This window comes from Flavobacterium muglaense (genome assembly GCF_014305155.1).
Classification (GTDB): Bacteria; Bacteroidota; Bacteroidia; order Flavobacteriales; family Flavobacteriaceae; genus Flavobacterium; species Flavobacterium muglaense.
Genome location: NZ_JACRUK010000034.1, coordinates 1 through 43,115, shown reverse-complemented (window position 1 = coordinate 43,115; position 43,115 = coordinate 1). Strand labels below are relative to the sequence as shown.

The window sequence follows — 43,115 nt, the reverse complement described above, 5'->3', positions numbered from 1 at the left end:
ACGATTGTAGTGATGTTTATGAGGATGATTTTAAGTCAAAATAGCGACTAAATGAGGTTTTTTCACAGCCTGACGTTTCCTCGCTTTGCCGTGTTTGGGAGTTTTGAAAACGAGTCTTTTCGACTGAACGAAATTACGAATTAAAAACGATAATTCCACTAAAACCCAAATACGGCAAAACGAGTGTTGCAATAAGTAATTTTATTGACAAAAATTATTTTCAAAATTCGGTTTTTCAGCGCAATACTTTTAAATACAAACTGCTTCACTTTCATTTAACCAAATTTTTTTCCGCTTAACGATTTCGCCAAATTCAATTTAAACGCAAACAGAATCACTTTCATTTAACCAATTTATTTTCCGCTTAGCAATTTTGGTAGATTCCATTTCGACGCAAACTACATCGCTTTAATTTAACCAAAGTACTTTCCGCTAAACGATTACTTTCTGATTTTTTTTAAACGCAAAGCTCAGCGAGATTATTTATTGCAACGTTTTGCAGCTACAAGAAGTGGCAAAGTACGTAACCGAATACTTTCGGCTAAGATAAAAGTTCTTGCGAAACGTAAACGTAAATTTACCACATATTTTGCCATTTCTTGTAACTGCTGTTGGCGGTTCGGTTCTTTATTTATTACAATTTTTGGTTTAGATTCTGCGCCGTTTTAAAGTCAGAAACACAATTTAAAATTAATTATTATGAAAAATACGATTAGTTCCTTTCGGGTTCATTTTTTTACAGCTATTCCTCGGTCATCATTGCTAGCAGAGCCATAAATTCTGCATATTTCACTCCGCTATCTTTAATCTCGTCCAAATCTTTATCTGCAACTCTTAATAATTCGAGATTAGAATAGTTTAGTCCTTTTTCTTTTTTAAGTAGTATGCTTGTACTATGTGTAGTATTTCCGATACTTTCTTCGGTTTCATTAAATGCTTTTGAAAGCCGATATAAGTGTTTTTGAATTTCAAGAACTCGATAATCGTCAAATTGGATTGTTTCAGGAGAATCGGAATCTAATGTAGCTAATTTTTGTGCGGTTGTTATAGTTTCATTATCTGCTATTTCTGTTACTTCTGTTTGTTCAATAGTTGGGTCAGAAACTTGTTCCGAATTTGAATTGTACTCATAAGTTGGTTCTGGAGTTATATTACTTGGCTCTTTTTTACCACAAGAATAAATACACACAAGTAATGCAAATAGGATTGTTTTTTTATTAATCATTTTTTATATTTTAATTATTATGCAAGAAAAATTTAAATCAGGCAATGTAGTTTCTACATCTAAACATTCTCACAAAATGACTTTGAGTGAGATAATTTCAAACGAAAAAGCCGTATGTAAGTATTTTATAGATACAGAACTACATACAGAAATTCACGACTTAAAAGACTTAACTTTTATTTCTGATTAGGGTCTTTGTCCGTTAGGTCTTCGGACTTAAATTGACTGTGGCTTAATTTTGTTCCGACAAACCATTTACAAATCCAAGTATTTGGACGAGCTAAACTTGAAACAGTCATTGCTGGTCCACCGGTTTTTAACCAAACAATCATTCCTTCTTTTACTATCATCTTTTTAAATTTTAATATTATGAAACATTCTTTTTTCCGAGTACGTTCTGATGAACTGACCGCCAACGTTTTGCGTATTGCCGAAGGTGGCAACTTATGAAAACGATAATTTCAAATTAAAATAAATATTAATCGAAGACGAAAACGTGATGATACTAAAAAACTGCCACTTTTGGCAATACGCTGTTATCACTTCGGCTTTTTAACACTAAACAAAATGAACGAATTTAAAGAGTTTAAAAGAACACAAATTTCAGAAATGCGAAAAGTATCAGATAAAGATATTAATATATTTAAGAATCACGGATTTATACATATATCAGAATACCCCTTTGGCAATAATATATCTATATCTGATGCCGATAAAAATAATGGAAGCCCTAAAATTGGCGATATGATTGCAAGGAATCCAAAAGACTATTCAGACCAATGGCTAATTGCTGAACAATATTTTAAAGATAATTTTGAACGTTCTAACCAAGCTGAGTGATAACGTTTTGCAGCTACAAGAAGTGGCAAAGTACGTAACCGAATACTTTCGGCTAAGATAAAAGTTCTTGCGAAACGTAAACGTAAATTTACCACATATTTTGCCATTTCTTGTAACTGCTGTTGGCGGTTCGGTTCTTTATTTATTACAATTTTTGGTTTAGATTCTGCGCCGTTTTAAAGTCAGAAACACAATTTAAAATTAATTATTATGAAAAATACGATTAGTTCCTTTCGGGTTCATTTTTTTACAGCTATTCCTCGGTCATCATTGCTAGCAGAGCCATAAATTCTGCATATTTCACTCCGCTATCTTTAATCTCGTCCAAATCTTTATCTGCAACTCTTAATAATTCGAGATTAGAATAGTTTAGTCCTTTTTCTTTTTTAAGTAGTATGCTTGTACTATGTGTAGTATTTCCGATACTTTCTTCGGTTTCATTAAATGCTTTTGAAAGCCGATATAAGTGTTTTTGAATTTCAAGAACTCGATAATCGTCAAATTGGATTGTTTCAGGAGAATCGGAATCTAATGTAGCTAATTTTTGTGCGGTTGTTATAGTTTCATTATCTGCTATTTCTGTTACTTCTGTTTGTTCAATAGTTGGGTCAGAAACTTGTTCCGAATTTGAATTGTACTCATAAGTTGGTTCTGGAGTTATATTACTTGGCTCTTTTTTACCACAAGAATAAATACACACAAGTAATGCAAATAGGATTGTTTTTTTATTAATCATTTTTTATATTTTAATTATTATGCAAGAAAAATTTAAATCAGGCAATGTAGTTTCTACATCTAAACATTCTCACAAAATGACTTTGAGTGAGATAATTTCAAACGAAAAAGCCGTATGTAAGTATTTTATAGATACAGAACTACATACAGAAATTCACGACTTAAAAGACTTAACTTTTATTTCTGATTAGGGTCTTTGTCCGTTAGGTCTTCGGACTTAAATTGACTGTGGCTTAATTTTGTTCCGACAAACCATTTACAAATCCAAGTATTTGGACGAGCTAAACTTGAAACAGTCATTGCTGGTCCACCGGTTTTTAACCAAACAATCATTCCTTCTTTTACTATCATCTTTTTAAATTTTAATATTATGAAACATTCTTTTTTCCGAGTACGTTCTGATGAACTGACCGCCAACGGGTCGCCAGTATAATTTCGGCTTGCAAGTAAACCGATTGTAAAAATTTAAGAACGATAAAAACAAACACAAAAAATTAATAACCTAAGCACTAATGTAAAAGCTGAAATATACTGGCTGTTAACAATAGGACTTAATTTTAAAACAGAATATTATTATGAAAAAAGAAACAATTAGAATAGGGTATTTAACAATTGTCGAAGTATGGCAACCAAGCGTTCAGTTAAGATTTGTAAACAGATTAGTTAATGATTTTAATAGTCAGTTAGTAGGAGGTAGAAGCTTACAGAAAAATATAAATGTTTTACAACAACTACATACAAGTAATTTAGGAAATCGAGAATGGAAAGACGTCCCTATTGAAACGCAATCCTAGTATTATTGTTAACGGACGGCGTGTATGGGAGGTTGCGCCGATTGAACCTAATACCTCCAAAAATTACTAATCATTAAATTAAAAAAAATATGTTTAAAAAAATGCCTAATGCAAGCAATCTACTATACACGATGTTAGTAGCTGTTTTATTTGTCGGATGTGCTGACAGTAAAAAAATTAATATTAACGGCAAGGATGTAATTGTAGAGCCTTATGGATGGATGAATGAAGCCGAAATGAAAAACGATAGTGTTATTTACAAGGTTAATACAGGAAATGTAGTATGGAGTGTTATTGGTGTAGAAACTGTAATTGTACCGATAATTTTAACTGGTAATTCGTTGTATGAGCCAGTTCGGAAAAAATAGCTACTAACGGGTTGCGGCTAAAAGAAGTGGCGGCTTTGGAACACTAAACTGTCTAAACGCACAATGTTTATTAGTTGCACAACTGTTTATATTCGCACTTCGCCCGCCATTTTTTTTAGGTGCTGTTAGCGGTTCGTTGTTTTCTGTCTATATGGTCATTACTTGTCCACCGATTTTATCAGTCTATTTGATTTTTTAAAACTTTTAAGAAACAAAATTAAACTAATTAATGTCAATATTGAAGCAATTAAAAAAGGAATTCCTGGAAAATAAATCTCGGATTGTTTTCCCGTAAAGTAAGAAAAACTGCTTGTCATTAACGGTGGTGCAATCAGAGTTGTCAAGCCCATTAAACTGCCTAAAGCACCTTGAAGTTCACCTTGTTCGTTGTCGGGCATTGCAGAAGACATAATACTTTGAACGGCTGTGCCTTGAATTCCACCAACTATGAAAAGTAATAAAGCGGTAAAGAGCAACCATTGCCACGGTGTAAAAGCAAACAGAAAAAAGCCCGTCATCATAAGTACAAATCCTAATACTGCCATTCGTTTGTCGCTCAATTTTTTTGCCAAAATACTGACTAACCATAACTGAACGATAATTGATAGAATGCCTATAAATGCTAATGAGTAGCCAACAAGAGAGGTGCTCCACTTAAATTTTTCAATGGTGAAAAATGCCCAAACACTTTCCATACTGTGATTAGCGATGGAAACAAAAATCATTGGTAGCACTAAAGTTTTTATCAATGGGAATTTCTGTAAGTGTTTGAGGGAACCAAATGGATTAGCTCTTTTCCAGTCAAATTTCCTGCGGTTATTTGCTTTTAACGATTCCGGGAAAAAGTAATAGCCGAAAATAAAATTGATAAAACTTAAAATAGCAGCAACAATAAAGGGTGTATGAGTTCCGAATTGTCCCAATGTTCCGCCAATTATGGGTCCAATTATAAACCCCAAACCAAAGCCTGCGTTTATAAGTCCGAAATTTTTAGTTCTATTATCGTCTGTGCTAATGTCGGCAACACAAGCAGATGCAACGGAATAGCTTGCTCCTGTTATACCTGCAATTGTCCGCCCAACAAAAAGCCACAAAATACTTGGTGCAAAAGCAAGAAAAATGCAGTCGATGCTAAACCCAAACAATGAGCTTAAAAGTACTGGTCGCCTGCCATATTGGTCGCTTAAATTCCCTAAAACTGGTGCAAAAACAAATTGCATAATTGCATAAGCAAATGAGAGCCAGCCTCCGTATTTGGCGGCTGTGCTGATGTCTGAATGAAGTAGATTAATTAGTAGTTGTGGTAGAACTGGAAAAATTAGTCCAAAACCTGCGGTGTCAATTACGACAACTATTAATACAAATATGAGTGTTGATTTATGATTTGATTTCATTTTTATGAAGCGATAAATTATAGCATTACTCTGAAAAGTATAATGCAGTTTGTTAATAATAAATTTAATTAAGAAGAGTCTCAACCAGATTTGGTTAAGAAAAAAAGCGTAGAACGCTATGAAAATATTATTGCCTCATAATGGCACAAATATAAACAAAGTTTAAGAAGTCAATGTCGAGTTGCGAAAAATAATTAACAAGACCAACGAAGTGTTAGTTTTTTTGTCGGGCGTTTAATGCTTGTACTGTCTGTCTTTTTACAATGACCGCTAACGTCTTGGCACTACAGCGGGTTTGGGACTAAATTAAGCCCTATTTTCGGATTTGCCAAATCATCCCAAATACAAAACCATCTTTCCATTAAGCCTAATGCCCAAATCCGTTGTAGTGGCGGTTATGGGCTGGTTTGCTTTATCTTACGATGCGTGAATTCCATTTTCAGTAAAACAATTTGAGATTTCTTCCCTTGTCTTTGTGTCGTGTGCCTCTATGCTAAGATTCTTATCAATAGAAAATAATTTTTCACCATTTTCATTTGTTATTGTTAGTCTATCTAAATCACTATTTACATTAGTCGTTATTACTCTGTAATTATCTTGTTTTTGATATAAACAATAGTAAACTCTGTTCATAATGTCCCAGTCAATAAGTTTTAATTTATTCATTATTTAAAATTTTGTTTATTATTTCATCACGATTTAATGCATTATCCATTTTTAAAAGTCTATCCACAAGAGATTTAAACTCGTTGGATTCTTGATTGCCTTCTTTTAATATATCTTGAATAGAATTCGTCAACATTAAAATTTTCGCTAAGGTGCTTTTATTGAGTAACTCCTTTCTTAATATTTCTTTTCTTTCAAATAATTCATCTGCAATTTCCTCTTCAATATTTATTTCGTAGTTGTTAAATAGAATGTCTTCAATTGATTTAATTATTGTTTTCTTCATAATCTTAAGAGAAAAGCAATTAGGTTCTTACACCTAATTGCTCAAATTATTAAATATCATCGTCCTGTGGATCCACCAGACGCAAAAAACATAAATGCATTCCATAAATTTGGCTTGATTTTTTTGCTTTCAGTTTCGAAGAAGATTGCATTGTCAGTAGCACCTAAACTTCTTAAACGCATAATGCCAAAAGTTACTTTAGAATAAACTGCTTTTTTTATTGGATACTGTTTTTCGGTAAGAGAATTGCTATAAGCTATTAATTGTTCTAATTGACTCTGTATTTCATTTGCAGTAGTGCCAAATTCGATTTCGGAGATTTCGCTTCCTTTATCTATTACCTCTTGCAGTCTTCTTCTATCGTTTTCTTTATCTTTTTCAACCATGTCAAAAAAAGAACCAACACCTTTACCTGCCAAACCCGCTAAACTGCCTACACCTGAACCAATACCTTCCGCTAAATTACCGAGTCCACTTCCTGAATTACTTACTTGGTTTGAGTTGGTATTATTTGTTCCATTGCTAGAAAATCCTTTTTCAGCATCTCTATCTCTTGTAACGAAACAGGTGGATTGCATTTTAGAAACATCTAGACCGTGTTTATTTGCGATAAGTTGTTTCACGAATCTTTCTTTATCACTTGTTGTAAGGTCATCTAAATGTTCTATTGTACCTGTAACATCTCCTTGTCCACCATAATGAGTTCTGTATTTAAATATTTTCATACCTATTTAATTTAATTTCCTACTCATTTGGCTTTTCAGATTACGCCCCGTTTATTTAAGTTGTTTCTGGTCTCAACTTTTATTTGTCATTTGCGAAAAATATTTTAAGAACTATCAAAGTTGTACTCCGGTAGTTCTCTTGTCTGACCGCTATTTCGTTTAAACTAGCCCATAACGTGATGCAGCTTGCAGAAGTGGCGGATTAAGGAAGCCTAAACTTTCGGTTAAACACTGACTTTGCAAGTACAAAACCAACTTTAAATTAAGCCCAAAACCCGCCATTTTTGCAAACTGCTGTTAGCAGATGTTGTAATTTTTATTTGTTCGTTTTCGTTACTTCATCATATTTTAATTCCACTTTTTTGTCGCCGTCAAATTCAACAATTACCAAGTTAGCATTAACTCCAATAATTTTTCCGTCAGTTAATTTTCCTTTTCTTTTGAAAACTACGCTATCTCCAACATTCAAAGTAACTTTTGCATTTGCTTCGGTTGATACATTTATTGATGTGTTTTGTGTTCCCCAAACATCGCCAATAATTTTTACTTTTTTACCGTTGCTTTTAACATAAACTTTTACGTTTCGTAAAAATTCTCCTTGATATTTTTGAGTTAAGTTGTCAACTGCTTGTTCTAGTGCATCATTATCTGCTTCCGCTTTTGCTTCAACTTCACGAGTTAAAAGTGTATATTTTTTGCTGTCATCAACATTTCTGTTTCCGATTGTTGTTAAATCTCCAATTCTGTTCCAGCTTCCGCAACTTGCTAAAGTCAAAGTTAATCCTAAAAGTATAATTCTGTTTTTCATTTTTCTATTTTAGTTGTTTACCAATAAAGTTGTTGTTAAATGTGAGCCTTTTACAAAATCACTATCATATCGTGAATAAGTTGTTTTTAAAGTATAACTTGTTCCAGATTGTGTAAATACCTCAAAATAATATTTCTTTGGTGTTGAAGTTGTTACTAAAGTGTTTAAATCAAAATTTGCCAAACCATTAGCATCTGCTGTTACTTGTTTAATAATAGTTGGTAAAGGTGCAGTTGGTGAAAATGGTGTTTCAAACATCATTACAATATAGTTTGGTTTAACTACACCTGCTGAAGTTGCAACTGTAAATTTAGCCCAAGTGCTAATTGTAGTTCCACCACTTGTATTTGTTTCTGTTGTGCTTGAACTGTCATCTTTTGAACAAGAAATTGTAAAAATTGTAACTAATGCTAAAATTGTTGCTTTGAAAAAATTTGTTTTCATTAATATAAATTATTTTATGCTTACTTTATTTTATGCTTTTTTGGTGTAAAAAGTCATTTTTTGGCTTTCGGTTTTTCAGCTAATTTCCCGCCGTTAAAAGATATTTTTTAAGTTTTGAATTTTGAAGATATTCCTTGTTTCTACTCGGTTTCTCAACAATATCTGCTAACGTGCCGGGTATTGCCGCAGTGGGGGATTTTTAGCACAAATGTTCAATAGAAGCACTGCCGTTTGTTTATGCACAAAAGTTTCATAGAAGCACATCAGCCCCCATTGCGGCAATACCTTGTTGGCGGTAGTTTTTTTGTCGTCCGTGTTGCACAAGCGAAAAGTTGTAAATACTTGTCCGTAATAACCTATCAAACATAGATGTATTGCCGATAAAGCCTGTCTAATTGTTGTCGTATTTCTTCTATGCGTTTTTCGTTGTGTTCGTCCGAAGCGGACAAAAGCTGTTGTTCCTTTTCGGTAATCCTGTCGCAAAGTTCCTCAATATTTTTGCAGAACTCTTCCGTATGAAAGAATATCTCTTCTTCCTCTGTGGTATCTGCATTCAGCTTACGGACAGAAGAAACAGGCGAAACGTTATTTTCTTTGTTATGGGCAATCTGCCGTTGTCTGCGACTGTTGGTTTCGTCAATGGCTTCTTTCATTGCAGGGGTAATTTTGTCGGCATACATAATGGCTTTTCCGTTCACATTTCTGGCTACACGACCAATCATCTGTATCAATGCACTCGATGACCGCAGAAATCCTGCGTGGTCGGCATCTAAAATCGCAATCAGGGAAGCCTCTGGAATATCCAATCCCTCACGCAATAAACTTATACCTATTAAAATATCAAATTCTCCTGCTCTCAAATCGTTTAAGATTTCCGTTCTTTCAGTAGTCTTAAAATCCGAGTGCAAATATCTCACACGAAAACCTTTGCTCTCAATGTATTCATTAAGATTTTCGGCTGCTGCCTTTGTGAGGGTTGTAATCAAAACACGATTACCCGCACTTACGCAAGTTTTGATTTCGTTCAATAAATTGTCAATTGCACCGTTGGAAGGACGCACTTCTACAATCGGGTCAAGAAGTCCGGTTGGTCTTACAACTTGTTCAACAACCCGTCCTTTTGAAACTTTTAATTCATAATCGCTTGGTGTTGCAGAAACGAAAATTGTCTGCGGTTTTATTTTTACAAATTCCTCAAAACTCAATGGGTGATTATGTTTTGATGAAGGAAGACGAAACCCGTAATCAATCAGCGTGTCTTTGCGTGCTTGGTCGCCTTTATACATTGCTGAAATTTGCGGAATCATAACGTGAGATTCATCAATAAACAAAAGTCCGCCTTTCGGCAAATAATCAAGCAAAGTTGTAGGCGGCAGCTTAGGGTCTCGACCGCTAAAATAACTTGCATAATTTTCCATACCCGAACAATAGCCAACAGTCCGAAGCATTTCAACGTCATTGGTAATTCGTTCGTAAAGACGGTCGGCTTCTTCCAATCTGTTTTCACGATTGAGTTGTGCAACACGTTCGTCAAGTTCAATCAAGATTTGTTCTGCTGCTTCCTCTGCCTGCACTTTTGACGGTGCAAAAAGTGTTTTTGGTGATATAGCATATTGAGTAATGTCTTCAAGATGATTGCCCGAAGCGGAATCTATCCAACGCAACGAACCAATTACTTCATTGTTTAAAATTAGTTGTATGGCTTTGTATTCCGAATCGGCAGGGAAAATATCAATGGTATTTTCGTCAATCCGATAAGTGCCTCGTTTCAACTTGCGTTCGGTGCGTTCATATTGTAACTGTGCTAACCCTTGTTCCAACTTATCTAATTGAATAGGTTGTCCCAATGTAAGATGAACTTGCAATGCCCGATAATCTTTCGGGTCGCCAAGACCATAAATTGACGATACCGAAGCGACTACAATCGTATCTCTGCGCTCTATGAGCGATTTTGTGGTTGAAAGGCGTAATCTTTCTAAATGTTCATTGATAGATGAATCTTTCTCAACGAAACGGTCGCTTCCGGGCAGATACATTTCGGGCTGAAAATAGTCATAGTAAGAAACAAAAAACTCAACAGCATTTTCGGGGAAGAACCGTTTCATTTCGTCATAAAGTTGTGCGGTCAAGGTTTTGTTCGGTGCTAAAATCAGCGTTGGTCGCTTCATCCGATGAATGATATTCGCCATTGTAAAGGTCTTACCCGAACCTGTGATACCTTTGAGTGTTTGATGTTTTGCTCCCGACTCCAAACCGTCAATAAGCTCTGCAATAGCCATTGGCTGGTCGCCTGCCGGAATGTTTTTTGAGTGTAATATAAAAAGTCCTTCTGACATATTTTTTCTTTTTTGAATATTGAATTGTTTTAGTTTCGGGTCGTCTGTTTAAAATTACCGCCAACGGTTTGGGGCTTTGCGATGGTGGGGAATTAAATGCACAAATGCTCAATTCAACACAGATGCCAAATATAAGCACAAATGTTGAATTAAGCACTGTCGCCCCACTATCGCAAAACCCTTGTTACCTGCCGTTTTTATTGTTGCAGTTCGGTGGCGTGTTCTATATTCCATTCTCCCATTATTTGACGATGGATGTAACAGGCATCTGCTTGCTTTAATAGCTCGTCTTTTTGTTCTTGGGTGATGTTGCCTTCTATCTGAATACCTATTTTTATATTGGTTTTTAGCCCATCTGTTTCACGTTTTACTTCTTGAGATAGTTCGGCTTTTACTTCACCTATTACCCAACCTTTTTGTCGTGCTATATATCTTACCGTGGCTACTTTGCACATAGCCAAGCCACTTAGAACCAACTCTGATGGACTAAGTCCTAAATCTGTTCCTTTACTTTTAACTGGTTCATCGCCAACGATACTATGTGTACCGTTGGTAATAATGCTTTGATAACCTTCTTGTAGATTTTTAATTTTGATTACTGTTGCCATTGTTTTAGTTGCTTTTTGAAGTTGAAAAATGGTCTAGAGCTAAGCCTAAAAAAGTTGTAAATAAAGCTATGTGTATCATAATGTTCATCCAATTTCCTGATGGAATATGAACCAATACCAAAGCCATAAGCATAATGAATGCTAAAAAGCCATAAGCGTATTTAAGTTGCTTATTAGCAAGCACCAATATACCTGCAGCCAATTCTAAAAAGGCTAATAGTGCTACTAAAGCAAAAGTGCCGCTGTCTCCTAAAAAACTCAAACCACTACTCTTTAGAATATCTGCCCCTTTTTGAAGACCTACGCCTCCTAAAAAGCCTTCAAAAAATTTCTCTAAGCCACCCCAAACAAAGAGTAAACCAAAACCTATGCGAATTATTAAATTACTGTATTTCATTGTGTTATTGTTTAAGTGATTATAAAGATTAAAGTTCTGTTGCTATTGGAAAATCTATTGAAAACCCAGTTAGATTATGAATGTAATTGCTAATTACTTTATCGCCCACAACGATTATTACATCAATCAAATTAGCCTCTGTATAGCCTACTTCAAAAAAAGTATCTTTACTTTCTTGTGTTGCGTTTCCTTTGTTTTCTACTACGGATGCTGTGAATTTTACTAAGGCATCTAATTTTGAATCAAAAGAGGCAGAACCTTTGCGCAATTCAATGATTTGGTCTTCTGTAAAGCCATTCATCTTACCTAATGCGGTGTGTGCCGACTGGCAATAACGGCAACCATTAATTTGACTTGTTATTAAATTAATTACCTCCCTTTCCTTGGCTTTTAGTGTTGATTTGCGATTTTGTAAAGCAAGATAATCGCCTAGTGCCGTTTCGTTTTTTGCGTAATAGGCATACAAATTGGGTACAAAGCCTAAACCTTTTTGCAAGTTGTCAAAAATGGCTTGATTGTTTTCCGATACTTCTCCTCGGGTGGGAACTGTGAAATTTGTCATCTTTTTAATTTTATATTGTTTATAAATTAATTACGATGCAAAGATGCAGTCTTAAAGAGGCCTTCTGTTAGGTCATTAAACCCGATGAGTTGGCAATATTTCCCAAAAATGAATTTTTGAAGTCGGAAGGGCTAATATTTTCCATTTTTTTAAAAAAACGGCTAAAAGTCTGTATATCTTCAAAGCCCAATTCGTAGGTAATTTCTTTGATTGCTTTGTCGGTATATCGTAACATTCTTTTGGCTTCCAAATGTTTTCTTTCGTGTATGATTTGCAGCGGACTTTTGTCTGATAATTGTGAGAAAGTGTTGGATATTGTCTTAGGCGACTTTATCATCAGGTCTGCATACTCTTTTACGGTGTGCTTGGTTTTAAAGTGCTGTTCTACCAAAAAATTAAACTCTCTAATTATATCTACCTCTTTATTATCAAGTTTAGAAATATTATATTGGCGTTTATGTATACGAGTACAAAGTATAATAAACCTTTTGAGCATCATTTGTAGCATTTCTAGTTGCAGTTCATCTTTTGATTGCATTTCTATATTGAACATTTGCCAAAATGTTTCAAATTTTTCTATTTCCTCTACTGGGATTTGAAAATATGGAAGTTGAGTAGCACCGTAAAATAATAAACCTTTACAACTTACTTCGCTGCCGTGGTCTAAAACACAATAAAACTCCCGGTTAAATTTTATAATTCTTGCCGTTTCCAAATTGTTGAACTCAATTCTATGAAAAACTGTCAAGCATAAAATAGTATTGTCTTTTATGATTTGAGTTGTTCCTTCATACTTTATTTCACAGTCTTTTCCCTTAACCCAAATAAATAAAAGCGGATTATTTAAGTCTTTTTCAAGCCTTAACAGCTCATCCTTTTTATATTCTTTGAGTTCTAAAATTTCGTTATTTTGTCCTGTATAATTCATTGTTGTGGTTTGTTTTTCAAAATGGCAGGTAACGGTTTGCCGCTTGGCGAGGTTGCGAACTTCGTAACCGTTTATTTTCCGTTAAAGATAAATAATCTTGCGAAACGTAAACGTGAATTTACCACAAAATTCGCAATCTTGCCAAACGGCTGTTGGCGGTTCGGTTTTTTATTCATTGTTTGTATTCTATCGTATATTTCCTCCCCAAATTGCATTTCCGCCAGTATGTCTATTAAATTCGTGCACGTCTTTTCTTACTAGTTGAATCACACCAGGTTTTTCACTATGATGCCAGATGTAGCCAAATATTCTGCCTTGAGTATTGCTACTTGAATTAGAAATATCACTTAATTGTTTAGCTAAAATTTCTTTTTCTGTATATAAACTATAAGGCTTTCCTTTTGGAGTATGAATGAATGTTATTTTATTAGTTCTTTGACGAAGTTCTTTTAACCACTTAGTTTGATCAATTAAATTATTGTTTTTAGTTGCTTCCAACATTTTAGTTTGTGCTTCTAATATTGATGGCTTATTTTTTTGAAGGTACAACAAATCTTCTTTTAACATTTCTCGATTTGTAATTTTAAGAAGCTCTAGTAATTTTGGATTTTTAAGAAGTTGTTCGTTATATAAATTAGTAGCTTTTTCAAATTGAATTTTATCAATTTGTAGATATAAATCTTTGGGTAATTTAATTTCAGTAACTGAAGTTTTTGTAAAGTCTGGAATGTTTAAAATTTTAGTTTCTCCGTTTTTAAGATAAGAATGTTTGAAATATTTGACTTTCAAAATGCTTTCTGTTGTTTCTTCTGCAGCAGTAATAATTATCGGTTCCGTCTTATTGATTACATTTTTTTGAGCTAATTTACTAGTTTCAGAAATTGCTAAGCTACTTGCTTTTGTAGCAGTTTCAGCAGTCAACACAGTGGTGACAATAGGAGTAACTCTACTAATAATTGGTGTCATTTCAGGTACGGCTATACCCAAAAATTGTCCTGCTAAAAGATATACACCAAGCCAAAGAGCTTTCTGCTCGTTTTCTCTTTCAATTTGTCTTTGTTTATCTCCTATAGCTCCAGTAATTAGGCCCATTATTCCGCTTACAGCGTAAGAATACCAAGGTAATTTTAAAAGTTCAAAACTTAACGCAAAACCAGAGTAATCAAAAAAACCATTATGCGATTTTGAAATTATACATAAAGACATTGCCGTAGTAAGATAATTGTCAAAAACCATAATAATAATCATTGTTAGCATACCACCAAACCAACCAGATTCTAACGCAATTTCAGCCGCAATAGAGTATAAAATAAAAGGAATTAAAATAATTGTAGTTAAAAAAGCAACCTTATAATACCAAGGGTTAATTTCTACCCAAACATCTTTTGTTAAATAGCCAATAAGAGCGGAAAATACAATAAAAATAAAAGTGCGCATAGTAATATTGATTTTTTTAATTACGTTTTTTTGGGTTCATTTAGAGTTTTTAGCATTGTCGCGATTTTTGCCAAACTGACCGCCAACGTTCTCGCGCTACAAGCAGTTTGGGACTAAATCAGCGTTATCTTTCGGATTTGCCAAATCTTTCAAATACAAACCAATTTTTCCATTAAGCCTAATACCCAAATTGCTTGTAGCGTGTGTTGGCAGTAGTTATTTTTATTTTCAACGTTCAAATATATTCTTAAGTTGTAGTATTTTCAAAATTGATTTATTTTTAATTTCAAAGCAAATTTCCTCGTTTAATATGTAAAAAGAATAAGCTGTTTAAAAACAGCCTATTTTGATTAACTATTGTTTTTGATTCTAATAATCTAGATTATTCCAATATAATTTTTTTGATTATGAGTGTCTCGTTAGATTTTATAGAAACCAAATATATTCCCTTTGATAAATCAGACAAATCGATTTCATTATTTAGAGCATTACTATCAAAATTGAATGTTTTTATACTTTTGCCAAATAAATCATAAATTGTTACTTTGTTTAAAGTTATATTATTAATGTTCAATTTCTCTTTAGTTGGATTTGGGTAGATAGAAACGTAATCTAATTTAAAATCTTTGTCAGACAAGTTGGTACAAACATTTTGATAACTGGCGGTAATGTCTTTATTATAATAATTAGACCAATTATTGTCTGCATATGTTTTTTCGTCAACTTGAACGCAACTTAGGTTCGGATTGTATAGAATATTAACTGTGTTTAATTTAAAATTATTGCCGTTTTTTAAGTTTAAAGTTGTTAAATGATTTGTTGAACAAACTAAAACAGTTAAAGCTATATTTTTACTTAGATCTAGAGCTGTAATTTGATTTGAAGAACAACCTAATGAAGTTAAATATATGTTTTTACTTACATCCATAGCTGATATCTGATTTCCACTACAATCTATAGAAGTTAAAGCTATGTTTTTACTAACATCTAATGATGTTAATTTATTTAAGGCACAACCCAAATAAGTTAAAGAAACATTTTTACTTAGATCTAACACTTGCAATTGATTTGTAGTACAATTTAAAGTTTTTAAAGCCGTACTATTAATATCCAATGTACTTAAAAAATTATAACTACATCCTAAATAATTTAAAGCTGTATTTTTACTTATATCCAAAGTAGTTAATTGATTTTTAGTACAATCCAAATATTTCAATAGAGGATTTTTATTTATATCCAAAGTCATAATTTGATTATAACTACAATCTAAATTACTTAAAGTTGAGTTATTACTTAAATCTAGATTCTTTATGTAATTTTGACTACAATTTAATTCAGTCAAAGCTATGTTTTTACTTAAATCTAAAGAAGTTAGATTATTATTTGTACACACTAAGTAAGTTAGAGAAATAAAATCCTGAATTCCAGTTAAATCATCAATTTTTGGATTGGTAGGAGAACTAGTAATTGATAAACTAGTTAGTTTGTCAATCTTTGCTGTTAAAATTTTTCCATCAGCAATACCTGATTCAATCTTTTTATAAATCAAATAATTTTCAAAATTAACATCCGGTATATAAGTAAAAGCACTAAAACTTGAACAATCTGTCGTGTAAGTTGAATATGATTCTTTTGATTTAGAATATTTAGTATCCATAAATGATTTATCATCTACTTGAATACAACCTAAATTGGGATTATTTAAAAAAGAGAATGTACCTCCTGCATTATTGTGACTGTTTTTTATATTGACAGTTATTAATTGATTTGAATCGCAAACTAAAGTATTAAGATTATTGTTTTTACTCAAATCTAGTTCTACTAATTGGTTTGATGTACAATATAACCTAACTAAGTCAGTATTCAGACTTAAATCTAATGCAGTTAATTGGTTTAAATTACATTCCAAAACAAACAAATCTGTATTTTTATTTAAGTTTATTGTAGTTAATTTGTTTGAATTACAATATAGGTACCATAATTTAAGGTTCGTATTCAAATCCAATGTTGTAAACTGATTTGAATTACAAGTCAAACTATATAATGCTGTATTAGTGTTTAAATTTAAAGCTATTAATAAATTTGAAGAGCAATCTAAATAAGTTAAAGCAGTGTTTTTGGTTACATCCAATGTCGTTAATTGATTTTTATCACACGACAAATTTGTCAAAGCTACAAAATCTTGTATTCCTGTTAAATCTGAAATATTGTAATTTGAAACATTCAAAGTTTTTAGACTGGAAATATTAGCAGTAAGGACTAGGTGGTCAATTATACCAGAGTCAAGACCTTTAGCAATCAATGCTTTTTCAAAGTTGATATCAGGAATTGAAGTGTAGGTTGATGTTGTATTTGAGGCATTTATGGTTTTCGCTATTGATGTATAGCACAAGAATAGTGATAAAAATATTCTTATAATTTGTTTGTTTTTCTTCATTATTAAAAAATTAAGTTTAAAAGTTATTGTTAAATACTCTTATCTTCGAGTAGGTTTTTTCTTTCTTTACGATATAATTCTAACTAACGTTTTGTTAATGTTTTGTAAATCAAATATTTACAAAACCATTTTTTCTTATAAATTCCCTTCATTTTTCCGCTCTTCCGCCGTTAGCTTACGGGGTCAGGGCGGGAGTCTAGGGGGAATTACTGCCAACTTGTATATAACATCAAATATATACATCTTTTTGGATATTATACATCACTCATTCAGTTTTTTCTTATTATTTTCATCCACAAGACGATCGAGCGGACTTACAATCTTGTCCGACGCCATTTTTGAAACATGTGTATAAATAGTTGTCGTTTTAATGCTTGCATGTCCTAAGAATTTCTGAATGTATCTTATATCCGTGCCGCTCTCCAGTAAATGAGTCGCAAAACTATGACGCAAGGTGTGTACCGTTGCCTTTTTTTCTAATCCTGACTTTTTTAAGGCTTGTCTCATCACAGATCGCGCACTGCCAGTACTATATGGCTCGCCTGCAAATTGGCCTTCAAAAACATACTTGTTGGGCTCGTACAGTTTTTTGTAAATCTCCAAAGAATTTACAATAGAGTAGGGCAACATCACCATGCGGTCTTTCTTCCCTTTGGCGTTTTTGATATGTATTTTATGTTCAGAGAATAAGATGTCGCGCCATTCTAGTGTTACAATTTCACTCACTCGTAAACCTGCGCCATAACCTATTAATAATAGTAATTTGTGTTTGGGGTTGTCTACCGCTCTAAAAATTTCTAAACATTCTTCCATGGTTAGAACAGCGGGTAATTTTTTCTCGGTTTTAGGGCGTGGTAGTTTCAACTCAAAACCCTTTTGATGTTCTATTTGTTGGTAGTAAAACAATAAGGCATTCACCATACTGTGACCTGACGAAGCCGATAGACCACGTTCCATAAGTGAAGCAAGGTACTTTGTAATTTCTTTTTGGGTAACAGTATGAGGATCTCTATACTGGTGATCACGTAAAAACTGTAAAAACGAACTCGTGTAAGTACGCATGGTAGAGCTACTGTAATTCAGCGCTAGAATAGTGTCTACCATCATCGTGATATACTCATGCGCTGCAGCGGGTACCTGATTAAAAAGCTGCTCCTTGGTTTTTCGTAAATCCAGTTGCTTCCTGTTTGGGAGATTTTGTTTCAGCAAATACCCTTTTGGGAGTCTGTTGTTGATAAGTACTTTATGAGGCTCAAATTGCATACTCATTGCCTCATATACGCTTGGCGCGGCGGGTAGCAAGTAACAATCTTTGATGGTGCTGTAGCGCGCCATCGAGAACCGTTTTATCTTTTCCCGCAATACTACATAAGGTGGCATGTAGACCTCCATCCATTTTGGGTCTTCGGTATGTGGTTTTATCACGATAGATTCGGATGTAAATATGGTTTCCTTCTTATAACAATCATTTTCAGGAAAAAACGCAGGTACTCCCAATATGTTTTCGACCTCCGTTTTGGCATTGTTGTTTCTCAGGACCATGTACACCTTATAGTTGGCATTCCAATATACCCCTTTGTTAGCAAGTAATTGCTTACTAATATGCTGGTAATAGTGCATCTTGAAAACCCAGTATTTACCTAAATTAGGCAGTAATTCTAAACGCATGTTGGTTGCTAACGATGTTGTACTCGTTATATGTTCAGGGTTATGCAGCACGGGTGCCGAATCTAACTGAAGGTCGCTTGTGGCTATGGCTGGAAGGTCACGGCTTATTTTAAGGCCGGCCAGCGGTTGCGTTTTTGTTTTTTTTGGGTTGTCAATAACCAGATCACTAAAGGTTTGACTAATCAATTTATAACTCACTATATTGTAATCTAGATACCAGCAACGTAACGATTGGCTATAAACAGCTCCCAATTGTTTCAATTGAGCAATTGTAGCACTGTCATACTTAAAAAAAAGTCCAATTCGATCCGCATCGCGATGCCATATCTTTTTTACAATTATTTGCATATCAAGATTATAATGCAACTAAAATACTACTTTATTTTAAATAATACAGTATTAATAGGTTGATTTTTAATAGGCTATGATTTTTATTTATGAACAGGTAGGCAAGTCATAATTAAAAGTAAAAAAGTAAACATTAGATGATTGAAATACAGTTGCGTTTTTTCGGTATTTAAAGTATTGATAAACTCTTTTTTAAATTGTCAAATCAAACGGAGTCGAGATTGACTTTGAAAAAGGGAGCCATCGATAAGTATATTTAGCTTTTATATCTTGTCAAATCGAGCGGAGTCGAGATTGATTTCGTTTTTTTGTATCGAATGAAAAAAGCACGCCCTAAGCAACAACTTGAGCTGTCAAATCGAGCGGAGTCGAGATTGATTTTGGGAAAAGAGAAGTTATCGCTTCCTCCTCTAGTTGTTTTAAATTGTCAAATCGAGCGGAGTCGAGATTCTTTTTAGCTATCATAACAAAAAACGTGTTACATCATTAAGTGTCAAATCGAGCGGAGTCGAGATTCTTTTTGAAAAACCGAAGCCATCGATGATTACATTTAGCTTTTATATCTGGTCAAATCGAACGGAGTCGAGATCATCTCCGTTACTAATGAAATAAACGGATCGTGCGTGTATGCCGAGTTGCGTGAAGGATAGCAACGGAAATCCTTTTATTTTTTTTCTTTAAAAAAATAAAAGATTGCAGTGTATAGGTACTATCTTAAAATCCTAATGATTTTCTTTTAATTTTTATATATTTGTTAAACTATAGAAAGCGTTTCATTTTCAATAATGATTTGTTTATCTGGTATAGCCTCGACTTGATTGGGGCTATTTTTTTTGTTTTTCTCTTCATTTAAAAGATTGGTTATATTTTCTTGCTGTTGATTGATTTTCTCTAAATAATTTGGATCATATTCCTCATTTTTTTTCCAAATATGGTATATTAGGACCAATAGTTTTTTTTGCACAGCAACATAACTTTTCATTTTGATCCCATGTTTTTCAATGGTTCGATTGTATAAATCTATTGCTGGTTTTTCATGATGTTTAACAGCTACAAAGGCTGGCATAAATAATGCTCTTCTAATATGACTGTTGCCTTTTTTTGATATTTTTGTTTTTCCGGTACTGGTGCCAGACTCTCGTTCAACAACATCAAAACCTGCATAAGAGACTAATTGCTTATAATTTTTAAACAATTCAAAGCCATTTGTTTCTGCTAAAATTGTTGCTGCCGTAAGCATTCCAATTCCTTTTATTCTACAAATATTAGATACCTTTTGTTTTATTATTTCATCTGAATATATCAGATTCTTTATTAATTTCTCAAGTTCTTTGAGTTGCTTATCAAAGAGTTTAATGGTGTCTTGTTGTTGTTTTATCATCTTTTTGCTTTTAAACATTGCATGTTCTAGAGCATGAAGCTGATTATTAAAAACTGTTTTTTGTTCTTGTAAATTTTGATACTGTCTTGTGTATTGTCGTAGTTCATAGAAAAATTTACCCATTGGTTGCCATAATTTCAAACATTGTTCGGCTCCCATTTTTGATAATCCTTTGGCATCAATACTATCATTTTTTGATTTTAATCCCAATGAAATTAAATAATGCTTTGCTTTATTTGGCAAAATAATGGAAGTGTTATATTTTCTTTCAGAAAAATACAAAGCACAATTTTCATGATAAACTCCAGTGGCTTCCATACATAGAACCAACGGAACTTCTTTTTCTTTGTGGTTTTTTACAACCCATTCATCCATGTCTTTAAATCCATTTAAAGTGTTTAAAAATGACTTGCTTGAAACAACAATTACTCTCTGATTACTATCAATTACTGACATACAAATGTCAATTTTTTTACTAGCAATGTCCAATCCTACTGAATACTTCAAATTCATAATTTTTTTGTTTTTACGATAACAAAATATTGCACATGCCTTTGCTCATTTTTTATACAACATCTAAATATTAATCTAGTGCTTAAGTACTTATTGAGGCTTATATGTAATAAAAACAAAGTTGATCTTCCTATCCGTCAATATCATTAAAATGTATCTAGCCCGACCACGATTATGCAACTTTGTTTTGTTATCAAATAATATTTCAAAGTTAAGTATTTCATATATCTGTATTCAAAGCAAAGATATGAGCCTGACGCTGCTGCAACGGAGTGGAAGCAGGGGCACGCCCAAGTTGTTGATAAGAAGTGAAAAGTGAAAAGTGTATTGGGGCAATAGTACTTCTAAATAAAAAAGCCTAGCAAGTGCAGTTATTGTGCGACTTACTAGGCTTTGGTATTGGATGATATGCTTAACAATCGGCCATGTTCACGGCGATGGCTAGGCCTCCTTCGGATGTTTCTTTGTACTTATTGTTCATATCCTTGGCGGTTTCCCACATGGTACTAACTACTTTGTCCAAGGGGACTTTTGCATTTTTGGCATCGGTAGACAATGCCAGTTCGGCAGCATTGATGGCTTTTATAGCCCCCATGGTATTGCGCTCGATACACGGAATCTGGACTAAGCCGCCTATTGGGTCACAAGTCAACCCTAGGTGATGTTCCATGGCAATTTCGGCAGCCATTAGGACTTGCTCTGGGGTTCCGCCCATTAATTCGCATAAAGCAGCAGCGGCCATTGATGACGAAACACCTATTTCGGCTTGGCAACCGCCCATAGCGGCAGATATGGTTGATCCTTTCTTAAAAATACTACCTATTTCTCCGGCTACTAGTAAAAATTGTTTGATTTCCTTTGGTCCTGCTTGGTGGTTTTCGATAACCAAATAATACATCAATACTGATGGAATCACACCTGCGCTTCCGTTTGTAGGAGCAGTAACAATGCGGCCTAAGGCTGCGTTGACTTCGTTTACTGCCAATGCAAAACAGCTAACCCATTTCAGGATTTGGCGAAATTTTACCTCGGTCAAACGGATTTGTTCTAGCCAAGTTTGTGGATCACTATAATTTGACAATCCAATTAGATTTTGATGCATGTCAAATGCTCTACGGCGTACATTTAAACCTCCGGGAAGTATCCCCTCGGAGTGGCAACCTATGTACATACACTCGAGCATGGTGTTCCAGATGCGCATTAATTCGTGATCGATATCGGCCTCGGTACGCATGGATTTTTCGTTTTCGTAAACGATTTCTGAGATGCTTTTATTTTCGCTTACGCAAAAGCTTAACAACTCCGCAGCATTATTGACCATGTACGGGAAAGCACATTTTATCTTGATTTTTTCCTTGGCATTGGTACGTTCTTCCTTGACTACAAAGCCACCACCGATGGAGTAGAAGGTTGATGAAAATGAGGTACCATCGGCCATGAAGGCGGTGAACATCATTCCGTTCGAATGAAACGGCAAAAAGTCTTTATTGAATACAATATCGTCCTGAATGTGGAATCTAATAGGGTATTGATTGCCCAAAAGGAGGCTATGTGAGGTTTGAATGGTTTGAATGATACCATCGATATTTTCTACCGGAATATATTCGGGATCTTGACCACTTAATCCTAACATTACAGCGAGATCTGTAGCGTGTCCTTTTCCTGTTAAAGATAGGGATCCGTAAAGGTCTATTTTAACTCTGATGGTGCTTTCTAAAAGTTTTTCATCTCTTAGCTCTTCTAAAAAGCGTTCGCCAGCGCGCCATGGCCCTAATGTATGAGAACTTGAGGGACCAACACCTATTTTTAGCATGTCAAAAACCGAAATGCACTCTTCCATAGTTAGTTTGTTTTTTAGACAAATATAATTGAATTTAGCAATGAACAATGGCTAATAATTATAAATATGAAATTTTATTTCGAAATAATTAAGTTTAAATGAAGATATGATAAGGAGTAAAAGCTATGTTTTTTTGTTTTTGTATAAAAATACAAGGCTATTTATCTCAAAATGATTAAAATGGGTAGCCGATAGCAAGATTAAAAATCAAATTGTTATTGCGCCAACTGCCATTCCCGAAGTTGATTTGATCTACTACCCATCTATTTCCTTCGGCTAAATAGGGCTTGCGAATAGGAAAGGCCAGATCAGTTCTTAAAACCAAGAATGAAAAATCAAATCGCAATCCGGCACCAACCCCCACAGCGATTTCATTGATGAAGTTTTTGCTAAATTTTGATCCGGGCTTGTCTGGATCTTCTTTCATGAGCCAAATGTTTCCTGCATCTAAGAATAAAGCTCCTTTGACTAAACCATAAATTTGAGCACGGTATTCAGTACTGAATTCGAGTTTGACATCTCCAGATTGATCGGGTAAAAAACCATTGGTTGTGGCGCTGCCATTGAAGGTTCCTGGACCTAATGATCGTGCTCTAAAGGCTCTTAAACTATTGGTTCCTCCATTAAAGAACTGTTTGATAAAGGGCATTGCTGTCGAGTTTCCATATGCAAATCCTAGTCCTGCAATAAGGCGGCTTGCTAGCTGTGAATTTTCACTTAACTTCAAGTAATGCCTGAATTCGTTTTCTACCTTTATAAACTGACTAAACGGAACATTAAATACTTTGACAGCTTCTCCTTTTTCAACATTAGCAGCAGTTACTAATCCAGCAATATTGCCAGATAAATCAAGGCTTCCTTTGTAGTAAACAGTGTTTTTTTTCCTCTTATCCATGGTGTTGGTGTAGGTGTACGAATAGGTAGGGCCAAAAATTAGTTGTTTATCTATGACTTTTTCTAATGAAGGGCTGGCTGCAATTTGTGATTGGTATAAGGCAGTGACATTTTGGGGACTGGCAAAGGTGATTTCGGTTAGATTGAATAAGTGTTCTTTTCGCTCATTCTCTTTCCATAAATAGCCAAAAGAGCCTTTGAAGGTTTGTAACGAGTACAACTGGGTTCTGTTTTGAAATTCATAGCCTAGCGTAGCCTTAGTCTTGGGAACAAAACCACTGGCCGAATGAAAACGAAACGGTGACATGATTCTAGGCCATATTAAGCTGGCTTCGGTACCAAAACGATAGACGTTGAAACCATTATTTTGACCAGAAACCTGCACTTCGACTCCTCCAAAGGCTGAAACCGTAAGCTGCTCAGCTCCCTTGAAAACATTGCGGTTGCTCCAGTTAAGATTAAGTTCGGTTCCAGTATAGTTAGCCGAATTGGTTTTGGCTGATAGTTGTAGGCTAAGTGATTTTTTGGGAAGTGGTGTCAAATAATAATATGCATCTAAATAATTCCCAGTAGTGTCGGCTACTTTAAATTGGTTTTTTACAAACTTAAAGGTACCTAAATTCACCAATCGGTTCAAGGACAAATTATGATTGGTACGATTGTAGAAATCACCTTTTTTAAAGTAAAGCGTTCGATCATAAATAGCAGGTTTGAACAATTTTTCGCTATCTATTATGGTAAAATCGTGGTATTTCACGATAGAATCTGCTGGAGCGCTCGCTTTTGAATTAATCGAATAATTGGGGTATATGACCACTTTATTGATTTTGTATTGTTGATTGGCAAGTGGCGGGCTGTCTGCTTTTACTTTTACAATCAAATCAACCTGGTGGTCTGCTACTGTGCTGTCTACTTGTACCAATAAATAGTCGGGATTGAAATAGTAAAATCCGTTTTCCTTCATCCTGCTATCAATGCGTTCTCTTTCGGCTTTTATATGGTCTAAACTGTATGCAGCGCCTGTTTTTAAGAATGTTCCTTTTATGGTTTGACGCACAGCCGTAGCTACCGCCGATGAATCTTGTGGGAATTGTACGTTGCGAATATAATAGCGTTTACGTGGTTCAAGCGTATAAGTGGCGGTGGCTTTTTTACCAGTACGACTCGAATCAGCAACCGTCTTTGTATTGAAATAACCGTTGTTTTGAGCATAGTTTTGTAACAGACTGCTGTTATAAGCTAGATCTACTTTGCTAAATAAAACGGGTGGTTCGCCTACTTTGTTTCTCAGCCAGTATCTAAATCCTTTAGTTTTTGTAGGTTTTCCGGCTAGATTGTAAAAGAATATTTTGGGTCTCATTCCTAGAAAAGAAGCATTCGTTTGCGGTCTTACCAGTAAAACAAGGGCTTCGCTTAGTGATTTACGTTCTTTTTTGGAAGTGTTGTTTCCTTCTATTTTTATTTTGGCTCCTGTATACAATAAATCGTCTGCGGGAATATGCTGTGTACCACTACAAGCTGATAGTACTAACAGAACCAAAATGGAGTAGAGTAGTGGTGCTTTGTTTTTCATAATGGGCTGCGTCGTTTTCATTATTCCTTTTTCGCTGTTGGAGTTTTAGTTTTTTGAAATAATTCTTTAAAATGATTGTAATCTAATGTAATGATGAAGGCAACTCCCGTTTCAACTACTTGCCCTTGTAGTGCTACCTGATATTTGTTTACACGGTAAGCCCTTAGTTTATAGCGACCGTCTTTTGATAATTGGTATTCTACAGAGACATCTCCTGCAATTGTATTTGTGTTTTCATTGGTTTGTTGTGGTCCTTCTAATCCAAAACTGCTTCCTACCGTGACTTTCAATCGGTCGTTTAATAATTTTTTAGTAACTCCTACATTCAAGTTGGTTTTGTTTTCCAGTTGTCCACTAGTATAATCTTCGGTCGAATTCAGATCAAAATTCAACTGAACACTACTGATCAAGTCACCAGCTAAATTATTTAATTGCTCTGATAAAATTTTACTAGCGCTTTGCCTTGCCATTGTTGTCAATGCATTGCCGCCTGCTTCACTAGCAAAAGGGTTTTCGCCTATAAAACGATTCAATAACAGTAGTGCAAATACTTGCTTGTTTAACTCATCGGGTTGTTGACGCAGTTGCGCCAGTTTGGCCTGGGTAGTAGTAATGATATCCGTTGATACGCTATTGTTGCCGTCGGGTAAAACCACATCAAAGCTGATACTTGGTTTCATCAATTCCCCCTTCATGATCAATTGGGTTTCAAATGGCAATTTTTGTTTGTAGGTATTGCGGGCTTCAGTAGTAAGTGAACCTAGCTGTCCATCGACAAGATCAATAGGGGCTGCTTCATTTTTATACACGGCCGTGATATTAATATCAGCTGTGGTAGGCTCGCCTGTCCATAAAATATAACTACCGTTTTTAATGTCAAACTTTCTTTTGATGAAATTAAAATTCATTTCATAAGCACCCTCTGATAGTTCATATCTTCCTGTCAAAGTTGTTTTACCCGAAGGATCGATACCACCATTCAAGTCGGCTTCTCCTTTTAATTGCAAGAAATCACCGTTGGCTTTATCGATGATGATGGATAAGGCAGCGGCTTTGTCAACTTCGATATTGACAGAAGCGTTAATGCCTTTGATCTCCGTTTTACTCAAGTTTTCGGTTACAGTTACTTTTTTAACGATGCTAGGATGGTCTTGATCGATAAATTCTACAATCCCTTCACGATCAGCAATTGATGGGTCCGATTGTGGCATGACAATACTAAGTTCAGTGTCTTTGTTGACTTTTATGTTTCCGTCAACTATAGGACTATTCAAGCTTCCTTTAATGCGTAAATGATTGTCTAGAAATAATTTTCCATAATACAAATCATTGTCTTTTTCGGTCGAGTTTAATGCTTGAAAATTAGTAGCATCTAAGCGCAGATCAAAACCAAGATTATCCAGATTACTGCTATTAATTTTTCCATCGATAACTAAATCGTTGTCCTTTTCATCTTTGATCGTAAATTGATTGAATACAATGGCTTCGTCTGTAAATGATACAGCATCATTCATAGATTTAAATGTGGCATTAAGGGGTTTTAGTTTAAAACCTATTTCATTCCATTTCAAAACGCCATTTAATTTAGGTTGTGTTGCAGTTCCATTGATGCTGAATTTTCCATTAAAGAATCCAGTGCTCTCTGTCAAGTTCCCCAAAGTGAAACCTTGTATGCTTTTTAAGTTTAGTTTCACAACATCTAGATTAAAGTCCATTGTATGATCTCCAGTGGTGTAAATTCCGTCCAGATTTACTTGATTGTCTTGACCTGTTATAGCAATATTAGCACGGTAATTATTGGCTATTTCATTATCAACTTGAATTTTTATAGTCCCTACGGTATCTTTTTTATACGCAAAATCAGCGATCGTTAAATTGGTAGTAAAAACGGCTCCACTATTTATATTCTTTAAAGAAATGGTTCCGTTTGTGTTTCCACTAATGGTTAAATCACTTTTCTCTGCTACGCTGCTCAAGGTTTCTATTTTAAAATCTTTGACTTTAATGTCAATCGGAGCATTTTGCGCGTTAGTGGTTGATTGCACTTCAATGCTACTATTATTTTTGCTTAATGCTAATTTGTCAATATTAAAACCTTTGGCACCTAATTGAATAAGGTTGTCTGCGTCTATTTTCCACTTTTCGTAATTGAGTAATACTGTATTAGGATCGAAATGGATGTTGTTCGAGCCGTTAGTAGCCTCAACTGTTCCACCAAGGGTGTACCGTTCTTGGTCTTTTTGATCTTTTATTTGTAAAAGGTAATTGGCACTATTATTTGCAATAGTTCCTGTTAATGCGACATACGGCAATTGAAACTGGGCATTCTGAAAATCATCAACCATAATAGTATAGACCAAAGCGCCATTTTTTGTATCTAATTGTAGTACAGCATTGGTTATGGTATTACCGTCATAAATTAGTTTTGGACTGTTACCATTAATGGTTATATTGTCGTTTAAAGAATTGTATCGACCACTAATAGCAATGGGTTCTAAGCTTTCGATTCCTGGAATCAATTTTGCAAATAGCGGACTGTCAATAATACCTATTTTAAAATCGAATGCTTGGCCGTCCGTTTTTTTGTTTTTCGAATGAGCCGTCGTGCTGTAATAATTAGAAAGAGATGCTGTCAAGGCCGCACCAATTTTTGATAACTGGTACTGTCCGTTTAAACTAGCATTTAAGAAAGGCGACTTGAAATTCAAACTATTTTGGTCGATGTTTGATAAGGCCGTTACTACAATAGTATCGGTGATAAACTCATTTACATCATCGGCAACACTTAAGTTTTTAATTGTAAAGCTACCATTTAGATAATCAATATCAGCAGACTGGATATCAGCCGTTAAAACACCTCTTATTTTTAATGGACCGGCGTGTAAATTTAGTTTTTCCAGGTCGGCAATATCTACATTTAATTGCAGGGTTCCGGTTGGATATTTGTCTTTAAAACTTCCGCTACTAATGAAGTCTAAAGTAAGATTACTGTCATTACTGTCTCCTTCAACGTTAAACAGCCCTTGCCGAACGCCTCCTTGTAAAGCAATATTTTGATAGGTATATTTATTGTAAGTCAATTTTTGGATGGTTCCGTTCAGCTCGGTAGATGCTGTTTTCGGGTCTAGCCCCGTTCCTTTAATTGTGGTTTGTAAGCTCACTTTGCCTAATTCATTATTTTTCAATAATTTGCCTAGATCAAAGTTTAGCAGGTTAGCATTGACGCTGTATTTTTCTTTGGTTTTTATTGTTTGGTTGAATTGTGCTTTGATTTTTGCAGGTCCAAAACTGGATCCCACTACCAAGTCCGTATAGAAATCATTGATTGTTCCTTTAAATATCCCGGATACTTGTAGTGCAGCAGGTAGTTGTATGCTATTGGGGATGCTGCCTTTTGGCGTCCATTGGTTCATGTCTTTCGCACTGGTTTTTAGTTCGTGAAGTACTAAGTTAAATTGGGCTTTTGCTACATCTGGCAATCCTGTTATAGTACCGCTTGCATTAATTTTGGTAGAGCCAATACCGCTTACTTCCAGTTTTGGAATTTTAATAGCATTAAGTTTACCATTGATTTTACTATCTATTAGTAGCACTGCATCTGGGTTGCTGTCAAATGGTTTTGTTGTTGCTAGACTGGGAACGAGTAGCAAGATGTCTTTAAAACCAATGCGGCTTTTCTTTAATTGCGCTATAATGCTAATGTCTCCTAGGTTTGTTGTGATATTATCTATCGATTGGTAACCTATTTGTATTTCGTCTTTTATTTCAGTTTGGGGCGTTTTGAGATACAAGTTTTTAAAGAATGTGTTCTTTCGTCCGTAGAAAAAATTACTTTTAAACGATTCAATTACCAGTCCCGATTTTTCTTTTACCTGGAATGAATTGATAGTTCCTGAAATACTTATGGGATTGTAGCGAATAAATTTAGCCTCCGTGCTCAAAGACGAAAGCTTAATATGATTGTAATCCATTCCTTTTTGAACGGCTGCAATAGCATTGTTGTTATAGTCAAGACCAATACGCTTGAGGCTCAATTCTCTTAGTTTTACTTCCCAGTTGTTTGACTCGTTAGTCACTGCAGGACTGCTTGTTACAATTTCTTTAAGTTTGCCAAGAGCAACAGCTGCTTCAGCGTCTGATAATGCTAGTCTGTCAATCAATATAAACTGATTGGGAATATCTGTTTTTTCAAATTTAACAAAGGCCTTTTTTAAGGCGAGGGTCGTTGTTAATTTCCCCTTTTGATCTTCATAATCAATTGCAATTTTTGATAAATCAACTTCTCCTATTGCAATATTCAAATTAGATTTAGTATTATCTACTTTTTCAGGAACTGGAATCACGGTGGAGATTCCTTGTTTTAATTTCAGTTGTAACCCTTTTATTTTGATTTTTGGAACAGAAAAATTCATTTCATCCAAGTCAAAAGTGCTGATTTTTGTGTCTAAATGGCCCAAGTTTAGTGCGAAATTATTTTTCGAATATGAATCAGTGTACTGAATCGCTATGGTATCTAAGTTGATTTCGTTTAAGCGAAGAACCATCGGTGCAGCCGTACTATCTGTTGGTTGTTGTTGCGGGGAGTTAAACGCCTCAATAATATAATCAAAGTTGAATGTTCCTTTGTTATCCCTCTTTATAGTTGCTTGTATGCCGTTTAGGTCAATAGAATTAAGGATGATTTTATTATTGACTAGCTGCCAAATACTAATGTCTACAGCCATTTTTTTTCCGGCCAGCAGTGTTTCTTTATTTTGACCTTCAAAATAAATCCCTTCTAGTAATATGGTTTGAGGAAACGCAATCTTTAACCGATCGATCGATACTTTAGTTTTGATTTTTTCTTGAATAAAAGCTACCACTTTTTCTTTCGCAACGTTTTGAATCGAAGGAATTTGGATTAAAATCAAGCTTAGCAAAATTAGGCTAAAAATGACCCCTAAAATCCATAGAAATAGGCGCGAAGCTTTTTGTAAGTATTTTTTCAAATGATATTATTTTAGACTTTAAATAGTACGCTTGTACTGGATAAATGCTATTTTTTTAAATTTAAATCGAAACCTATACAAAGATGAAAATTTATATTTAGAAAGTCTTACAAAATTCAAGGGAATAGTTATAAATTTTTCTAAATTTTGCCACATCCGCTTTAATATCTCCTCTACAATCTTGCTTTGTAGGAGCGACAATTTGATAGCTACGAATGAACCCAAAAAAAAACTATAACTTTTAAGGTTATAGTTTTGCTTTTTTTTATTCGAAAAAGATAGTTTGCTTTGGCCGATGGGTTTTAAAAAGTAATAAAATCATCACTTTTAGGGAAGCTACTCAAGGCTTCTACAGCTAGTTCAGGTGTAGGATTGGCTATTTTTCTTAGCTTTGTATCCATCCAAGCACCATCTACTGTTATGGTTGCACATAATTGATCGTTTTCTGTTTTGAACTCATGAACAATTGACCATCTCGATGCATCGGCTTTTAGTTTAGATACTTTGGTGTGCATAATAATGGTATCAGATAGCTTAATTTCTTTTCGAAAAACACATTCTTCTCTAAATAAAATGGGACCAATATGGTTCATTTGTAATACTTTCATGGTCAAGCCAAGGCTTTCTAGAATTTCGATTCTATGTTGTGCTCCAAAATCATAATAAGCGCTGTGTCGCACGTGGAAGTTAGGATCTATATCGGACCAGCGAAGGGATAATTGTTTGTTAAAAGATGTCATTGTATTGAATTTTGATTGGGTACTGAATTAGTCAGTATTAGTTTCAAAATTATAAAAATTAATTCAAATTTCTTACGCTAAAAGCGGTTAATATTGCGAAATATTTAGAGATAGTTTGTATTTTGGAAATAATAACACATTTTATTAGTACATTATTTGACTGTGTTAAATGAACCAAAATGCCACAAAATACCCGAAGGATCATGTAGGTAACATTCACTTCCCCAGTCTTGTATCCGGATGGAGCTAAGTTTTACACCTTTGTGTTTTTTAGGTAAATCAAGAAGGAGTAGCGCATTGTAGAAAAGCGTTAGGTTTACTACTTCCATGAAAATCATGCTATTGTCTATCCAATCTTTTACATAAGCGTCCTGCAGGTAAAACCCCAGTTGTTCCAATTGGAAATAGGACATTTTTGGTGATACAATTATTTCTTGAAATCCCAAGTCTTTATAGAAAGCGCGGGATACCGCATAATCTTTGGCTCCTATAAAGGGCCGAATGGATTTTACTAGCTGTTCCATATTTTATGGTATAGGTAAATGTAAGGTTTGTAGTTTTTACGTATCAGTGTCAATTGAGTTGTTTACAGATTGCAAAGAATAGATAAATTGTAAATTATACTTGTGTACGAACTGTTTCAATTCGTGGCGCTTTAATAGTTAAACTTATAATATAGTAGAGTCTAATAATATTTAATGTGAAATTGGTATCAGTGGCTGAGCTCTTTTTTATAGTTTTTAAAATTATTCATCAAATTTTGATGCTTTCCAAGCTGCTAGTAGTTGTTCTCCCTTTTTAGGATCGACATACATAATGTTAACAGTAAATTCTTTTTGTTTAATTAATCGACTGTACATTAAAATGTTCAAAATCATGTTATTTGGATAGGCTACTTTCATGATGAATTTTTGAAAATCTAAATTGTCAATTTTCTCAATTGTAGTGGTTGTATCTACCTTGGCGTTTGGCATTTGAGATTGAAACGTATGATATAAAACCTCATTTACAGCCTTCCAGTTTTCTACATAGGATCCATCTTTTTTTTCATCAAAAGGTTGGTAATTGGCCTCTAGATAATTAGTAGCGCCACTTTTAAAGACAAATAAAACAGTGGCTTCATTTACGATTTCTTTATTGTATGTTTTTTCAATGGCTTCAGCTCCTTTATTTTGCATTTTTTTCCATTGCTCACTTTCTACTTTTTCAAAATCTTCAGGAATGGTAATTGTCCATTTAAAATCTTTGTTATAAAGTTTAAGGGTAGGGCTAGATTGTCCGTTGCAACTTGTAATTAAAATAGAAAGACAGATCAGAAAGTAGTGCGTTCGACTCATAGTATTTTTAGTAAACAGTAATGATTAATTAATTTTTTCAATAATCAAAGCATCACCATCTTTAGTGATATAAGTACAAGTCATTTCGGTAATGTCTATGCGCCATTTATAAATTCCACATTGTGCAGCTTGTTCGCAAAAAGTAAAATAATCCGATTGTCCTCCTTCGTGCATGACCAAATATTCAATAAAACGTTCCTTATTAGCTGTTGGAGCAATCGCAAGTAGGTCGTATTTTTTGTCGGTGCTTACTTCATAATCGGTATTGCTGTAATATACCACTCGGCCATCGGCAACCATAGAGTCATATCCTTTTATCCCTAAGGCGATTAATTCGTTAATGTAAATAGTAAAATCAGTTTCTGTTTTTACTTTGTCATACGCTTGTTTGATTTGTTCTAGAGTAAACATAGGGTTCAATTTTAGTTGCTTTTCGTTTTTTTTGCGTTCGAAATATACAATTTTATTTTGAAGATTGTTGGTTGAACCAAAATCGGTATCAAAGGATGTGCTTACTTTTTCTATCAAGCTTTACTCTTTTGCGAAAGCGGATTTGAAGATTGTATGACCATCTGCTTGTTTGCTACTTATTGATAAATTTAATTAACTTTTTGAACTAGGCAATACCTCACTTGAAGGCATAAAAAAAGAGAGTGTTTCGCAATGAAACACTCTCTAGTTTTTTGAGTAAACTACCGTTTATCTGCGGTTGTTTTCGTATCTATCACGATTGTCGTGATGGTCGTTGTAGGCGTATTTTTCTTTTTTGTATCCTTTATAATCATTGTTGCGATAATCATCACGATCGTTGTAACGTTTCATAGCTGTTCTTTGATTTTCACCCCTGTATCCTACATAATATCTTGCTCTGTCATTGTTGTAGTTTTTATAAGGTTGGTTCCCGTGACAATCGTTTAAGGCTACTCTGTATCCATTTCGTACATCATAATCTCTATAATATACTGGTAGGTTTCTAGAACGCTTCCAATTCCCTCTTTCAAGGTAAACATATTGATTAGCACGAACATCAAAGTAGGTTTGAATGTCTGGCAAGTAGTAATAATCTACAGCTACGGCGTTGCGATAAACAGGAGCGTTTCCTATGTTTAAACTGATTGAAAGTTGCGCATTTGAAGCGCTTGATACAAGTAGAATTATTCCAGTGGCAATTAATTTTAAAGTTTTCATAGTTTCTATATTTTTGAATTATAATCTAATTTTTTTATTCGTTGCGTATATACATTTACTGTAAAGCCAACAACTGTGCCACAATATGTTTTTAACATTTTATTGGAATACAGTACAATCAACTTATATATAGTTTTATTGATTTAATAAGCTGAAATTAAGTTGATTACGAATAATTAAAAAATTATTTATAAATTATAGAAAAAAAGTTCCTTTTTTCATTATTTGCTTATGACGCTGCTATTAACGACTTCTTTTTATTGATTTTTTTACGGTTAGCAAGCATTATAGACGTGTCTACAGTAGTTGTTTGTAAACGATGCTGCTCTAATTGGTATTTATTAAAGTTATCCCATTCTGGAGCCGTTACCGCTTTTTGACCATACATAGCATCAAGACACTTATTAGTATCTTTATAAGTATCATGTAACACTGCTAATATCTTAAAGAAAAAAGCGTCTAATAAAATAATGGAGTCAAACTCAGCTTTCAATGTATCGTAAGTAGCATCAGTAGGCTTTAATAGTTGAAGTAAATCTAATACTTCTTGTTTTTCGGCAGCGTCTATTTCAGTCGAATAACCATATTTTAATGTTTTGTACACTAGATTGTTCCATACTTCGCTATCGTGACCCCATTTTACATCTTCTAAGTTTAAGGCGTGCTCACAGATTAAAATAATGGCAAAAAGTACATCATTTAAATAAGCAGCTGGGAATTCATCAAAACTTCTAAATTCAAACCCGCTTTGATACATTTTTTCCTGATTAAAGTCTAGACCTACTTCAGGAAGTAATTCATAATCCATTTCCTGTTCAATGCGGTCTCTCCACCAGATGTTATCTGCTTTGTCAAACTTCAATAGTTTTCTGAACTCATCTACTTTGTAAGTCAAAATTTTGCCTTTTGGCATCCCTTTGTTGTATGTTCCTACACCTATGTAACGTGACATGGCGTTGCGCATAGAACCCAAAGTAAATTTTTGTTCGATGTTTTCGCTTTCGCAAATGATCCCCATGATATCTGGACTACCTAGTGTTGCGATGAAAAAAGGTTCAAACCATTGCAATAGGTAAATGGCGTTTCCATGATCTTTTTCGAATGCTTTGTAGTCCACAATGCGACTGTCTTCTGTAAGTGTGGGTAAAGTGATGTGAAAATGATAAGTTCCATTGTTGAATAACACCAAGTTTTCTTGATTGCTCATAAACATATTAAGTCCTGAGTTATAATCAGGAAAAGTCAGTTTTTCGTTCAAAACAGCCGATTCGTTGATTTTGTCTAGAAAAAGTTTTTTAGTCGCTTTCAATTCTTTAGTCGAATCAACAACAGTTCTGTTCTCAAAATATTTAGTCACAAACTCAATAGAATCTCCGTCAAAATGTACTGATCCCATGGTTTTATCACGCTGCGTGATCATGCTTTGAATGTTGTACGGCTGATTTTGTAAAAATAGCTCCATGATCGATTGTCCTGAATAGTTAGGATTTTCTTGTGGCTCTAGTTTTATCTCAGTTGTTCCATCAGCATTAGTAATAGTTGTAGGTAAGGACACCGTTTTATGCTGGAAATGAATGTCTAGTTTTTCTAAGGAATGACTATTCATCATTCGGCTTACGGTATAATTTTTATCCCATGCAAATCCTTTTTCTAACAAAGGCTGTAAACACTCTGGTTTGTAACATTTAGTATAATCAATGCTGTACTTTTCAAAACCAATTTTTTCTTGTATAAATGCACCAGATACGGTAAGGGATTCTTCAAATTGTAGGTACGTTTCGTTCTCTAATCCGATACCCCAATAGTGTTTTTGTGTCTGATTTTCTTTCATTTATACGAGTGTTGTTTTTAAATGGTTATGTATGTATCTGTATTGCGTTTTGTATTATAGTTTTTGCGACAGCAAAGTTTTAAATGCCATTTTCTTTAGTTTAAAACCGATGGAGTCGTCGTTAAAAATGTTTTTTACTTTTAAATTACAGGAATTTAATTTAAGTCTTAGAAATTTAGTGTTTGTATCGACCGAACTACCGCTAAAAGACTTAATTTTATAAGTAACTTACAAAATCAGTATGGTTTGTAATGTCTTTTATTGCAATGATTTAAGTAGACGAATTGCACAGGAGAACCTTTTGCTATTCTAGTATTTTTCCAGATTGCAAAAGTACTTTATTAAATTGGAATTTACAATAGCTTTTTAGACTAAAAACAACGGAAATGGCAAGAAGTTTTTTGAAGCTGTATTTTTCGAATTAAAAAAGGTTCAAATTGTTGATTTATAGCTAAATGTTTTTCATTTTTCAACGAAAAAATGATAGGATAAAAACCGTTTTATTGCATCATGATACGCTAAGTAACTTGATGGAAAGAAAGAAGCTGATTTTACAAGCTAAAACAGGACTAAAACAATACAAATTAATCGTGGTAATAAAACACAGAATCCGAGTATAACTCATTATTCCACCAGTCTTTTTTTACGGTAGCAAAGTATTTGTAATTTACCTTTCCTGCTTGTGATTGTAAAGGGTACACTACTTGTCCGTTTTCGCGATACGCTTTGTTTTTTGCAGTTTCTGGAACCACAGGAACGATATGTCCTGATAATCCGCGCTGTTTTCTTTTGGCACAAATAATTCCTATGCCTCCATTCGTGTTTACTTTTTCTTGTAGCTCGTCAACATTCAAAATGCGTTTCCATCCAAAACTGTTTCCCCATTTTAAAAACCAATCCAGTAGCGCGCTAGAGTAAATCGTTTGAACAGTATCTCCGTAAACAGGATGTACTTCTTCTCCGTTTAGTATTTTTGTTATAGCGGCATCAGTCCACCATACAGTAGGTAAATACACATTAGTAAAATGGCAGTAATCAAATGAATATACATTGCAATAGGTATCTTCAACCGTTCTTTTGTAGCGTATGTTTTTTGTAACGTCGAGTTTTTCAATTAAACGCTTGATGCTTTCTTTTTTGGTTTCAACCGATGTTTCATCTCGAAAAGGAATGGTTGGGTCAGCCATAGGCTTGTACTTCATCTCAGTTCCATCGAGGCGAGACAAAGGATCAGCCGAAAAAACGACCGGTTTTATTCTGGAATCAGCTACTGTATCAATAGCAGATGTAAGGGTTTCATGCTTCATTTTGGACTCATTTATAAATCAGGTTGCTGCTATTCAGAGCGATATGCTCGTTTTCATAATTTGAGAAGCGTTGCAACCAAAATGGTAATTCAAAAACAACTTATTTAATGCAATAGCACTATGCGTGCAAAGATTGTTTTTATCTAAAAAATAAATGTAATAAAAAAAACGATAGTAGGGTAGTGAATAGTAATTATCTTTAGTAATAGAGTAAAAACTAACAATTTTCTATTTTATGTGAGTATTTCAATTAATGCAGTCAAGATTGTGATTGCAGCGCATAATGGTGTAAAAATAAGACTGTCGTAACGGCTAAAAGTAGTCGTCTTTACCGTTTTAAAGCATCCCACATACTTAAAATCACCTACAGTACGAATCGAAAAAATTATGGCAATTATCCAAAGCCCGTAATTACTTAGCCATGATGGTAAATTAAAAGTGAAGGCTCCAGTTTTTAAGACTACTAATAATCCAAAAGCAAGTAAAATCAAAGCGACAATTAATGTGCTAAAAATAGAAGGTTCAATCATTTTGGTGGTATTATCATCTTTTATAGGTATGGCGGCTGCAGCGCCCCAGTTTCCTCCCAATGCCCAATAAAAGTGGATAAATGATAATGAGAGGAAAATTAAAACTAATGCAATGCCTGCTAATAAGATCATGACTTTTTATGTTTTAATAGTGAATATTGCTTTTGTTCGGTTCAATTTTAGGATGAAGCGTTGTTAAAAGTACTATTTCAAATTGTTGTTAATGTAAGTATTGAACTATTTTTTTGTCTAATTTGTTTCAAAGAACATAATTCTATAAAATCTAGTGATAATTATATAAAAGTTTTGCTATGGTTTTGAAATATTTTTGCCTTGATCAACAACCAAGTTGAATACTAACGAATATAAATACCATAACCATGAAGAAATCTTATTTAACAATCACTTTAATTATAGGCTTATTAGTAACTGCTAATGCGCAAGATGTTGGGGCACATAAATCTAGTGGAGGAATCAAGGGAGGATACAATCTTGCTGCGGTTAATTTTGACGGAAACGGAGAAACGGGTCAGCGTCATGGTTTTCATATCGGTGTGTATGGAGAGTCGTTTATTAGTGAAAGTGTGGCTATCCAACCGGAATTAACGTATTCACAACAAGGGTACGAAATTAAAAATGCGAGTGGAACATTTACCCAAAAATTAGATTATATCAATTTACCGATAATGCTGAAAGTTTATCCTTCTCAGAATTTCTTTTTGGAAGCTGGACCACAAATAGGTTTGGCTATTTCGCATAAAGAGGTTTACGATGGTTTTTTTAGTGCATCACAACAATACGATCCTAACAGTTTTGATTATGGCGTCAATTTTGGAGCTGGCTTTAAAACAAATTCGGGTATGAGTATTGGTGCACGTTATCATTTAGGTTTGGGTGATTTATATGAAAACAATACTGCTCAAAACCGTGTTTGGCAATTCTCTCTAGGATTTGATTTGTAAAATAAAACGTAAATTAAACACTAAACCTGCTCCAGCTATTTATAGGAGCGGGTTTTGTGTTTTTTAAGGTATAAAAAGAAGTTGCAAAAAGAATGATTTTTATACCGACTAAATTCAATATATTTGCTTTTTAATTAAAGAATGTCATGACCGTCACAGAAACGCCAACGCAATTAGAGCAATACTTTCAGCAGTTCCGTAAAAACATCATCGGAATAGATCAAGATTTTTTATCGCCATACGGTGCGCAGCAAATCATCTATACAGATTGGACTGCTAGCGGACGTTTATACCGCCCGATCGAAGAGAAATTGATGAATGATTTTGGCCCTTTTGTAGCAAATACACATACGGAGACTACGGTGTCGGGTACAGCAATGACAAAAGCCTATCACAAGGCGCGTCATATAATCAAGCACCATGTAAACGCTGACGCAAATGATGTTCTAATCACCGATGGAACTGGTATGACAGGGGTTGTTAATAAATTCCAACGCATCTTAGGTTTGAAAGTTCCAGAAAACTTAAAAGATTTTATTACAATCCCGGCCGAGAAAAGACCTATTGTCTTTATTTCACACATGGAGCACCATTCGAATCAAACCTCTTGGTTAGAAACAATTGCTGATGTAGAGGTAATTCCGGCTACGGAGGATGGATTGTTTAGTCTCAAAAATTTAGCTGTATTATTAGATAAATATAAGGAACGTAGTTTTAAGATTGCTTCGATTACTTCTTGTTCGAATGTGACCGGAATTAGAACTCCTTATCATGAGGTGGCTAAATTGATGCATGAAAACAACGGACTTTGTTTCGTGGATTTTGCATGCTCAGGACCCTATGTAGCTATAGATATGCATCCCAAGGATCCAGAAAGTTATTTGGATGCTGTTTTCTTTTCGCCTCACAAATTCCTTGGCGGACCAGGAACTTCGGGAGTTTTAGTTTTTAATAAAAAACTGTATCAAAATGTAGTTCCAGATAATCCTGGTGGAGGAACTGTGTCATGGACTAATCCGTGGGGAAAACATAAGTTTATTGATAATATTGAAGATAGAGAAGATGGTGGAACGCCTGGGTTTTTACAAGTAATCAAAACCGCGCTGGCAATCCAACTGAAAGAAAAAATGGGTATTGAGAATATCCTAAATAGAGAACACGAAATTGTAAATTACATTTTTGGAGAGTTAGGAGCTATCTCGAATATAAAAATTCTAGCAGGACAACACCAGGATAGACTTGGTGTCATTTCTTTCTATGTTGATGATTTACATTTTAATCTAGGTGTGAAATTACTCAATGATAAATTTGGTATACAAACACGTGGTGGTTGTAGTTGTGCCGGTACTTATGGACACTTTTTATTACACGTAGATCAAGAAACTTCAGATAAATTAGTAGATGAAATTAGTCTTGGTGATTTAATAAGAAAACCGGGCTGGATTAGAATGTCTATTCATCCTACTACTACCACCGCTGAGATTGAATTTGTGTGTAGTAGTATTATTGATTTGGCAAAAAATCATAAAAAATGGGCTTTGGATTATGATTATAATCGTGAATCGAATGAGTTTGTACATAAACGTGCACAACCATTAGAAGATGAATTGGTAAAAGAGTGGTTTTCTATATAAATTATTTAAAGGAATAAAGTGCTATGTTGTCTCGCTATGAACTGCAAGACAACATAGAACTACCTATTTTCTCTCTCGCCCAGTCGGGCCTTTTGGTAGACCATTTATCGTATTTTTCTTGTTCGTCATAGGGTTTCTTTAAAACGATATGTAATTCTTCAAGTATCGAATAATCTTCTTTTTCAGCAGCTTCAATGGCTAATTGTGCCATATAATTCCGTAAAACATATTTAGGATTTACAAGATTCATAGCTTGTTTCTTGATGGCATCTGTAGTGTCTTCAGCATTCAAGCGATTAATGTATAATGTAAACCAGTATAACCAACTTTCTTGAACGGCTGTCGTTATCGCTTCGATTTTGTAAAAAGAATCAGTAATAATCGTAAACGCTTTTTCAACAGACTCTTTCTTTTTTACCTGACTTAGTTTTCGAAAAAAGAGCGTCATATCGGTTTCAATTAATTGAAGGTTGTCTGTTAAAATCGCAATAAGTTGGTTGTCTTCTTCTTGTATAGTGCTCAAGCCTAGTTTTTTTCGCATCATGGCTGCATAATCAGCCTCATAAAGTGATTGGTATTCATGTAAAATGGTTTCCAGTGGTGCTGCTTCATCAATTAAAGGAAATAAAGCATTGGCTAATTGGTATAAATTCCACAATACAATTTGGGGTTGGTTCCCAAAACGGTACCTACGGTTTTCCCTGTCAGTAGTGTTAGGTGTCCAGTCTGGGTTGTAGTCTTCAAGCCAGCCGTAAGGGCCATAATCGATTGTTAATCCTAAAATAGACATATTGTCTGTGTTCATCACACCATGTACAAAGCCTACTCGTTGCCAGTGCAAGACCATTTCTCGGCTTTTATTTGCAACAGCATTAAAAAACTGAATATAGCCTTCTTTGTTGGTTTTTAATATTTCAGGGAAATGATGTTTTATAGTGAAATCTGTGATTGATTTTAAAGTTTTTAAATCATTTTGAGATGAAAAGAGTTCAAAATTACCAAAACGAATAAACGAGGGAGCAACTCGGCACACCACAGCACCTTTTTCGTAATCGGGATGACCATCATACATTACATCACGAAGTACGAGGTCTCCTGTAAGCATTAAAGATAAGGAGCGGGTAGTGGGAACGCCTAGGTGAAACATGGCTTCGCTGCATAAATGTTCTCGAATAGAGGAACGCAGTACGGCCATTCCGTCAGCTCTTCGTGAATAAGGAGTCATTCCTGCTCCTTTGAGTTGTAAGGTGTGATTGTGGTTGTTGTGTTCTATTTCGGTTAGAACAATAGCTCTACCGTCGCCCAATTGTCCGGCCCAATTCCCAAATTGATGACCAGCATAGCTCATGGCATAAGGCCTAGTATTGGGTAGGATTTCCTTACCCGAAAACACAGCTGTGAATTCAGGAGTTTCTACCTCCTCAATTGTTAGTCCTATCATTGTAGTTACTTCTTCAGAAAAATGAAGGAGTTTTGGATTGGAAGGGATCTGTGGTATAACATACGAAAAACAGGCATGGCTTACTTGGCGAGTGACATTGGTTTCATCTTTGTCTGCGGGTAATTCCGTGCTAAATCTATTGTTTATCTTTAAATGCATATGTTTCTATTTTAATTTCAAAATTAATCATATTTTAGAAAAACTACCGTTAATTAAAGCTTAATTAAGGTAAAGGATTACCTGTGTAATTCAAATGGTTCGCACAAAATTTTGATTGATAGTCAAAAAATCAAGCAGTATAGTTGTTAATTGTAGATTCAGTTGTGTAATTGGTGGACGGGAAAAAACATTACAGAAAGGAATCTACAGTAATAATATACGCGGGTAGGATGTGAATCTATCAGATTTAGTACATTTACAATTCATTATAAATTAATTGTATGGATTTTATTTTAATTGCAGTAATAGTTGCCAACGTATTGTTTAGCCTAAAAGGTTTTGAAGACCAGTCTTTCTTTAGAAAATATGACTTCCACATGGGTAGTATTCAAGCGGGGGAACAAATCAGGTTGTTTTCGTCGGCTTTTCTACATGCGGATATTGGGCATTTGGCATTTAATATGCTGACTTTATATTTTTTCGCGCCTGTCGTTATCGGTCATTTGGGGGCTTTTTCTTTCATTATAATTTATCTTGGAAGTTTGATGTTCGGAAGTTTGCTAACTATAATTTTTCATAAAAACGAATATAATTACAGAGCCGTTGGCGCTTCGGGTGCAGTGACAGGGGTTTTGTATTCAGCAATATTATTAGAACCTAATATGATGTTAGGTATTTTCTTTATCATACCTGTGCCAGCTTATCTTTTTGGAATATTGTATCTATTGTATTCTATATATGGTATGCGTGCCAAAAATGATAACATTGGACATACGGCTCATTTTGGTGGCGCGATTGGAGGTTTTGTTATCACATTAGTAACTAATCCTCATTTATTAATAGAAAATACATTTATGGTCGTCTTGTTAACCATTCCAATAATTATTTTATTTGTTATGGCAAGAATGGGAAAGTTGTAGTGGCACAATTTTTGAATGATGCTTTAGCAAATAAAACTTTAAAAATTTATTAATATGAAAAAAGTACTAGTAATTCTGGCAGTTGTAATGATGACTACGCTGCAGGCACAAGAGATCAAGCAAGTGGCTCAAATAAGTGTCAATGGAGTAGGAGAGGTTAAAGTGGTGCCAGATCAAGCAACTATAAGTGCAACTGTTGAGACAAAAGGTGTAAATGCTAAGGAGGTAAAAAAAATTAACGACACTCAAGTTGAAGCCGTTTTAAAAATGATCAAGAAGATGAATTTGGCTCCAACGGATTATAAAACGCAGCGTGTAGCCCTAAATCCTCAGTACGATTATGAAAAGAAGAAAACATCATATAATGCCACGCAAACCTTGGAAATTATAGTGCGAGATCTTTCTAAATATGATGAATTAATGGATGGATTGGTAAGTCAGGGAATTAATAAAATAAATAATGTAGAATTTCAGTCGTCAAGTTTAAGTAAATATGAGTCAGAAGCTAGAAAGTTAGCAATGAAAGATGCTAAGATGAAAGCTGAAGATTATGTCTCGGTATTAGGTCAGAAAGTGGGGCGTGCGCTAACGATTTCCGACAACTCACAAAATTACAGACCACAGCCAGTTGTTTATGCGCGTATGATGAAAACAGAAATGAGTGATATGGCAACACCAAGAGAAACAGTTGCGGCCGGCGAAATTAAAATAACGGCGAATGTAAGTGTGAGCTTTCTATTGGAATAGTTAAGTGGGTAACTTGTAGCCAGCTTTGTACTATCGATATACTGTCTTAATCCATCAGGTTTTTTTCAGGAGCTATTTCCTGCTATTCGCTACAATCTACCTCGCCAAAAAGGCTCGGTAGGAT

Annotated in this window: 39 protein-coding genes; 7 read left to right on the top strand and 32 right to left on the bottom strand. The window is 34.5% G+C overall.

Annotated features, from left to right (window positions below):
• Positions 1-742 precede the first annotated feature (742 nt).
• Together H8R24_RS12845 and H8R24_RS12840 are read right to left on the bottom strand one after the other, a co-directional pair.
• A complete protein-coding gene (locus H8R24_RS12845; protein ID WP_187019563.1) occupies positions 743-1,225 on the bottom strand; it encodes a hypothetical protein in 483 nt (160 codons plus the stop codon).
• A gap of 176 nt (positions 1,226-1,401) precedes the next feature.
• Positions 1,402-1,575: a DUF2158 domain-containing protein gene (locus H8R24_RS12840; protein WP_187019565.1), complete on the bottom strand. Its 174-nt coding sequence runs from the start codon at positions 1,573-1,575 to the stop codon at positions 1,402-1,404.
• A gap of 217 nt (positions 1,576-1,792) precedes the next feature.
• Here H8R24_RS12840 and H8R24_RS12835 point away from each other — a divergent pair, with 217 nt between their 5' ends.
• Positions 1,793-2,065: a hypothetical protein gene (locus H8R24_RS12835; protein WP_187019567.1), complete on the top strand. Its 273-nt coding sequence runs from the start codon at positions 1,793-1,795 to the stop codon at positions 2,063-2,065.
• Positions 2,066-2,318: 253 nt separating this feature from the next.
• On the opposite strand, the gene H8R24_RS12830 is transcribed toward H8R24_RS12835, so the two are convergent.
• Positions 2,319-2,801 (bottom strand): hypothetical protein, encoded by a 483-nt coding sequence (locus H8R24_RS12830; protein WP_187019563.1) that lies wholly within the window; start codon positions 2,799-2,801, stop codon positions 2,319-2,321.
• Between the two features lie 176 nt (positions 2,802-2,977).
• Positions 2,978-3,151, bottom strand: a complete 174-nt coding sequence (locus H8R24_RS12825; protein WP_187019565.1) for a DUF2158 domain-containing protein — start codon at positions 3,149-3,151, stop codon at positions 2,978-2,980.
• A gap of 224 nt (positions 3,152-3,375) precedes the next feature.
• Between H8R24_RS12825 and H8R24_RS12820 the strand changes: the two genes are divergently transcribed.
• Together H8R24_RS12820 and H8R24_RS12815 are read left to right on the top strand one after the other, a co-directional pair.
• Positions 3,376-3,594: a hypothetical protein gene (locus H8R24_RS12820; RefSeq protein WP_187019569.1), complete on the top strand. Its 219-nt coding sequence runs from the start codon at positions 3,376-3,378 to the stop codon at positions 3,592-3,594.
• 89 nt (positions 3,595-3,683) lie between these two features.
• The gene (locus H8R24_RS12815) at positions 3,684-3,962 is read left to right on the top strand and encodes a hypothetical protein (protein WP_222617403.1); all 279 of its coding nucleotides are present in this window, start codon (positions 3,684-3,686) and stop codon (positions 3,960-3,962) included.
• Between the two features lie 158 nt (positions 3,963-4,120).
• Here the strand turns inward: H8R24_RS12815 and H8R24_RS12810 are convergent, their stop codons facing one another.
• The 27 genes from H8R24_RS12810 to H8R24_RS12685 form a co-directional block, all read right to left on the bottom strand.
• Complete coding sequence (locus H8R24_RS12810) at positions 4,121-5,356, bottom strand: TCR/Tet family MFS transporter (RefSeq protein WP_011964239.1); 1,236 nt, start codon at positions 5,354-5,356, stop codon at positions 4,121-4,123.
• A gap of 417 nt (positions 5,357-5,773) precedes the next feature.
• A complete protein-coding gene (locus H8R24_RS12805; protein WP_187019571.1) occupies positions 5,774-6,022 on the bottom strand; it encodes a hypothetical protein in 249 nt (82 codons plus the stop codon).
• Positions 6,015-6,308: a hypothetical protein gene (locus tag H8R24_RS12800; protein ID WP_187019573.1), complete on the bottom strand. Its 294-nt coding sequence runs from the start codon at positions 6,306-6,308 to the stop codon at positions 6,015-6,017. The genes H8R24_RS12805 and H8R24_RS12800 overlap by 8 nt, the downstream gene beginning before the upstream one ends.
• 56 nt (positions 6,309-6,364) lie before the next feature.
• The gene (locus H8R24_RS12795; RefSeq protein ID WP_187019575.1) at positions 6,365-7,033 is read right to left on the bottom strand and encodes a hypothetical protein; all 669 of its coding nucleotides are present in this window, start codon (positions 7,031-7,033) and stop codon (positions 6,365-6,367) included.
• A gap of 316 nt (positions 7,034-7,349) precedes the next feature.
• Positions 7,350-7,841, bottom strand: a complete 492-nt coding sequence (locus tag H8R24_RS12790) for a hypothetical protein (RefSeq protein WP_187019577.1) — start codon at positions 7,839-7,841, stop codon at positions 7,350-7,352.
• Positions 7,842-7,850: 9 nt separating this feature from the next.
• Positions 7,851-8,285, bottom strand: coding sequence for a hypothetical protein (locus tag H8R24_RS12785; protein WP_187019578.1), 435 nt, complete (start codon positions 8,283-8,285; stop codon positions 7,851-7,853).
• 359 nt (positions 8,286-8,644) lie between these two features.
• A complete protein-coding gene (gene uvrB, locus H8R24_RS12780; protein WP_187019580.1) occupies positions 8,645-10,621 on the bottom strand; it encodes an excinuclease ABC subunit UvrB in 1,977 nt (658 codons plus the stop codon).
• 197 nt (positions 10,622-10,818) lie between these two features.
• Positions 10,819-11,229: an OsmC family protein gene (locus H8R24_RS12775; protein WP_099171169.1), complete on the bottom strand. Its 411-nt coding sequence runs from the start codon at positions 11,227-11,229 to the stop codon at positions 10,819-10,821.
• A 4-nt stretch (positions 11,230-11,233) separates the two neighbouring features.
• Positions 11,234-11,626 carry a DoxX family membrane protein gene (locus H8R24_RS12770; RefSeq protein WP_187019582.1) on the bottom strand — a complete coding sequence of 131 codons (393 nt, stop codon included), beginning with the start codon at positions 11,624-11,626 and terminating at the stop codon, positions 11,234-11,236.
• Between the two features lie 28 nt (positions 11,627-11,654).
• Positions 11,655-12,188, bottom strand: a complete 534-nt coding sequence (locus H8R24_RS12765; RefSeq protein ID WP_187019584.1) for a carboxymuconolactone decarboxylase family protein — start codon at positions 12,186-12,188, stop codon at positions 11,655-11,657.
• Between the two features lie 67 nt (positions 12,189-12,255).
• The gene (locus H8R24_RS12760) at positions 12,256-13,116 is read right to left on the bottom strand and encodes a helix-turn-helix domain-containing protein (RefSeq protein WP_158728195.1); all 861 of its coding nucleotides are present in this window, start codon (positions 13,114-13,116) and stop codon (positions 12,256-12,258) included.
• A gap of 186 nt (positions 13,117-13,302) precedes the next feature.
• Positions 13,303-14,553 (bottom strand): HNH endonuclease signature motif containing protein, encoded by a 1,251-nt coding sequence (locus tag H8R24_RS18090; protein WP_222617404.1) that lies wholly within the window; start codon positions 14,551-14,553, stop codon positions 13,303-13,305.
• Between the two features lie 382 nt (positions 14,554-14,935).
• Positions 14,936-16,990, bottom strand: a complete 2,055-nt coding sequence (locus H8R24_RS12750) for a T9SS type A sorting domain-containing protein (RefSeq protein ID WP_187019586.1) — start codon at positions 16,988-16,990, stop codon at positions 14,936-14,938.
• A gap of 261 nt (positions 16,991-17,251) precedes the next feature.
• A complete protein-coding gene (locus H8R24_RS12745; RefSeq protein ID WP_187019588.1) occupies positions 17,252-19,006 on the bottom strand; it encodes a tyrosine-type recombinase/integrase in 1,755 nt (584 codons plus the stop codon).
• A 333-nt stretch (positions 19,007-19,339) separates the two neighbouring features.
• A complete protein-coding gene (locus H8R24_RS18460; RefSeq protein ID WP_262891104.1) occupies positions 19,340-19,471 on the bottom strand; it encodes a hypothetical protein in 132 nt (43 codons plus the stop codon).
• Between the two features lie 289 nt (positions 19,472-19,760).
• On the bottom strand, positions 19,761-20,900 hold the full coding sequence (locus H8R24_RS12740; protein WP_225876820.1) for a transposase: 1,140 nt from the start codon (positions 20,898-20,900) through the stop codon (positions 19,761-19,763).
• A 412-nt stretch (positions 20,901-21,312) separates the two neighbouring features.
• Positions 21,313-22,740 carry an L-serine ammonia-lyase gene (locus H8R24_RS12735; RefSeq protein ID WP_187019589.1) on the bottom strand — a complete coding sequence of 476 codons (1,428 nt, stop codon included), beginning with the start codon at positions 22,738-22,740 and terminating at the stop codon, positions 21,313-21,315.
• A 175-nt stretch (positions 22,741-22,915) separates the two neighbouring features.
• Positions 22,916-25,228: a translocation and assembly module lipoprotein TamL gene (gene tamL / locus H8R24_RS12730; protein ID WP_225876821.1), complete on the bottom strand. Its 2,313-nt coding sequence runs from the start codon at positions 25,226-25,228 to the stop codon at positions 22,916-22,918.
• Complete coding sequence (locus H8R24_RS12725) at positions 25,228-30,195, bottom strand: translocation/assembly module TamB domain-containing protein (RefSeq protein ID WP_187019591.1); 4,968 nt, start codon at positions 30,193-30,195, stop codon at positions 25,228-25,230. Before H8R24_RS12725 ends, tamL begins: the two co-directional genes overlap by 1 nt.
• Before the next feature lie 302 nt (positions 30,196-30,497).
• Positions 30,498-30,935 (bottom strand): acyl-CoA thioesterase, encoded by a 438-nt coding sequence (locus H8R24_RS12720; protein ID WP_187019593.1) that lies wholly within the window; start codon positions 30,933-30,935, stop codon positions 30,498-30,500.
• Positions 30,936-31,087: 152 nt separating this feature from the next.
• Positions 31,088-31,459, bottom strand: a complete 372-nt coding sequence (locus H8R24_RS12715) for a VOC family protein (protein ID WP_187019595.1) — start codon at positions 31,457-31,459, stop codon at positions 31,088-31,090.
• 222 nt (positions 31,460-31,681) lie between these two features.
• Entirely contained in the window at positions 31,682-32,272 is a 591-nt protein-coding gene (locus H8R24_RS12710; RefSeq protein ID WP_187019597.1) for a hypothetical protein, read from the bottom strand.
• A 24-nt stretch (positions 32,273-32,296) separates the two neighbouring features.
• On the bottom strand, positions 32,297-32,800 hold the full coding sequence (locus H8R24_RS12705; protein WP_225876822.1) for a DUF1398 domain-containing protein: 504 nt from the start codon (positions 32,798-32,800) through the stop codon (positions 32,297-32,299).
• A 171-nt stretch (positions 32,801-32,971) separates the two neighbouring features.
• On the bottom strand, positions 32,972-33,460 hold the full coding sequence (locus H8R24_RS12700) for a hypothetical protein (protein WP_187019601.1): 489 nt from the start codon (positions 33,458-33,460) through the stop codon (positions 32,972-32,974).
• A gap of 229 nt (positions 33,461-33,689) precedes the next feature.
• Complete coding sequence (locus H8R24_RS12695) at positions 33,690-35,291, bottom strand: hypothetical protein (RefSeq protein WP_187019603.1); 1,602 nt, start codon at positions 35,289-35,291, stop codon at positions 33,690-33,692.
• A gap of 584 nt (positions 35,292-35,875) precedes the next feature.
• On the bottom strand, positions 35,876-36,598 hold the full coding sequence (locus H8R24_RS12690; protein ID WP_187019605.1) for a hypothetical protein: 723 nt from the start codon (positions 36,596-36,598) through the stop codon (positions 35,876-35,878).
• Between the two features lie 233 nt (positions 36,599-36,831).
• The gene (locus tag H8R24_RS12685; protein WP_187019607.1) at positions 36,832-37,260 is read right to left on the bottom strand and encodes a DUF3995 domain-containing protein; all 429 of its coding nucleotides are present in this window, start codon (positions 37,258-37,260) and stop codon (positions 36,832-36,834) included.
• Between the two features lie 248 nt (positions 37,261-37,508).
• Between H8R24_RS12685 and H8R24_RS12680 the strand changes: the two genes are divergently transcribed.
• Together H8R24_RS12680 and H8R24_RS12675 are read left to right on the top strand one after the other, a co-directional pair.
• On the top strand, positions 37,509-38,090 hold the full coding sequence (locus H8R24_RS12680; protein WP_187019609.1) for a porin family protein: 582 nt from the start codon (positions 37,509-37,511) through the stop codon (positions 38,088-38,090).
• A gap of 146 nt (positions 38,091-38,236) precedes the next feature.
• A complete protein-coding gene (locus H8R24_RS12675; protein ID WP_187019611.1) occupies positions 38,237-39,724 on the top strand; it encodes an aminotransferase class V-fold PLP-dependent enzyme in 1,488 nt (495 codons plus the stop codon).
• Positions 39,725-39,758: 34 nt separating this feature from the next.
• Here H8R24_RS12675 and H8R24_RS12670 read toward each other — a convergent pair whose 3' ends face one another.
• Positions 39,759-41,324, bottom strand: a complete 1,566-nt coding sequence (locus H8R24_RS12670) for a protein adenylyltransferase SelO (RefSeq protein ID WP_187019612.1) — start codon at positions 41,322-41,324, stop codon at positions 39,759-39,761.
• A 281-nt stretch (positions 41,325-41,605) separates the two neighbouring features.
• Here H8R24_RS12670 and H8R24_RS12665 point away from each other — a divergent pair, with 281 nt between their 5' ends.
• Both H8R24_RS12665 and H8R24_RS12660 read left to right on the top strand, forming a co-directional pair.
• Positions 41,606-42,244, top strand: coding sequence for a rhomboid family intramembrane serine protease (locus tag H8R24_RS12665; RefSeq protein ID WP_187019614.1), 639 nt, complete (start codon positions 41,606-41,608; stop codon positions 42,242-42,244).
• A gap of 87 nt (positions 42,245-42,331) precedes the next feature.
• Positions 42,332-42,991 carry an SIMPL domain-containing protein gene (locus H8R24_RS12660; protein ID WP_317172585.1) on the top strand — a complete coding sequence of 220 codons (660 nt, stop codon included), beginning with the start codon at positions 42,332-42,334 and terminating at the stop codon, positions 42,989-42,991.
• Positions 42,992-43,115: the final 124 nt, after the last annotated feature.

What these genes read in the sequence shown, in the direction of transcription:
- H8R24_RS12845 (WP_187019563.1), bottom strand. Translation starts at nt 1,225, where the DNA reads ATGATTAATAAAAAAACAATCCTATTTGCATTACTTGTGTGTATTTAT.
- H8R24_RS12840 (WP_187019565.1), bottom strand. Translation starts at nt 1,575, where the DNA reads ATGATAGTAAAAGAAGGAATGATTGTTTGGTTAAAAACCGGTGGACCA.
- H8R24_RS12835 (WP_187019567.1), top strand. Translation starts at nt 1,793, where the DNA reads ATGAACGAATTTAAAGAGTTTAAAAGAACACAAATTTCAGAAATGCGA.
- H8R24_RS12830 (WP_187019563.1), bottom strand. Translation starts at nt 2,801, where the DNA reads ATGATTAATAAAAAAACAATCCTATTTGCATTACTTGTGTGTATTTAT.
- H8R24_RS12825 (WP_187019565.1), bottom strand. Translation starts at nt 3,151, where the DNA reads ATGATAGTAAAAGAAGGAATGATTGTTTGGTTAAAAACCGGTGGACCA.
- H8R24_RS12820 (WP_187019569.1), top strand. Translation starts at nt 3,376, where the DNA reads ATGAAAAAAGAAACAATTAGAATAGGGTATTTAACAATTGTCGAAGTA.
- H8R24_RS12815 (WP_222617403.1), top strand. Translation starts at nt 3,684, where the DNA reads ATGTTTAAAAAAATGCCTAATGCAAGCAATCTACTATACACGATGTTA.
- H8R24_RS12810 (WP_011964239.1), bottom strand. Translation starts at nt 5,356, where the DNA reads ATGAAATCAAATCATAAATCAACACTCATATTTGTATTAATAGTTGTC.
- H8R24_RS12805 (WP_187019571.1), bottom strand. Translation starts at nt 6,022, where the DNA reads ATGAATAAATTAAAACTTATTGACTGGGACATTATGAACAGAGTTTAC.
- H8R24_RS12800 (WP_187019573.1), bottom strand. Translation starts at nt 6,308, where the DNA reads ATGAAGAAAACAATAATTAAATCAATTGAAGACATTCTATTTAACAAC.
- H8R24_RS12795 (WP_187019575.1), bottom strand. Translation starts at nt 7,033, where the DNA reads ATGAAAATATTTAAATACAGAACTCATTATGGTGGACAAGGAGATGTT.
- H8R24_RS12790 (WP_187019577.1), bottom strand. Translation starts at nt 7,841, where the DNA reads ATGAAAAACAGAATTATACTTTTAGGATTAACTTTGACTTTAGCAAGT.
- H8R24_RS12785 (WP_187019578.1), bottom strand. Translation starts at nt 8,285, where the DNA reads ATGAAAACAAATTTTTTCAAAGCAACAATTTTAGCATTAGTTACAATT.
- uvrB (WP_187019580.1), bottom strand. Translation starts at nt 10,621, where the DNA reads ATGTCAGAAGGACTTTTTATATTACACTCAAAAAACATTCCGGCAGGC.
- H8R24_RS12775 (WP_099171169.1), bottom strand. Translation starts at nt 11,229, where the DNA reads ATGGCAACAGTAATCAAAATTAAAAATCTACAAGAAGGTTATCAAAGC.
- H8R24_RS12770 (WP_187019582.1), bottom strand. Translation starts at nt 11,626, where the DNA reads ATGAAATACAGTAATTTAATAATTCGCATAGGTTTTGGTTTACTCTTT.
- H8R24_RS12765 (WP_187019584.1), bottom strand. Translation starts at nt 12,188, where the DNA reads ATGACAAATTTCACAGTTCCCACCCGAGGAGAAGTATCGGAAAACAAT.
- H8R24_RS12760 (WP_158728195.1), bottom strand. Translation starts at nt 13,116, where the DNA reads ATGAATTATACAGGACAAAATAACGAAATTTTAGAACTCAAAGAATAT.
- H8R24_RS18090 (WP_222617404.1), bottom strand. Translation starts at nt 14,553, where the DNA reads ATGCGCACTTTTATTTTTATTGTATTTTCCGCTCTTATTGGCTATTTA.
- H8R24_RS12750 (WP_187019586.1), bottom strand. Translation starts at nt 16,990, where the DNA reads ATGAAGAAAAACAAACAAATTATAAGAATATTTTTATCACTATTCTTG.
- H8R24_RS12745 (WP_187019588.1), bottom strand. Translation starts at nt 19,006, where the DNA reads ATGCAAATAATTGTAAAAAAGATATGGCATCGCGATGCGGATCGAATT.
- H8R24_RS18460 (WP_262891104.1), bottom strand. Translation starts at nt 19,471, where the DNA reads ATGATAGCTAAAAAGAATCTCGACTCCGCTCGATTTGACAATTTAAAA.
- H8R24_RS12740 (WP_225876820.1), bottom strand. Translation starts at nt 20,900, where the DNA reads ATGAATTTGAAGTATTCAGTAGGATTGGACATTGCTAGTAAAAAAATT.
- H8R24_RS12735 (WP_187019589.1), bottom strand. Translation starts at nt 22,740, where the DNA reads ATGGAAGAGTGCATTTCGGTTTTTGACATGCTAAAAATAGGTGTTGGT.
- tamL (WP_225876821.1), bottom strand. Translation starts at nt 25,228, where the DNA reads ATGAAAACGACGCAGCCCATTATGAAAAACAAAGCACCACTACTCTAC.
- H8R24_RS12720 (WP_187019593.1), bottom strand. Translation starts at nt 30,935, where the DNA reads ATGACATCTTTTAACAAACAATTATCCCTTCGCTGGTCCGATATAGAT.
- H8R24_RS12715 (WP_187019595.1), bottom strand. Translation starts at nt 31,459, where the DNA reads ATGGAACAGCTAGTAAAATCCATTCGGCCCTTTATAGGAGCCAAAGAT.
- H8R24_RS12710 (WP_187019597.1), bottom strand. Translation starts at nt 32,272, where the DNA reads ATGAGTCGAACGCACTACTTTCTGATCTGTCTTTCTATTTTAATTACA.
- H8R24_RS12700 (WP_187019601.1), bottom strand. Translation starts at nt 33,460, where the DNA reads ATGAAAACTTTAAAATTAATTGCCACTGGAATAATTCTACTTGTATCA.
- H8R24_RS12695 (WP_187019603.1), bottom strand. Translation starts at nt 35,291, where the DNA reads ATGAAAGAAAATCAGACACAAAAACACTATTGGGGTATCGGATTAGAG.
- H8R24_RS12690 (WP_187019605.1), bottom strand. Translation starts at nt 36,598, where the DNA reads ATGAAGCATGAAACCCTTACATCTGCTATTGATACAGTAGCTGATTCC.
- H8R24_RS12685 (WP_187019607.1), bottom strand. Translation starts at nt 37,260, where the DNA reads ATGATCTTATTAGCAGGCATTGCATTAGTTTTAATTTTCCTCTCATTA.
- H8R24_RS12680 (WP_187019609.1), top strand. Translation starts at nt 37,509, where the DNA reads ATGAAGAAATCTTATTTAACAATCACTTTAATTATAGGCTTATTAGTA.
- H8R24_RS12675 (WP_187019611.1), top strand. Translation starts at nt 38,237, where the DNA reads ATGACCGTCACAGAAACGCCAACGCAATTAGAGCAATACTTTCAGCAG.
- H8R24_RS12670 (WP_187019612.1), bottom strand. Translation starts at nt 41,324, where the DNA reads ATGCATTTAAAGATAAACAATAGATTTAGCACGGAATTACCCGCAGAC.
- H8R24_RS12665 (WP_187019614.1), top strand. Translation starts at nt 41,606, where the DNA reads ATGGATTTTATTTTAATTGCAGTAATAGTTGCCAACGTATTGTTTAGC.
- H8R24_RS12660 (WP_317172585.1), top strand. Translation starts at nt 42,332, where the DNA reads ATGATGACTACGCTGCAGGCACAAGAGATCAAGCAAGTGGCTCAAATA.